Annotated in this window: 57 protein-coding genes, 1 tRNA gene and 2 pseudogenes (1 of these 60 running past the window's edge); 43 read left to right on the top strand and 17 right to left on the bottom strand. The window is 70.3% G+C overall.

The window, feature by feature from the left end:
- From PH203_RS19260 to PH203_RS19215, 10 genes are all read left to right on the top strand, one after another.
- Positions 1–976: the 3' portion of an MFS transporter gene (locus PH203_RS19260; RefSeq protein ID WP_289921382.1), read on the top strand. Its footprint begins 323 nt before the window's first position; 976 of the gene's 1,299 nt are visible here — the last part of the coding sequence; the start codon falls outside the window, past its left edge; its stop codon occupies positions 974–976.
- A 33-nt stretch (positions 977–1,009) separates the two neighbouring features.
- Positions 1,010–2,479, top strand: coding sequence for an L-fucose/L-arabinose isomerase family protein (locus PH203_RS19255; protein WP_289921381.1), 1,470 nt, complete (start codon positions 1,010–1,012; stop codon positions 2,477–2,479).
- Positions 2,480–2,661: 182 nt separating this feature from the next.
- Positions 2,662–4,473 carry a methylmalonyl-CoA mutase subunit beta gene (locus tag PH203_RS19250; RefSeq protein ID WP_289921380.1) on the top strand — a complete coding sequence of 604 codons (1,812 nt, stop codon included), beginning with the start codon at positions 2,662–2,664 and terminating at the stop codon, positions 4,471–4,473.
- Entirely contained in the window at positions 4,470–6,653 is a 2,184-nt protein-coding gene (scpA, locus tag PH203_RS19245; protein ID WP_289921379.1) for a methylmalonyl-CoA mutase, read from the top strand. The genes PH203_RS19250 and scpA overlap by 4 nt, the downstream gene beginning before the upstream one ends.
- On the top strand, positions 6,650–7,633 hold the full coding sequence (gene meaB / locus PH203_RS19240; protein WP_289921378.1) for a methylmalonyl Co-A mutase-associated GTPase MeaB: 984 nt from the start codon (positions 6,650–6,652) through the stop codon (positions 7,631–7,633). Before scpA ends, meaB begins: the two co-directional genes overlap by 4 nt.
- Before the next feature lie 177 nt (positions 7,634–7,810).
- The gene (locus PH203_RS19235; RefSeq protein ID WP_289921377.1) at positions 7,811–8,746 is read left to right on the top strand and encodes a zinc ABC transporter substrate-binding protein; all 936 of its coding nucleotides are present in this window, start codon (positions 7,811–7,813) and stop codon (positions 8,744–8,746) included.
- Positions 8,747–8,781: 35 nt separating this feature from the next.
- Positions 8,782–9,651 (top strand): ABC transporter ATP-binding protein, encoded by an 870-nt coding sequence (locus tag PH203_RS19230; protein WP_289921871.1) that lies wholly within the window; start codon positions 8,782–8,784, stop codon positions 9,649–9,651.
- A complete protein-coding gene (locus tag PH203_RS19225; protein WP_289921376.1) occupies positions 9,648–10,526 on the top strand; it encodes a metal ABC transporter permease in 879 nt (292 codons plus the stop codon). Before PH203_RS19230 ends, PH203_RS19225 begins: the two co-directional genes overlap by 4 nt.
- A 135-nt stretch (positions 10,527–10,661) precedes the next feature.
- Entirely contained in the window at positions 10,662–11,891 is a 1,230-nt protein-coding gene (locus PH203_RS19220) for an MFS transporter (protein ID WP_289921374.1), read from the top strand.
- A 124-nt stretch (positions 11,892–12,015) separates the two neighbouring features.
- Positions 12,016–12,885: a LysR family transcriptional regulator gene (locus PH203_RS19215; protein WP_289921373.1), complete on the top strand. Its 870-nt coding sequence runs from the start codon at positions 12,016–12,018 to the stop codon at positions 12,883–12,885.
- On the opposite strand, the gene PH203_RS19210 is transcribed toward PH203_RS19215, so the two are convergent.
- Both PH203_RS19210 and PH203_RS19205 read right to left on the bottom strand, forming a co-directional pair.
- Positions 12,882–13,742, bottom strand: coding sequence for a class I SAM-dependent methyltransferase (locus tag PH203_RS19210; RefSeq protein WP_289921372.1), 861 nt, complete (start codon positions 13,740–13,742; stop codon positions 12,882–12,884). The two genes, PH203_RS19215 and PH203_RS19210, sit on opposite strands and share 4 nt — an antisense overlap.
- 95 nt (positions 13,743–13,837) lie before the next feature.
- Complete coding sequence (locus PH203_RS19205) at positions 13,838–14,365, bottom strand: hypothetical protein (protein WP_289921371.1); 528 nt, start codon at positions 14,363–14,365, stop codon at positions 13,838–13,840.
- A gap of 293 nt (positions 14,366–14,658) precedes the next feature.
- Between PH203_RS19205 and PH203_RS19200 the strand changes: the two genes are divergently transcribed.
- From PH203_RS19200 to PH203_RS19180, 5 genes are all read left to right on the top strand, one after another.
- The gene (locus tag PH203_RS19200) at positions 14,659–15,642 is read left to right on the top strand and encodes a helix-turn-helix transcriptional regulator (RefSeq protein ID WP_289921370.1); all 984 of its coding nucleotides are present in this window, start codon (positions 14,659–14,661) and stop codon (positions 15,640–15,642) included.
- 106 nt (positions 15,643–15,748) lie between these two features.
- Entirely contained in the window at positions 15,749–18,022 is a 2,274-nt protein-coding gene (locus tag PH203_RS19195) for a PKD domain-containing protein (RefSeq protein WP_289921369.1), read from the top strand.
- Positions 18,019–18,999: a MoxR family ATPase gene (locus PH203_RS19190; protein ID WP_289921367.1), complete on the top strand. Its 981-nt coding sequence runs from the start codon at positions 18,019–18,021 to the stop codon at positions 18,997–18,999. Before PH203_RS19195 ends, PH203_RS19190 begins: the two co-directional genes overlap by 4 nt.
- Entirely contained in the window at positions 18,999–20,150 is a 1,152-nt protein-coding gene (locus tag PH203_RS19185; protein WP_289921366.1) for a DUF58 domain-containing protein, read from the top strand. The genes PH203_RS19190 and PH203_RS19185 overlap by 1 nt, the downstream gene beginning before the upstream one ends.
- Positions 20,147–22,459 carry a DUF3488 and transglutaminase-like domain-containing protein gene (locus tag PH203_RS19180; RefSeq protein ID WP_289921365.1) on the top strand — a complete coding sequence of 771 codons (2,313 nt, stop codon included), beginning with the start codon at positions 20,147–20,149 and terminating at the stop codon, positions 22,457–22,459. The genes PH203_RS19185 and PH203_RS19180 overlap by 4 nt, the downstream gene beginning before the upstream one ends.
- Before the next feature lie 53 nt (positions 22,460–22,512).
- Here the strand turns inward: PH203_RS19180 and PH203_RS19175 are convergent, their stop codons facing one another.
- From PH203_RS19175 to PH203_RS19155, 5 genes are all read right to left on the bottom strand, one after another.
- Positions 22,513–23,622, bottom strand: a complete 1,110-nt coding sequence (locus PH203_RS19175) for an alpha/beta hydrolase family protein (RefSeq protein ID WP_289921364.1) — start codon at positions 23,620–23,622, stop codon at positions 22,513–22,515.
- Positions 23,623–23,653: 31 nt separating this feature from the next.
- Complete coding sequence (locus PH203_RS19170) at positions 23,654–24,421, bottom strand: ABC transporter permease subunit (RefSeq protein WP_289921363.1); 768 nt, start codon at positions 24,419–24,421, stop codon at positions 23,654–23,656.
- Positions 24,418–25,335 (bottom strand): ATP-binding cassette domain-containing protein, encoded by a 918-nt coding sequence (locus PH203_RS19165; protein WP_289921362.1) that lies wholly within the window; start codon positions 25,333–25,335, stop codon positions 24,418–24,420. The genes PH203_RS19170 and PH203_RS19165 overlap by 4 nt, the downstream gene beginning before the upstream one ends.
- 172 nt (positions 25,336–25,507) lie before the next feature.
- Positions 25,508–26,176 (bottom strand): response regulator transcription factor, encoded by a 669-nt coding sequence (locus PH203_RS19160; RefSeq protein ID WP_289921360.1) that lies wholly within the window; start codon positions 26,174–26,176, stop codon positions 25,508–25,510.
- Entirely contained in the window at positions 26,173–27,348 is a 1,176-nt protein-coding gene (locus PH203_RS19155; RefSeq protein WP_289921359.1) for a histidine kinase, read from the bottom strand. Before PH203_RS19155 ends, PH203_RS19160 begins: the two co-directional genes overlap by 4 nt.
- A gap of 175 nt (positions 27,349–27,523) precedes the next feature.
- Here PH203_RS19155 and PH203_RS19150 point away from each other — a divergent pair, with 175 nt between their 5' ends.
- The 3 genes from PH203_RS19150 to PH203_RS19140 all read left to right on the top strand — a co-directional run bounded on the left by PH203_RS19150 (position 27,524) and on the right by PH203_RS19140 (position 30,497).
- Positions 27,524–27,886 carry a winged helix-turn-helix domain-containing protein gene (locus PH203_RS19150; RefSeq protein ID WP_289921358.1) on the top strand — a complete coding sequence of 121 codons (363 nt, stop codon included), beginning with the start codon at positions 27,524–27,526 and terminating at the stop codon, positions 27,884–27,886.
- Positions 27,883–28,197 (top strand): hypothetical protein, encoded by a 315-nt coding sequence (locus PH203_RS19145; protein WP_289921357.1) that lies wholly within the window; start codon positions 27,883–27,885, stop codon positions 28,195–28,197. The genes PH203_RS19150 and PH203_RS19145 overlap by 4 nt, the downstream gene beginning before the upstream one ends.
- A 185-nt stretch (positions 28,198–28,382) precedes the next feature.
- Complete coding sequence (locus PH203_RS19140) at positions 28,383–30,497, top strand: MMPL family transporter (protein ID WP_289921356.1); 2,115 nt, start codon at positions 28,383–28,385, stop codon at positions 30,495–30,497.
- Positions 30,498–30,594: 97 nt separating this feature from the next.
- On the opposite strand, the pseudogene PH203_RS19135 reads toward PH203_RS19140, so the two are convergent.
- The 4 genes and pseudogenes from PH203_RS19135 to PH203_RS19120 all read right to left on the bottom strand — a co-directional run.
- Positions 30,595–30,699 (bottom strand): annotated as a pseudogene (locus PH203_RS19135) (CBS domain-containing protein); the annotation flags it as partial.
- Positions 30,654–31,853, bottom strand: a complete 1,200-nt coding sequence (locus tag PH203_RS19130; RefSeq protein WP_289921355.1) for an acyltransferase — start codon at positions 31,851–31,853, stop codon at positions 30,654–30,656. The gene PH203_RS19130 and the pseudogene PH203_RS19135, both read right to left, overlap by 46 nt.
- A 248-nt stretch (positions 31,854–32,101) precedes the next feature.
- Positions 32,102–33,034: a M56 family metallopeptidase gene (locus tag PH203_RS19125; protein ID WP_289921354.1), complete on the bottom strand. Its 933-nt coding sequence runs from the start codon at positions 33,032–33,034 to the stop codon at positions 32,102–32,104.
- A gap of 6 nt (positions 33,035–33,040) precedes the next feature.
- Positions 33,041–33,433, bottom strand: a complete 393-nt coding sequence (locus PH203_RS19120) for a BlaI/MecI/CopY family transcriptional regulator (RefSeq protein ID WP_289921353.1) — start codon at positions 33,431–33,433, stop codon at positions 33,041–33,043.
- A 189-nt stretch (positions 33,434–33,622) separates the two neighbouring features.
- Between PH203_RS19120 and PH203_RS19115 the strand changes: the two genes are divergently transcribed.
- From PH203_RS19115 to PH203_RS19095, 5 genes and pseudogenes are all read left to right on the top strand, one after another.
- On the top strand, positions 33,623–34,198 hold the full coding sequence (locus tag PH203_RS19115; protein WP_289921352.1) for a TerD family protein: 576 nt from the start codon (positions 33,623–33,625) through the stop codon (positions 34,196–34,198).
- A 37-nt stretch (positions 34,199–34,235) separates the two neighbouring features.
- On the top strand, positions 34,236–34,844 hold the full coding sequence (locus PH203_RS19110) for a hypothetical protein (protein ID WP_289921351.1): 609 nt from the start codon (positions 34,236–34,238) through the stop codon (positions 34,842–34,844).
- Between the two features lie 3 nt (positions 34,845–34,847).
- Positions 34,848–35,096: a twin-arginine translocase TatA/TatE family subunit gene (locus PH203_RS19105; RefSeq protein ID WP_289921350.1), complete on the top strand. Its 249-nt coding sequence runs from the start codon at positions 34,848–34,850 to the stop codon at positions 35,094–35,096.
- Between the two features lie 44 nt (positions 35,097–35,140).
- A pseudogene (locus tag PH203_RS19100) lies at positions 35,141–35,337 on the top strand (MFS transporter); the annotation flags it as partial.
- A gap of 25 nt (positions 35,338–35,362) precedes the next feature.
- Positions 35,363–35,453 (top strand) — tRNA-Arg (locus PH203_RS19095).
- Positions 35,454–35,552: 99 nt separating this feature from the next.
- On the opposite strand, the gene PH203_RS19090 is transcribed toward PH203_RS19095, so the two are convergent.
- Entirely contained in the window at positions 35,553–37,316 is a 1,764-nt protein-coding gene (locus tag PH203_RS19090) for a tyrosine-type recombinase/integrase (protein ID WP_289921349.1), read from the bottom strand.
- A 143-nt stretch (positions 37,317–37,459) separates the two neighbouring features.
- On the opposite strand from PH203_RS19090, the gene PH203_RS19085 reads away from it, so the two are divergent.
- Positions 37,460–37,702, top strand: a complete 243-nt coding sequence (locus PH203_RS19085) for a DNA-binding protein (RefSeq protein WP_289921348.1) — start codon at positions 37,460–37,462, stop codon at positions 37,700–37,702.
- Between the two features lie 311 nt (positions 37,703–38,013).
- Entirely contained in the window at positions 38,014–38,925 is a 912-nt protein-coding gene (locus PH203_RS19080) for a recombinase family protein (RefSeq protein ID WP_289921347.1), read from the top strand.
- A 78-nt stretch (positions 38,926–39,003) separates the two neighbouring features.
- On the opposite strand, the gene PH203_RS19075 is transcribed toward PH203_RS19080, so the two are convergent.
- On the bottom strand, positions 39,004–39,828 hold the full coding sequence (locus PH203_RS19075) for a helix-turn-helix domain-containing protein (RefSeq protein WP_289921346.1): 825 nt from the start codon (positions 39,826–39,828) through the stop codon (positions 39,004–39,006).
- Positions 39,829–40,173: 345 nt separating this feature from the next.
- Between PH203_RS19075 and fabG the strand changes: the two genes are divergently transcribed.
- The 16 genes from fabG to PH203_RS18995 all read left to right on the top strand — a co-directional run bounded on the left by fabG (position 40,174) and on the right by PH203_RS18995 (position 48,198).
- On the top strand, positions 40,174–40,905 hold the full coding sequence (fabG, locus tag PH203_RS19070) for a 3-oxoacyl-ACP reductase FabG (protein WP_289921345.1): 732 nt from the start codon (positions 40,174–40,176) through the stop codon (positions 40,903–40,905).
- A 137-nt stretch (positions 40,906–41,042) separates the two neighbouring features.
- Complete coding sequence (locus PH203_RS19065; RefSeq protein ID WP_289921344.1) at positions 41,043–41,360, top strand: hypothetical protein; 318 nt, start codon at positions 41,043–41,045, stop codon at positions 41,358–41,360.
- A gap of 190 nt (positions 41,361–41,550) precedes the next feature.
- Positions 41,551–42,513, top strand: a complete 963-nt coding sequence (locus PH203_RS19060; protein ID WP_289921343.1) for a ParB/RepB/Spo0J family partition protein — start codon at positions 41,551–41,553, stop codon at positions 42,511–42,513.
- Between the two features lie 112 nt (positions 42,514–42,625).
- Entirely contained in the window at positions 42,626–42,931 is a 306-nt protein-coding gene (locus PH203_RS19055) for a hypothetical protein (protein WP_289921342.1), read from the top strand.
- Positions 42,928–43,146, top strand: coding sequence for a hypothetical protein (locus PH203_RS19050; protein ID WP_289921341.1), 219 nt, complete (start codon positions 42,928–42,930; stop codon positions 43,144–43,146). The genes PH203_RS19055 and PH203_RS19050 overlap by 4 nt, the downstream gene beginning before the upstream one ends.
- Positions 43,147–43,174: 28 nt before the next feature.
- Positions 43,175–43,546, top strand: a complete 372-nt coding sequence (locus tag PH203_RS19045) for a hypothetical protein (RefSeq protein WP_289921339.1) — start codon at positions 43,175–43,177, stop codon at positions 43,544–43,546.
- A 30-nt stretch (positions 43,547–43,576) separates the two neighbouring features.
- Positions 43,577–44,449, top strand: coding sequence for a hypothetical protein (locus tag PH203_RS19040; protein WP_289921338.1), 873 nt, complete (start codon positions 43,577–43,579; stop codon positions 44,447–44,449).
- Positions 44,450–44,612: 163 nt separating this feature from the next.
- The gene (locus PH203_RS19035; protein ID WP_289921337.1) at positions 44,613–45,260 is read left to right on the top strand and encodes a hypothetical protein; all 648 of its coding nucleotides are present in this window, start codon (positions 44,613–44,615) and stop codon (positions 45,258–45,260) included.
- A 32-nt stretch (positions 45,261–45,292) separates the two neighbouring features.
- Complete coding sequence (locus tag PH203_RS19030) at positions 45,293–45,535, top strand: hypothetical protein (protein ID WP_289921336.1); 243 nt, start codon at positions 45,293–45,295, stop codon at positions 45,533–45,535.
- Positions 45,536–45,568: 33 nt separating this feature from the next.
- Complete coding sequence (locus PH203_RS19025; protein WP_289921334.1) at positions 45,569–45,835, top strand: hypothetical protein; 267 nt, start codon at positions 45,569–45,571, stop codon at positions 45,833–45,835.
- Positions 45,836–45,852: 17 nt separating this feature from the next.
- On the top strand, positions 45,853–46,044 hold the full coding sequence (locus PH203_RS19020; RefSeq protein ID WP_289921332.1) for a hypothetical protein: 192 nt from the start codon (positions 45,853–45,855) through the stop codon (positions 46,042–46,044).
- A gap of 205 nt (positions 46,045–46,249) precedes the next feature.
- Positions 46,250–46,528 carry a hypothetical protein gene (locus PH203_RS19015; protein WP_289921331.1) on the top strand — a complete coding sequence of 93 codons (279 nt, stop codon included), beginning with the start codon at positions 46,250–46,252 and terminating at the stop codon, positions 46,526–46,528.
- On the top strand, positions 46,525–46,845 hold the full coding sequence (locus tag PH203_RS19010) for a VRR-NUC domain-containing protein (RefSeq protein WP_289921330.1): 321 nt from the start codon (positions 46,525–46,527) through the stop codon (positions 46,843–46,845). The genes PH203_RS19015 and PH203_RS19010 overlap by 4 nt, the downstream gene beginning before the upstream one ends.
- 158 nt (positions 46,846–47,003) lie before the next feature.
- Complete coding sequence (locus PH203_RS19005) at positions 47,004–47,234, top strand: hypothetical protein (RefSeq protein WP_289921328.1); 231 nt, start codon at positions 47,004–47,006, stop codon at positions 47,232–47,234.
- The gene (locus tag PH203_RS19000; RefSeq protein ID WP_289921327.1) at positions 47,235–47,501 is read left to right on the top strand and encodes a hypothetical protein; all 267 of its coding nucleotides are present in this window, start codon (positions 47,235–47,237) and stop codon (positions 47,499–47,501) included. It begins immediately after the preceding gene.
- A gap of 37 nt (positions 47,502–47,538) precedes the next feature.
- Positions 47,539–48,198: a poly-gamma-glutamate hydrolase family protein gene (locus PH203_RS18995; RefSeq protein ID WP_289921326.1), complete on the top strand. Its 660-nt coding sequence runs from the start codon at positions 47,539–47,541 to the stop codon at positions 48,196–48,198.
- Between the two features lie 54 nt (positions 48,199–48,252).
- Here PH203_RS18995 and PH203_RS18990 read toward each other — a convergent pair whose 3' ends face one another.
- Positions 48,253–48,888 carry a hypothetical protein gene (locus PH203_RS18990; protein ID WP_289921325.1) on the bottom strand — a complete coding sequence of 212 codons (636 nt, stop codon included), beginning with the start codon at positions 48,886–48,888 and terminating at the stop codon, positions 48,253–48,255.
- Positions 48,889–49,422: 534 nt separating this feature from the next.
- On the opposite strand from PH203_RS18990, the gene aspS reads away from it, so the two are divergent.
- Together aspS and PH203_RS18980 are read left to right on the top strand one after the other, a co-directional pair.
- Positions 49,423–50,745: an aspartate--tRNA(Asn) ligase gene (aspS, locus tag PH203_RS18985; protein WP_289921870.1), complete on the top strand. Its 1,323-nt coding sequence runs from the start codon at positions 49,423–49,425 to the stop codon at positions 50,743–50,745.
- Between the two features lie 219 nt (positions 50,746–50,964).
- A complete protein-coding gene (locus PH203_RS18980) occupies positions 50,965–54,159 on the top strand; it encodes an AAA domain-containing protein (RefSeq protein ID WP_289921324.1) in 3,195 nt (1,064 codons plus the stop codon).
- Positions 54,160–54,390: 231 nt separating this feature from the next.
- On the opposite strand, the gene PH203_RS18975 is transcribed toward PH203_RS18980, so the two are convergent.
- The 3 genes from PH203_RS18975 to PH203_RS18965 all read right to left on the bottom strand — a co-directional run bounded on the left by PH203_RS18975 (position 54,391) and on the right by PH203_RS18965 (position 56,547).
- Positions 54,391–54,750, bottom strand: a complete 360-nt coding sequence (locus tag PH203_RS18975) for a histidine phosphatase family protein (RefSeq protein WP_289921322.1) — start codon at positions 54,748–54,750, stop codon at positions 54,391–54,393.
- Between the two features lie 88 nt (positions 54,751–54,838).
- Positions 54,839–55,453, bottom strand: coding sequence for a phosphoribosyltransferase family protein (locus PH203_RS18970; RefSeq protein WP_289921321.1), 615 nt, complete (start codon positions 55,451–55,453; stop codon positions 54,839–54,841).
- Positions 55,454–55,587: 134 nt separating this feature from the next.
- Positions 55,588–56,547 carry a DNA-processing protein DprA gene (locus PH203_RS18965; protein ID WP_289921319.1) on the bottom strand — a complete coding sequence of 320 codons (960 nt, stop codon included), beginning with the start codon at positions 56,545–56,547 and terminating at the stop codon, positions 55,588–55,590.
- Positions 56,548–57,050 lie beyond the last annotated feature (503 nt).

Raw genomic sequence — 57,050 nt, 5'->3', positions numbered from 1 at the left:
CGACATCGTGCTGTTCACCGGTGTGCTGGTGGCGGGCCTCGCGGCCGGTGCCGACCTGCCGACGTCCCTGGCCGTGGTCTCGGACGCGGCGCCCCCCGAAGGCCGGGCGCGTGTGGTGTCCTTCACCCAGGTGATGTGGACGGCCGGCATCGTCGTCGTCATCTTCATGAGCTACCTGCTGTCGGACACGGGCATGACCGGGGCGCGGATCATCACCGGCCATCTGGCCGTCGCCGCGTTCCTCACCTGGCAGTTGCGCTCGCGTCTGAGGCTGGCGGACGGGCCGTCGGACGCCGACCTGGCCCAGGAGGCGGCCGCGTTGGAGGCGCCGCGCGGGATCGACCTCAAGACCCTGCTGAACCGGGCCGCGCTGCTGCCGATGGCCGCGACCTTCGCGTACTACGTCACCTGGGGCATCGGGGCCAACACCTTCGGCCAGTTCGGCACCTATCTGCTGGTCACCGTCAGCGGTGCCTCGCAGAGCCTGGCCACCGGGATCAACCTCGCCTTCCTCCCGGTCGCGCTGGTGCTGACCTTCGTGTTCGTGCGGATCGCCGACACTCCCCTGCGGGACCGGCTGTTCTACGTGTTCACGGTCATCCAGATCGCCGCCTTCTGCATCGCCTCCCTCACCGCCGGCGCCCTGGTCGGGATGCTGATCTTCTTCGTGCTGTACCAGATCTCCTATCCCTTCGCCGGGGAGGCCAACTACAAGGTGTGGTCGCAGCTCACGCTGCCCCCGGACACCCGCGGCACCACCCAGGGCCTCACCTACGCCCTGGCGCGCGGGGTCTTCGCGGGCGTCGCGTTCGTCACGCCCGCGCTGATGGAGCACAGCGCCTCGCTGCTGCTGTGGTCGATCACCCTGTGCATGGCGTTGTCGGCGGTGGCGGGCGTGTACATCATCCGTGTCCTCATCCGGCGGACGCCGGCGGCCGCCACCGCCCCGGCAGATCTGGGTGCGGCCCGGGCCTGAACCCGAACCGGACCTCGGAAGGAACCACCGACCATGGCAACGACCGACACCCCGACCGTGACCGCGGACCGCGCCGCCGCCCTGCGCGATCTGCTGCCCCCGGTGACCCGCCGGCGCACACGCGTCGGACTGGTCTCCGGCGGGCTCGGCGCCTACTGGCCCCAATTCCCCGGCCTGCTGCCGAAGCTGAAGGAGTCGGCCGCGTATGTCGCCGGGCGCTTCCAGGAGATGGACGCGGAGGTGACGGACGTCGGCTTCATCTCCGACGCTCAGGAGGGGGCGGCCGCCGCCGAGCAACTGCGGCGGGCGGACTGCGACTTGATCGTGCTGTTCCTGACGACGTATCTGACCTCGTCGATGGTGCTGCCGATCGCCAGGCGTTCGCAGACCCCGGTGCTGGTCGTGGACCTTCAGCCGTCGGAGCGGATGGACCATGCCGGCTTCGACACGGGCGACTGGCTGGCGTACTGCTCCCAGTGCTCGGTGCCGGAGGTCGGCAATGTCTTCCGGCGGGCCGGGATTCCCTTCCGTTCGGTGTCGGGCTGGCTGCGGCAGGAGTCGGCGTGGCGGCGCATCGAGCAGTGGATCCGGGCCGCCCATGTCCGGGCCGCGCTGCGGCACGCGCGGCACGGACTGATGGGGCATCTGTATCCGGGGATGCTGGATGTGTCGACGGATCTGACGCTGCTTGCGGCGACGTTCGGTTCGCATGTCGAGGTGCTGGAGCTCGACGATCTGCGGCACCGGGTGGAGCAGGTGACCGAGGCGGAGACCCGTCAGCGCATGGCGCTCGCCCGCAAGGCCTTCACCCTCGACCACAGCGTGGTGGACGAGGACTTCGCGTGGGGCGCCACGGTGTCGGTCGCGCTGGACCGGCTCGTCGAGGACTTCGGGCTCGACAGCCTCGCGTACTACCACCGCGGCCTCGACGGCGAGTTGCACGAGCGGCTCGGCGCGGGCATGATCCTGGGCGCCTCCCTGCTCACCGCCCGGGGCGTGCCCGCGGCCGGCGAGTACGAACTGCGCACGTCCGTCGCGCAGTTGGCCACCCAGAGCATCGGTGCCGGGGGTTCCTTCACCGAGATCCAGGCCCTCAACTTCGAGGACGGGGTGGTGGAGATGGGCCACGACGGTCCCGCCCACCTGGCCGTCAGCGCCCGGGACCCGCTGCTGCGCGGGCTCGGGGTCTACCACGGCAAGCGCGGCTGGGGCGTGAGTGTGGAGTTCGACGTCCAGCACGGGCCGGTCACCCTTCTCGGCCTCGGGCAGGACGCCGACGGCGGTCTGTCCTTCATCACCTCCGAGGGCACCGTCGTGCCCGGTCCGCTGCTGGAGATCGGCAACACCACCAGCCGGGTCGACTTCGGCCGCGACCCCGGCGAGTGGGTCGACGCGTGGAGTGCCACGGGAGTGGGCCACCACTGGTCCCTCGCGGTCGGCCATCACGGCGCCGACTTCCGTGCCGCGGCGAGCCTGCTCGGTATCGATCACCGGGAGGTGTGAGGGGGCCGCCGGGGTGATTGACGCCCGGCACCGGTGTGGGTGACGATCCGGGCGGGGCGTCCCCGAAAGGCCCGTGGCGAGCGCCTCGGGCCGCAACGAGAACTGGGTCACAGTGGCGGGGAGGGCAAGGTCACAGCGCTTGCTCTGCTCCCGCTCAAGGTCACTGCCCTAGCATCCCGAGCATGACGGTCCTGCCTGACGACGGGCTTGAGCTGGCCGGTGAGTTCTCTGACGTGTCCCACGAGCAGTGGCAGCGCCTGGTGGCGGGTGTGCTGCGCAAGTCGGGCAAGGACGTCGAGGGCCCCGAGGCCGAGGAAGCCCTGTCCACCGCGCTCGAGGACGGGTTGCGCACCCGGCCCCTGTACACCGCGCACGACGCCGCGCCGGAATCGGGCTTTCCCGGTTTCGCCCCGTTCGTCCGCGCCGGCCGCGCCGAGGGGAACACCGTCGGCGGCTGGGACGTACGGCAGCGGCACACCACGGCCGACGGCCCCGCGGTGCTCACGGACCTGGAGAACGGCGTCACCTCCCTGTGGCTGGCCGTCGGCGGGGCGGGCATCCCCGTCTCCGCGCTCCCGGGTGTCCTCGACGGCGTCTATCTCGACCTGGCGCCGGTCGTCCTCGACGCCGGGAGCGACACCGAGGCCGCCGCACAGGCGCTGCTGCGGCTGTACGAGGAGCGCGGTGTCGCCAAGGACGCGGCGCGCGGCAACCTGGGCGCCGACCCGCTCGGTCACGAGGCCCGGACCGGGCAGTCGTACGACTTCGCTCCCGTGGCCGGTCTCGCCCGGCAGGTCGCCGAGGAGTACCCCGGACTGCGCACGTTCACCGTGGACGCGCTGCCGTACCACGAGGCCGGTGGCTCGGCCGCACAGGAGCTGGGCACCTCGCTCGCGACCGGTGTCGCCTGTCTGCGGGCGCTGACCGAGGCAGGGCTGAGCGTCGAGCAGGCCTGCGGGCAGCTGGAGTTCCGGTACGCGGCGACGGCCGACCAGTTCCTGACCATCGCCAAGCTGCGGGCCGCGCGCCGGCTGTGGGCGCGGGTGGCCGAGGTCTGCGGGGCACCGCGGGCGGGCGCTCAGCTGCAGCACGCCGTGACCTCGCCGGTGATGATGACGCGCCGCGACCCGTGGGTGAACATGCTGCGCGCGACGATCGCCACGCTCGCGGCGGGCGCGGGCGGGGCGGACTCCGTCACCGTGCTCCCCTTCGACGACGCGCTCGGGCTGCCGGACGCGTTCGCGCGCCGCATCGCCCGCAACACCTCGACGATCCTCATCGAGGAGTCCCACCTGGCCCGGGTCATCGACCCGGCGGGCGGCTCCTGGTACGTGGAGCGGCTCACCGACGAACTCGCCCACGCGGGCTGGGAGTTCTTCCGCACCATCGAGCGGGACGGCGGCCAGGCGGCCGTACTGCGCTCGGGCCGGCTGCGCACCGACCTGGCGACCACCTGGGCGGAGCGCTCCAAGAAGCTCGCCAAGCGCCGCGAACCCATCACCGGCATCAGCGAGTTCCCGCATCTGGCCGAGAAGCCGGTGGTCCGCGAGCCCGCGCCCGCGCCGCTGACCGGCGGCCTGCCGCGGGTGCGCCGCGACGAGGCCTTCGAGGAACTGCGCGCCCGCTCCGACGCCCACCTGGCCGCCACCGGCAGCCGACCCCGCGTCCACCTCGCCGCGCTCGGCCCGGCCGCCGCCCACACCGCCCGCCTCACCTTCGCCTCCAACCTCTTCCAGGCCGGCGGCATCGAGCCGGTCACCGAGGGCTCCTTCGAGGACAGCGGGACCACCGAGGCCTGTCTGTGCTCCAGCGACGCCCTCTACGAGGAGCAGGCGGCGACCGCGGCCGCCGAGCTGAAGGCGGCCGGTGCCACGCACGTGTTCCTCGCCGGGCGTCCCGGGGAGTACGCCGGGGTCGACGCGTTCGTCTTCGCGGGCTGCGACGCCGTGGCCGTGCTCTCCGCCACCCTCGACCGCATGGGAGTGTCCCGATGACCACCCCCGCCATCCCCGACTTCTCCGGGATCGACCTGGGGACCCCCGCACCCGACGGCGGCGCCGACGAGTGGCAGGCGGCCCTCAAGAAGGCGGCCGCCGGCGACGACCTGCTCTGGGAGACCCCGGAGGGCATCGCGGTCAAGCCGCTGTACACCGGGCAGGACCTGGAGGGACTGGACTTCCTGACGACCTACCCGGGTGCGGCCCCGTATCTGCGCGGCCCGTACCCGACGATGTACGTCAACCAGCCCTGGACGATCCGCCAGTACGCGGGCTTCTCCACCGCCGAGGAGTCCAACGCCTTCTACCGCCGCAACCTCGCGGCCGGCCAGAAGGGTCTGTCGATCGCCTTCGACCTGCCCACGCACCGGGGGTACGACAGCGATCACCCGCGGGTGACGGGTGACGTCGGCATGGCGGGCGTGGCCATCGACTCCATCTACGACATGCGGCAGCTGTTCGACGGCATCCCGCTGGACAAGATGACCGTGTCGATGACGATGAACGGCGCCGTGCTGCCGGTGCTCGCGCTCTACATCGTGGCGGCGGAGGAACAGGGCGTACCGCCCGAGAAGCTGGCCGGGACCATCCAGAACGACATCCTCAAGGAGTTCATGGTCCGCAACACCTACATCTATCCGCCGAGCCCGTCGATGCGGATCATCTCCGACATCTTCGCGTACACCTCGCAGCGGATGCCCCGCTACAACTCCATCTCCATCTCCGGCTACCACATCCAGGAGGCGGGCGCCACGGCCGACCTGGAGCTGGCGTACACCCTCGCCGACGGTGTGGAGTACATCCGCGCGGGACGCGAAGCGGGCCTGGACGTCGACGCGTTCGCGCCCCGGCTGTCGTTCTTCTGGGCGATCGGCATGAACTTCTTCATGGAGGTCGCCAAGCTGCGGGCCGCGCGCCTGCTGTGGGCGAAGCTGGTCAAGCAGTTCGACCCGCAGAACGCCAAGTCCCTCTCCCTGCGCACCCATTCGCAGACCTCGGGCTGGTCGCTGACCGCGCAGGACGTGTTCAACAACGTCACGCGCACCTGCGTCGAGGCGATGGCGGCGACCCAGGGACACACCCAGTCGCTGCACACCAACGCGCTCGACGAGGCGCTCGCGCTGCCGACCGACTTCTCGGCGCGCATCGCCCGCAACACCCAGCTCCTCATCCAGCAGGAGTCCGGCACGACCCGGGTCATCGACCCGTGGGGCGGCAGCGCGTACGTCGAGAAGCTGACGTACGACCTGGCGCGCAAGGCCTGGCAGCACATCCAGGAGGTCGAGCAGGCCGGCGGCATGGCCAAGGCCATCGACGCGGGCATCCCGAAGCTCCGTATCGAGGAGGCCGCGGCCCGTACGCAGGCCCGTATCGACTCCGGGCGCCAGCCGGTGATCGGCGTCAACAAGTACCGGGTGGAGAACGACGAGGCGATCGACGTCCTCAAGGTCGACAACTCCTCGGTGCGCGCCCAGCAGATCGAGAAGCTGCGGCGGCTGCGCGAGGAGCGGGACGAGACCGCCTGCCGGGACGCGCTGGACGCGCTGACCCGGGCCGCCGACGGCGACGGCAACCTGCTGGAGCTGGCGGTGCACGCCGCCCGCGCGAAGGCGACCGTGGGCGAGATCTCCGACGCCCTGGAGAAGGTCTACGGGCGGCACGCGAGCCAGATCCGTACGATCTCCGGCGTGTACCGCAACGAAGCAGGGGAGTCGCCGTCCGTGGACCGCACCCGCACCCTGGTGGACGCCTTCGAGGAGGCCGAGGGGCGCCGTCCGCGCATCCTGGTCGCCAAGATGGGCCAGGACGGCCACGACCGCGGCCAGAAGGTGATCGCGACCGCCTTCGCCGACCTGGGCTTCGACGTCGACGTCGGCCCCCTGTTCCAGACGCCGGGCGAGGTGGCCCGGCAGGCCGTCGAGGCCGACGTGCACATCGTCGGGGTCTCCTCGCTGGCCGCCGGTCACCTCACCCTCGTGCCGGCGCTCAGGGAGCAGCTGGCCGAGGAGGGGCGCGAGGACATCATGATCGTGGTCGGCGGGGTGATCCCGCCGCAGGACGTGCCCACGCTCCTCGAGATGGGCGCCGCGGCCGTGTTCCCGCCCGGGACGGTGATTCCGGACGCGGCGTACGACCTGGTCAAGCGGCTGTCGGACGATCTCGGGCACGACCTGTGATCGATGTCGACACCTATGTGAAGGGTGTGCTCGACGGGAAGCGCGCGCTGATCGCCCGCGCCATCACGCTCGTCGAGTCCACCCGGCCACAGCACCGGGTGCTGGCACAGGAGTTGCTCACCGAGCTGCTGCCGCACAGCGGCCGGGCGCGGCGGATCGGTGTCAGCGGGGTGCCGGGGGTCGGCAAGTCGACGTTCATCGACGCGTTCGGCACCATGCTGACCTCGCTGGGGCACCGGGTCGCGGTCCTCGCCGTCGACCCGTCCTCGACCCGCACGGGCGGCTCGATCCTGGGCGACAAGACGCGTATGGAGCGCCTGGCCGTCGACCCGGCCGCCTTCGTCCGCCCCTCCCCCAGCGCGGGCACGCTGGGCGGGGTCGCCAAGGCGACGCGCGAGTCGATGGTGGTGATGGAGGCGGCCGGCTACGACGTGATCCTGGTCGAGACGGTCGGTGTCGGGCAGTCCGAGACGGCCGTGGCGAACATGGTCGACTCCTTCCTGCTGCTCTCCCTCGCCCGCACCGGCGACCAGCTCCAGGGCATCAAGAAGGGCGTCCTGGAACTGGCCGACGTGATCGCCGTCAACAAGGCCGACGGCCCGCACCAGCGTGACGCCCAGGCGGCGGCGCGGGAGCTGTCGGGCGCGCTGCGTCTGATGCACGGCAAGGACGCGGCCTGGACCCCGCCGGTGCTCAGCTGCAGCGCCCGTGAGTCGACCGGCCTGGACACCGTCTGGGAGCGCCTGGAGCAGCACCGCACCCTGCTGGACTCCACGGGCCGGCTCACCGCCAAGCGCCGCGACCAGCAGGTCGACTGGACCTGGAGCATGGTCCGCGACGAACTCCTCGGCCGACTGCACGCCGACCCGGCGGTACGGGCTGTCGCGCCCGCTCTCGAACAGCAGGTGAGGGAGGGCCGGCTGACGGCCACGCTGGCCGCCGAGCGCATCCTGGGCGCGTTCGGCGAGGGTTCTGCCTGATCAGCGGCGCCACCGCGGCACCACCCGGCAGCTCTCCGGCTTCACTCCCGGCACGGAGCCGCCCACGTCAAGTATTGGCAATGGTTTTCACATAGAACGGGCTCGAACGCACTTCTGACATTCGTTTTCATCTAGCGTGGCGTGCGTCCCCTTGTTCCACCCCTCCGTGGAGGATCCATGCCCACGCCCCCGTCCCGGCGCCTCGCCGTCCTGCTCACCGGCGCCTCGCTGGTCGTCCTGGCGGGCTGCGGCTCGTCGGACTCCGACAGCGACGGGAGCGCCGCACCGAGCCCGGCGGCCGCGTCCGCGATACCCGTCGTGGCCTCGACGAACGTCTACGGCGACATCGTCGGCCAGATCGGCGGCTCGAAGGTCGACGTCACCTCGGTCATCAGCGACCCGGACCAGGACCCGCACTCCTACGAGGCCAGCACCCAGAACCAGCTGGCCCTGTCGAAGGCGAAGGTCGTCGTCGAGAACGGCGGCGGCTACGACGACTTCGTGGACCGCATGCTGAAGAGCGGTGGCTCCTCCGCCGAGGTCATCAACGCCGTCAAGATCTCCGGCAAGAGCGCCCCGAAGGGCGGCGAGCTCAACGAGCACGTCTGGTACGACTTCCCGACCGTCGCCAAGCTCGCCGACAGCATCGCCGTCGCCCTCGGCAAGGCCGACCCGGGCGACGCGGCCACGTTCACCCGGAACGCCGAGGCCTTCAAGGCGAAACTCCAGCCGCTGGAGACCAAGGAAGCGCAGATCAAGAAGGCCCACGCCGGCGAATCGGTGGCCATCACCGAGCCCGTGCCGCTGTACATGATCGACGCGAGCGGCCTGAAGGACGCCACGCCCGAGGAGTTCAGCGAGGCCATCGAGGAGGGCGACGACGTCTCCCCCAAGGTCCTCCAGGCCACGCTGGCGCTGTTCTCCGGCAAGAAGGTCCAGGCGCTGGTCTACAACGAGCAGACCTCCGGCCCGCAGACCGAGAAGGCCGAGGCCGCGGCCAAGGCGGCCGGCATCCCCGTCGTACCGGTGACCGAGACCCTGCCCCAGGGCAAGGACTACCTCGGCTGGATGACCTCCAACGTCGACGCGCTCGCGAGCGCGCTGGACAGGTGAGGGGCCCCGGCCTCCGCGCCACGGCCCCGGCCCTGATCCCGGCACAGGGCGGCACCGGCGCGGTCGTCAGCCTGCGTGGGGCCGCCCTGTCGTACGGCGACCGCGTCGTCTGGCGAGACCTCGAACTCGACGTGCGCCCAGGGGAGTTCGTGGCCGTCCTCGGCCCTAACGGGGCGGGCAAGACCAGCTTCGTACGGGCCCTGCTGGGCCGGCAGCCGCTCTCCGCCGGGACCCTGACCGTCCTCGGCGGCTCCCCGCGCGAGGCGGCCCGGCGGATCGGATACGTGCCCCAGCAGGCGGAGTTGTCCGCCCAGGCCATACTGCGCGCCCGCGACCTGGTGCGGTTCGGCATCGACGGGCACCGCTTCGGACCGAGGCTGCGGACGGCCGCGGTCCGCCGACGCGTCGACGAGATCCTGGAGTCGGTCGGGGCGTCGGCGTACGCGGACGTGCCCCTCGGCATGCTGTCGGGCGGTGAACGGCAACGCGTGCGCATCGGGCAGGCGTTGGCGACCGATCCGCGGATCCTGCTGTGCGACGAACCGCTGCTCTCCCTGGACCTGCACCACCAGCGGGCGGTCACCGAACTGGTCGACGCCCGCCGCCGTTCGCACGGCACGGCCGTGGTGTTCGTGACGCACGAGATCAACCCCGTGCTCGGCCTGGTGGACCGGGTGCTGTACCTGGCCCGCGCCGGTCACCGGGTCGGCACTCCGGAGGAGGTCCTGACCTCGCAGTCCCTGTCCCGGCTGTACGGCACGCGGGTCGACGTGGTCCGCGTGCAGGGGCGGGTCGTGGTCGTCGGCGCCCCGGACGAGACGGCCGCGCCGCCCCTCCCCCACTCTCGACTTCGCTCGAGCGGGGGGACCCCCATCGCCCCCGCCGTCGAGGAGATGAGCTCATGACGTTCGCCGACGGGATCTGGCACCAGATCTTCAGCTTCGAGAACTACGGCGAACTCCTCGCACTGGTCCGCAACTCGCTCGTCGCCGGGGCCGCCCTCGGCCTGGTCGGCGGCCTCGCCGGGGTCTTCGTGATGATGCGCGATCTGCCCTTCGCGGTGCACGGCATCAGCGAGTTGTCCTTCGCGGGCGCCTCGGCGGCACTGCTGCTGGGGACCGACATCGTGGCGGGGTCGATCGTCGGTTCGCTGCTCGCGGCCGGCACGATCGGCGTCCTCGGGGCGAGAGCCCGGGACCGCAACTCGGTGATCGGCATCATCATGCCCTTCGGCCTGGGTCTCGGCGTGCTCTTCCTCGCTCTCTACAAGGGCCGCGCGGCCAACAAGTTCGGCCTGCTGACCGGGCAGATCGTCGCCGTCGACACCCCCCAGATGGCCTGGCTGCTGGGCACTTCGGCCCTGGTCGTGGTCGCGCTGGCGGTGATGTGGCGGCCGCTGGCCTTCGCCAGCGCCGACCCCGATGTCGCCGAAGCGCGCGGTGTGCCGGTGCGCGGACTGTCGTTCGCCTTCATGCTCGTGCTCGGTCTCGCGGTGGCCCTGTCGGTCCAGGTCGTGGGCGCGCTCCTGGTGTTGAGCCTCGTCGTCACCCCGGCCGCGGCCGCCGCCCGCATCACGGCGTCCCCGGTGCTGCTCCCCGCCCTCAGCGTGCTCTTCGCCGTCCTCTCCATCGAGGGCGGCATCCTGCTCGCCCTGGGCAGCTCCATCCCGATCAGCCCCTATGTCACCACCGTCTCGTTCACGATCTACGTCCTCTGCCGTGTCGCCGGCAAGCACCGGACCCGGCGGTGGGGAGCGCGCAGGGCGGCAGCGGCGGCCTAGGACTTCTGCTCCCCATGGTGGAGACCTCCTGCGATCCATCTCTGATGGAGATGACTGACATCACCGATCATCTCCTCCAGTGAGGAAGGAACCGCGGCGGACCGTTGCTGACGTGCGTGACGAAAGAAGGTGCACATGTCCGCGACACCCGCGACCCAGAGCGTGTCCGCCACCCCCGACACCCCGCACGGCGTACCCGGCCGACTGGTCGCGCTGCTGGCCGTCGCCTCCGGCATGACGGTCGCCAACCTCTACTACGCGCAGCCCCTGCTGTCCTCGCTCAGCGACGTCTTCCACACCAGCGCGGCCACCGCCGGAGCGCTGATCACCCTCACCCAGGTCGGCTATGTGATCGGCATGCTGTTCCTGGTCCCGCTCGGCGACCGGCTGGAGAAGCGCAACCTGGTCACCGCCCTGCTGGCGGTCACCACCCTCGCCCTGGTGACGGCCGGGCTCGCCCCGAACTTCCCCGTACTGCTGATCGCCTCGCTGGTCGCCGGTGCCACCTCGGTCGTCGCCCAGATCCTGGTGCCCTTCGCGGCGAGCCTCGCCCCCGACCACGCCCGCGGCCGCATCGTCGGCCGGGTGATGAGCGGCCTGCTCACCGGCATCCTGCTCTCCCGCACGCTCAGCAGCCTGGTCTCCGGCCTCGCCGGCTGGCGGGTCGTCTTCCTCGGCTCGGCCGCCCTCATGGCCGTACTCGCCGTGGCGCTGCGGCTGGCCCTGCCGCAGCACGCGCCGACCACGACCATGCCGTACCACCACGTCCTGCGTTCCACCGCCCGGCTGGTGCGCACGCACCCCGCGCTGGTGCGCAGGGGCCTCTACCAGGCCGCCATGTTCGGTGCGTTCAGCGCCTTCTGGACCACCGTCTCCTTCGTCCTGACGGGACCGCGTTTCCACTACTCGTCGCTCGCCGTCGGTCTGTTCGCCCTCGTCGGGGCGGCCGGGGCGGCTGTAGCCCCGTTCGCCGGGCACTGGGCCGACCGAGGACTCGTCCGCCCGATGACCGGTGCCGCCTTCGTGGTCGCCGCCCTGGCCTTCGCGCTCGCCGGCCTCGGCGGGCACAGCGTCGTGCTCATCGCCCTGGCCGCGATCCTGATCGACATGGCCGTACAGACCACGCTGATCCTCGGCCAGCACACCGTCTACCAGCTCGATCCCGACGCCCGCGCCCGCCTCAACAGCGCCTTCATCGCCATCTTCTTCCTCGGTGGCGCGGCGGGCTCCCAGCTCGGCTCGGTCGTCTACCACGCAGGCGGCTGGACCGGTCTCACCGTCCTGGGCGCCGCGCTCCCGGTGGCCGCCCTCCTCTACTGGCTCACCGAGCACCGCCCGCGGCGCACGGACCCGGTCAGCCGGTGACGGCGGACGGCCCGACACGATGTGCGCCCAATTCCCGCCCGCCCTGCCCACGTTCACCGATCGCCTACGATGCGGCGCAGACCGGAAGACATCGGACCGGGCACGGCCCGGGCGGGAGCAGCTGATGGATCTGCGGCAGATGGAGGTCGTCGTCGCGGTGGCCGACGCGGGCGGGTTCACGGCGGCGGCGCGGCGCCTGCACGTGGTCCAGTCCGCGGTGTCCAGCACGGTCCGGGCCCTCGAACGCGAGCTGGGCACCCCGCTGTTCGACCGTACGACACACCGGGTCGCGCTGACCCCGGCCGGCGAGGCGTTCGTACCGGCGGCCCGGGCGACCCTCCGCTCCGCCGAACTGGCTCGCGAGGCGGTCGACGCGGTGAAGGGACAGCTGCGCGGGCGCGTGACGGTCGGCACGATGCAGGGCGTGTGGGCCGGGCTGCACCACGCCCTCGCCTCGCTGCGGGCGGAGCATCCGGGGGTGGTGGTCCGGCTGCGTCAGGCGGCGGTGGCCGACATCCGGCAGGCGCTGCGCGACGGCACGGTCGACCTGGCCGTGGTCGCCCTCGACCGGCAGCAGCAGCGCGGACTCACCACCCGGCTGCTGTCCCGCGAGGACATGGTGCTCCTGACGGCACCCCGCCGCGTCGTCCCCGGCGCGACGCCGAACGGCACCGTCTCCCTCGCCGACGCCGCCCGGCTGCCCCTCGTGGACTTCACCCCGGGCTGGGCCATCCGGGACGCCGTCGACCGGGCCTTCCGCAGCGCGGGCGTCGACCGCAGCACACCCTTCGAGGTGAACGACATCGTGGCCGCCGCCGAGCTGGTCCGCAACGACCTGGCGGTCTGCATCATGCCGCCCTCCATCGCGGACCGCTTCCCCGACCTGCCCCAGTACCGCTTCGACCGGCACGCCCCGAACTGGAAGGTCATGGTGGTCCGTCCACCCGGCGAGGCACCGCCCGCGGTCACCGCGCTGCTGCGCCACCTCACCTAGCCATCGCTCCCCGGCCCGCCCTCGGCCCCGTCGTCGACGCGCTGCCCGACACGCAGCACCGTCAGACAGCGCCGCGATACCCGATCACCCAGCCGGGTGCGGATCCGTTCGGCGACGGCGTCGAGGAGGGGCTCACGGACCTCACGGTCGAGCTTGCGATACAGCGACAACGAGCGGAGGTGATCGGCGAAGCCGTCCCCGTCGAACCACTGGACGGTCGGGTAGAAGCGCACGATCGCGGGGCCGAACAACCCTCCGGGACCGGCGACCGGGCCCCACCCCTCGTCGGTGGTGAGCACCTCGTCCTCCAGCGGCGGATGTCCCCAGTCGGGGTTCCCCGGGCAGTACCGCTCGTGGAGATCGGCGGTCTCGGCGTACACCTCCGGCTCGTCCGGCCGGCGGACCACGACGTTGCCCAGCAACGCCGCCCATCCTCCGGGCCGGAGCACCTCGTGCGCCCGCCGCCAGCCGACCGACGGGTCGACCCAGTGCCACGAGGACGCGGCCACGAGAACATCGAAGCGCCGCCCGCGGTCGTCCCACTCCTCGAACGTCGACATCTCGACCGCGACGTCGTCGAAAGACGCCATCCGCCGCCGAGCGAGCGCGGCCATGTCCGGGCCCGGCTCCACGGCGGTCACCGCGCATCCGAGCGCCGCCAGCGACCGCGTCGCCTGCCCGGTACCGCAGCCCACTTCCAGTACCGACGACCCTTCGCCCATGCCGGTGACGGCGACGAGGTCCGCGAACAACTCGTCGGGATACCCGGGCCGGACCCGGTCGTAGAGCTCCGGCACCTCGTTGAACACCCGGCCGAGGCCGGTGGGATTCGCGGGCCTCTTCGGGTCATCGGTCACGAGCGCACAACCTATGAGGCCGGTCCGTGGAAATGCCACTGGTTTCCCTGGCCGGCATCGGGCACCTCCCCGTCAGGAGGTGCCCGAGTGTCCTCTTAGGACCAGTACCGAGAGGAGAAGTGCCTGTTCGTCACCACGGGCCCGATCTTCGACGGGTCGAAGTGGTACTTGTTCGTGAAGGTGTTCCAGTCCCGGATCTGGAAGTACGCCTCGAGCTCACCGACCCAGATGTAGACAGCCGCGGTGTTCGACGCCTTGGCCAGTTGGGCGTTGGTCAGATCTGTGGAGCCGTTGAAGAAGCACGTGTTGAACTCCCTGTCCGGCAGGGTGATGATGCCGTCCCAAGTGCCGTACAGGTTCAAGTAGTCGGTAGCGCTGGGGATGTAGTACAGATCGCTGGCCGAGTCGCCGACCAGGTTCGGACCGACGATGTAGACCCTGGACTCGGATGCCTTCTTGACCCGCTGGCCCTCTCCCGGGCAGGCGGCCGCGGCCGTCGGGGACTGGGAAGTGGCCTGCGCCGACGCGGTGTTCGCGGCGGCGGCGGTCGAGACGCCGGCGGTGGCCAGAGGCAGGCCGAGTGCGACGGTCAGGGCGAGGCAGGTGCGACGTAGGCGATTCACGAGTTGGTCCTCCTTGATGTGGAGCGTGATGGGTGTCCCTCGGGTGTGCGGCCCGGCACCCCGGCTACCCGCCGGTACCGGTGAGCCGGCCGGGCCTGGAGTGCCGGGCCGTCCCCCGAGGGCTGCCGACGCTGGCAGCGGGCCTCGGCGGCTGGCAAGGAATCCGCGACCGGTGGGATGCTGGGACGCCGAGACGCGTGGGGACCTTGTGCTTTGGCCGACCTGTTGGGACGCCGGTGGGACGGGGCAGTGGTGAGGGCCCGGGGGATCAAGGGGGAACAAGAGGGATGGGCATGGGGGCGCAACCCGCGGAGTTCAACGAGTTCGCGGCCTGTCTGCGGGCGCTCAGGGAACGGGCGGGGCTCAGCTACGGGGCGTTGGCCCGCAGGACCGGGATCAGCAGCTCCAGCCTCCATCGGTACTGCTCCGGCTCGTACGTCCCGCAGGACTACGGAGCCGCCCATCACTTCGCCACGGCCTGCGGAGCGTCACCGGAGGAACTGCGTCGATTACACCGACTCTGGGCACTCGCGGACGCCGCACGCGACGGCGAAGGCGACACGCACGCGGATACGGGTACGGATGCGGATGCGGATGCGGACACGCATACGGGTACGGCTACGGCCCCGTATGCCGTGCCCGATGCACGCCCCGGCCAGAACGACGCCCCAGAACCGGGCCCGCCCCCGCCCACCGCCCCGCCCTCGTCGAGGCGCCGCAGGCCCCGACTGCTTCCCGGTCTTGGCGTCCTCGCCCTCACCCTCACCCTCGCCCTCCTCCTCGGAGCGACGCTCTGGGACACGGATTCCGAACCGGCCGCAGAATCCCTCCCGACGCTGCTGAGACCCGGCGGAAGCCGATCGGCGGCGCCCCCGCAGGACGCGTCCCGGCCGCCGGGATCCCGCGCCGACGACTGCCCGCGCCCGGGACAGCGGTTGAAGACGCCCACCCACCAGCGCGTGTACCTGGTCGGCCCGGGCGGCAGCCTCTACTTCGTCCCCAACGCGACCATCTACTTCAACCTGTGGGACACCTGGGACGCCGTCACCGTCGTCGACGACGGCGTCTTCGCGGAGTGCGGCTGGGCCGCGGCCTACGAGTTGACCGACGCCTTCCTGGCCAGGACGGCCGGCGGTACCGAGGTCTACGTCTGGGACGCCTGGTCCGGCTACCGCCGGGTCCCGAGCGGGGCGGCCTTCAACCGGTACGGTTTCTCCGCGTCGAAGATCCAGACGCGCTCCGCCCTCTCCCCCGTCAGCGACCACAACTGGCCATAGTCCGCCTCGGCACCGACAGCCATGGTCCCGTCAACTACCCTTTCTCCAGGAAAAGTTGAGTCTCAACGGGGAGCATGTGATGTCTCGGGATCGCCGTACTCCCGTCGTGCGACCGCACAGCCCCGCCGAGAGCACCAAGGGCGTCGGCAGGCAGGTCCGGCGACGGTGTGCGGAACTGGCCACCGGCGTCTGGGCGAAGGTGCGGCCCACCCGCGACCGTGTCACCGGTTACCTCGCGATCGGCGCCGTCGGCGCGCTCATCGGCACGTCGCTCGCCGTCGGCGGCGGCGCCTCCGGCACCGCTCCCGAGCTCGCCGACATCGGTGCCTGGCTGTCCACCAGTGAGCGGGGCGAGGTCGCCCATGTCCATGGGCTCACGGGTGACGTGGACGGCAGGGTCGTCCTGCCGTCCGGGACCGAGGGCCACCCCGTCTCGGTCGCGCGGGACGGCGACACCACGCTCGTACTCGACGAGAGCACCGGCACGGTCGTACGGCTCGATCCGTCCCAGTTGACGGCCGAACAGTCCACGGACCACGGCGAGTCCGGTCTGCGTCTGCTCTCCGGCGGCTCCCGCGCTTATGTCGTCGACCCGGCGCGGGCCACCGTCCAGCAGATCGATCCGGTGCTGACCACGCCCAGGGGACCGGCCGTACGGCTGGACGGAGAGCCGGGAGCCGCCGTCGTGGACCGGGCGGGCACGCTGTGGGTGCCGCTGCCGGGCAAGGGCACCGTCGTACCGTTCGTCGAGGGGCGCCGGCACCCGGCGGTCCGGGTGGCCGAGGCCGGTCATGATCTGGCGCTGACCCTGGCCGACGGACTGCCCGTGGTCACCGACCGGACGGCCGCCACGGTGCAGGTGCTGACGGCGGACGGTGTACGCCAGACCTTCGAACTCGGCGCCACCGTCGAGGACTCGGACGACGTCCTGGTGCCCACCGCCACCGACGGGAGCACGGTGCCGGTGCTGGCCGCCGACACCGGAGTCCTGGTCCTGCTGGACGTCCGCGGCGGGCACGTCGTCAACGCCCGGCTGCCCCTGGACGGCACCGCTGCGGGAGCACCCCAGGTGCTCGGCAAGCGGGTCTACGTGCCCGACGAGTCCACGGGCCGGCTGCTGACGTACGACACCTCCACCGCCTCCACCGCCGAACCGGTGCAGATCACCCAAGGGGCGGGCGAGCTCGAACTCTTCGTACGCGACGGCCTGTTGTGGGCGAACGACGAGGACTCCGCCGCCGCCGCGGTGATCGACACAAGCGGCAAGGTCACCCCCATCATCAAGTACGAGGAGGATGCGCCCTCCTCCGGTACACCCGGCGCGCACGAGCCCGGCGACGGGCCGGACAGCGGCAGTGGCGTCCCGCCGGGCGCGACCCCGTCGGCCGGCGACCCGGGTGCGCCGGGCGTCGGCCCGAGCCCGGGGACGACACCCGGGCCCGGCACGGGTACGGGCCCCGGGCCAGGCACGACACGGCCAGGTCCCGGCCCCGATCCCACCCCGGACTGCGACGCCGAGTGGAAGCCCGGCTGCCCGGAACCCGGCGCGCCGGGGACGCCGCAGGCGCAGTCCGGCGCGGGCGTCATCCGGATCACCTTCGCCGCCGCGTCGGGCGCGACCCCGCGGCGCTATGTCCTCCAGGAGCCGGCGTCGGACCAGATCGTCACCCCGGACTCGGTCGGCCCCGACGGCCCGTTCGAGTTCGAGGTCAGGGGCGGGTCGTGCGACCAGCAGTACAGCTTCACCGTCGTCGCCGAGTACGCCGGCGGCGCGCCGAGCAAGTCGTCCGCGCCCTCGGCTCCCGCGCGGCCCTGTCTCGTACCGGGGGCGCCCGAGCAGCTGACCATGACGCTCGCCCCGGGTGGCCACGGCGCTACCGTGACCTGGCAGCCACCGCAGGGCGCCGACGCCGGGGTGACGTACACGATCGACGGGCCCGGCGGGACGGAGCGGACCACCGAGACCACCCACGTCTACACCGGTCTGGAGAACAACAAGCAGTACGAGGTGTCGGTGGCGGCGAGCAACGCCGCGGGGTCGGGCACTCCGGCGAAGGGGACCTTGGATCTGACCCCGCCGGACAAGGTCAAGAACATCGTCCACAACGACAACGACGAGGACGACCTCTACATCGTCAGCAACCCGAACCCGGTCCCGGTTCAGGACAGGGTGGGCTCGATCCCCGGAATGTCGTCCCCCGAGGTCACCGTCCACTGCAAGGCTCAGGGCAAGACCGTGACGCATTCCTACACCGGTGTCACCAGCAATGTCTGGGGCAAGATCACCTACCGCAACAACGCGGGCGACGTCATCAAGGGCTACGTCGCCGACATCTACCTCGACTCCCGCCTCGACCCCGACATCTGGGACTGCACATGACCTCCCCCCACACCCTCGGCGACGATGAGACCGAGCTCTTCGCCCGGTCCTTCCACGCCCTCGCCGACCATGTCGAACGGGTCGTCAAGGGCAAGCGCGAGGCCATCGAGCTGGCGCTGATCTGTCTGTTCTGCGAGGGCCATCTGCTGATCGAGGACGTGCCCGGCACCGGCAAGACCACGCTGGCCCGCTGTCTGGCCGCCTCCGTGGAGGCCGACTTCGCGCGGGTGCAGTTCACCCCGGACCTGCTGCCCTCCGACATCGTCGGCGTCACCGTCTACCGGCAGAACACCGGCGCCTTCGAGTTCCTCCGCGGTCCGGTCTTCGCCAACATCGTGCTCGGCGACGAGATCAACCGTGCCTCGCCGAAGACACAGTCCGCGCTTCTCGAGGTCATGGAGGAACGCCGTGTCACCGTGGACGGCACGACACACCCGGTGCCGCGCCCGTTCATGGTGTTCGCCACGCAGAACCCGGTCGACATGGGCGGCACCTACCCGCTGCCCGAGGCCCAGCTCGACCGCTTCCTGATGCGGATCACCCTCGGCTACCCCGATCACGCGGCCGAGGTGGCGGTCCTCACCGGCACCGCCGCGCACACCGGCCCGGACTCCCTGTCCACCGTCACCACGGCCGGGCAGATCGCGGACCTCGTCGAGTCCGCCTCCCGGGTTCGGGTGACCGAGCCGCTGTACGACTATCTGGTACGGGTGGTGGCGGCGACCCGCACCCTGCCCGAGGTACGTCTCGGCGCCTCGCCGCGCGGCTCCGTCGCCCTGCTGCGCGCGATCCGGGTCAGGGCCGCCTCGCAGTCCCGGCCGTACGCGCTGCCCGAGGACGTCAAGGCGCTCGCCGGGCCCGTCCTCGCGCACCGGCTGATCCTCGCGCCGGAGGCCGAACTGAACGGCCGTACCGGCGCGGACGTGATCGCCGATGTGCTGGACACCGTGCCGCAGAGCAGCGGGGCACTCGTCTGATGCTGACTCGCACGGGGTGGGGCACGGCAGGCGGCGGGGCGGTCCTGACCGGCGTCGGCTATGCGTTCGGGTACCGAGAGGCGGCAGCGCTCGGGACGACCGGTCTGCTCGCGGTCGCCGTGTCCGTCGCCGTGCTGTGGGCCCTGCCGAGGCCCCGGCTCGGCGCCGAGCGGCGGATCGCGCCGCGCAAGGTGGGCCGGGGTGAGCCCGCCGAGAGTGTCGTCACCGTGACCAACACCGGGGACCGCGCCCTGCGGGGCCTGAGCGCCGGGGACCGCTGCGGTGACCTGGAGATCGCGGTCACCGTACCGCCGTTGCGCCCCGGCGCCGTACACGAGCTGCGCCACCCGCTGCCGACCTCCCGGCGCGGTCCGCTGCCGGTGGGGCCGTTGCGGGTGGAGCGCGTCGATCCGCTGGGGCTGGTGCGCCGGAGGCACGCGTACGGCGGCTCGGAGACGCTGCTCGTGCGGCCCCGGACCTGTCCGCTTCCGGCGCTGTCGGCCGGGCGGTCGCACCAGGTGGAGGGCTCGGCCTCGGACGTCGCCGCCGACGGGTCGCCGGCCTTCCACGCGGTGCGCGAGTACGCGTTCGGCGACGATCTACGTCGGGTGCACTGGCGGTCGACGGCCCGCGCGGGCAAGTTGATCGTCCGTCAGCCCGCGGACACGTCGCTGCCGCACACCACGCTCGTGCTCGACACCCGGGAGCACGCCCACGCCTCGCAGGACGACTTCGAACTGGCCGTGGACTGCGCGGCGTCCCTGGCGTACGCGGCCGCCCGTTCCCGGCTTCCCGTGCATCTGCTCGACGGGGTGGGGACGCTCCTGCGCACCAAGGGCTCGGGCGAGGACGGTGAGGCGCTGCTGGACCGGCTGGCCCTGGTCACACGGTCGGACGGTCCCTCCGAGACCGTCGCCTTCGACGTCCTGGAGCGGCATCGTGACGGCGGGACGCTGATCGTGGTCGGCGGAACCGGTGCGGCCGAGGGGCTCGGCGCCGCTGCCGGCCGGGTGCGGCACCGCTTCGACGGGGTGATCGTGCTGCGTGCGGGCGCCGCGACGGGAGCCGAACCCGTCGTCGGTGTCTGGGAGACACGCGTCGCGTCGCTGGAGGAGCTGGCGGCCGTCTGGCGCGCGGAGGCCCCCCGATGAGCGCACCCACCCGCCTGGCAAAAGCCCCTCGGGCACCCGTGGCCGAGCAGGCCCAGGTCACTGAAGTGCACGACTCCGTCCGGGAGTTGAGCCGTTCCCGGCGGTTGTGGTCCCTGCTCCCGGTGGCGGTCCTGTCGGGGGCCGCCGGGTACGGGTTCGCCCGGGTCTTCCCGCCGTCCGAGCTGCTTCCGGTGCTGGTGGTGGCCGTACTCGTCCCGACGGTGCTGTCGGGTCTGCTCGGCGCCCGGCCCGGAACCGGCGGCGCGGGCCGCCGCACGCCCGCGCTCTGGCCCTCCGCCGTGCTGACCGTCGTCGCCTGGGCGGTCGCCGTCAGCGCCACCCTGTTCCGCGGGACCAACGGCGGGCTGCCCGGCGGCCCCGCGCTGCGCGCCGCGTGGTCCTCGCTGCTCGACGCCCCGCACGTCCTGCTCTCCGTCGTCCTGCCCGCGCCCGGCGATCCCGAGCTGCTGGTGCTGCCGCACGCCGTCGTGTGGACGGCCGCCTTCGCCTCCGCGGAACTCGCCCTGCGCACCCGCGCCCCGCTGCTGCCGGCCCTGCCGCCGCTCCTCGCGTTCGGCTTCCCGCTGGTTCTCGGCGCGGACGGCACGGGGCCGTCCTACCCGGCCGTCGGCGTCCTGGCCGGGGCGACGGCCCTGCTGGTACTGCTGCGTTCCCGGACCCGGCTCCCGCTGCGGGCCCTGGCGCTGCGGCTGCCCCTGGTGGCCGCGCTCGCGCTCGTCGCGGCGCTGCTGGGTCCGCGGCTGCCCGGCGTCGGCGCCCCCCACGACCTGCGGGAGGCCGTCACCCCGCCGACCACGCGGCCGGAGTCGGTCAGCCCGCTGGACCAGGTCGCGGCCTGGACCCGCAACGCCGACGACAAGGTGTTCACCGTACGGACCTCGGGTGCGGCGGCGCCCGGGAACTACCGTCTGGCGGTCCTCGACACCTACGACGGAACGACCTGGACCAGCAGCGCGGAACTGCTGCGATCCGGGGGCCGGGTCCCCGCCGAGGCGGGAGTGGAGCCGGGCCGTACCAAGGAGGTCCGACAGCGCGTCACCGTGCAGTCGCTGCCCGGGATCTGGCTGCCCGTCGCCGACCGGCCCTCGCAGGTGGACGCGCCCGCGGGCACCTCCCTGTCGGTCGATCCGGACAGCGCGGTGCTGTCCACGGGACGCGCGGTGCCGTCCGGCTTCACCTACACCGCGACCTCGCACGTCCCCGAGCCCGACGCCCGCCGGCTGCGGTCCGCGTCGGCGGCCGACGACCCCACGCTGGTGGCGCTGCCCGACGTCGACGCTGCCGGGCGGCCGATCCCGGCCGTGCGGTCGTTCAGGAAGCTGGCCGAGCAGGCGACCGCCGGCGCCGGGTCCCCGTACGAGCGGGCGGCGCGGCTGGCTCAATGGCTGCGCCAGAACCACCGGTTCGACCCCGACGCGGTGCCCGGTCACACGTACCGGAGCCTGGAGTTCTTCCTGACGGAGGGCGGGCACGGGACCTCCGAGCAGTTCGCCGCGTCGTTCGCGGTCCTGGCTCGCACTCTGGGGCTCCCCACGCGCGTGGCGGTGGGTTTCGGCCCCGGCACCCGCACGGGTCCGGGTGCCTGGCAGGTACAGGGACGGGATGTGCTGGCCTGGCCGGAGGTGCGGTTCGCGGACGTCGGCTGGGTGCGGTTCGATCCGACCCCGCGCGAGGCCACGCCGGGCAGCACCGACGTCCCCGAGGGAGGCGAGAAGGCGGCCGAGAAGATCACCGAGGGCACCCGCCCGTCGACGCGCCCGCGCACGACGGACCCCGCCACGGGAGCCCCCGCTGCCGCGTCGCCTGCCACCCCCGCCCTCCCCGTGCCCGTCGGCGTCGTCGCCGCCCTGGCCCTGCTCCTGCTGCTCGCCACCGCCTACGTGCTGTACGCGCTCCGGGCCCCCCGCACCGGCAGCCGCCGGCTCCGCGACGACCCCGACAGCCGACGCAGGCTCCTCGGCGCCTGGCAGCGGATCACCGAACGCCTCACCGAGATCGGCCTCCCGGCCACGGGAACCCGAACTGCCGAGGAGATCGCCGCCTTCGGCGCCCGGCACATGGACGCCACGACGGGCCGACGCCTGACGGCGCTGGCCGCCCTGGTCAACGAGGTCCACTACGCGGGCCGCGATCCCGACTCCACGGCCGCCGACGCCGCGTGGGCGGACTGCGACGCGATCGAGAGAGCACTACGCCGGCACGTCCCCTACCGAACCCGTCTGCTGCTCCACCTGCGCTCGACGGCACCGGGGCGGATGCTCGCGGACCGGGCCGGACGGCATTCCTGACGTGGGGCGGTGCAGACGGGTGGGGGGCGACGGACACTCGCCTGGAGCGGGTGTCACGTCTGGGGCGAGCGGCGGCTGACCGGCCCTGGAGTACCGTCCGGTGGCAGACTCCCCTTCGTGCCGGCCACGCACCCGCCGTGCAGCGCATCCAGCAGCATCGGCAGTGAGCGGCGGAACTCCCGTACCCAGTACGGCGGGGAGTGCGTACCTGCGTAGAAGTGTGTCGTCACCGGCGTGCCGGCGGCGGTCAAGCGGTCGGCCAGGGCACGGGACTCGCGGTGCATGAGCGTCTCCGTCGGAGAGATCGCGTCGTCGGGGAACGGGTCGGCCGGATCCTCCAGCCCGGGGATCTCCGGGTCCGGCTCCGTGCCGGGCGGGTCGAGCACGCCGGCCGTTCCGTCTCCGCTGGAGAGGTACACCGGTGTGGTGCGCAGGCGGTCGGCCAGGTAATAGGGGTCGTGCGCCCGCCAGTTGGAGCGCTGAGCGACCGGATCGCCCCACAACGCCCGCCAGTCCAGGCCCAGGTACGTCATCGCCGCCCGGATCGCGTGCGGGTGTTGCAGTGGATGCACGAAGCCGCTGTAACTGGCCGCGGCCCGGAACAGGCCCGGGTGGCGGGCCGCGTACGACAACGCGCCGAACCCGCCTTGTGACTCCCCCGCGGCCGCGCGCCGGGTCCCGGCTCCGTAGTGGCGTTCCAGGAGCGGACGCACCTCGTGGAGATGGAAGGTCTCCACGGCCGGCGGTCCGCCCCGGCCGCCGTTGAACCAGTCGGTGTAGAAGCCGAACAACGGCATCTCCGCCATCACGACCAGCACATCGCGCAGTCGGGGCAGATCCTGGATCCCCGAGTCGTAGTCCTCGGTCCACGCCTTGTGGTTGCCGTCGCCGCCGACCCACACATACAGCGTCGGCCAGCTCTGCCCCGGCCGCCGGTCCCGCCAGCCGTCCGGTGTGAGCAGCCGGACCTTCGCGGTGCGGCCCAGGGCGGGCGAGTCGACGGTGAGGTCGACCAGCCGCTCACCGACCTGTTGCTCGGTGGTGATCCGGGCGCCGCCGGTGCCGCCTCCGTCGGCCTGCGCGCGGGACACCCCGGCCGCCAGCAGGAGGTCCGCGATCAACAGGACGACCAGCAGGCACATGCGTGTGCGGCTGCACGGCATGACGAAGTCTCCTTTCGTACGACGGTAGTTGTCATGCGTCCCGCCTGCGCAGCACCGCGACCGCGAGCAGGAGCAGCACAGCGGTGGAGGCCATGACCAGCAGCAGGGACGGCCAGGGGCCCAGGCTGCCGGCCGTCTCCGCCGTGGCGTCCGAGGTCTGCGTGAGTTTCTGCAGGGCCGCCGTCGGCGAGGCGCCGGTGATCCAGCGCCGGGCGTCGCCGAGGAGCGGGCCGAGGAGGGAGGGCAGGAGCAGCAGGCCGACGACACAGGTCACGGCGCCCGCGGAGTGCCGTACGAGGGTGCCGGCCGCCAGGCCGAGCAGCGCGGCCACGGAGAAGGCGGCGGCGATGCCGAACAGGGCGGGCCACGGCTGCCCTTGGGCGTACCGGCCGTCTTCGAGCATCGCGTCGCCGACGAGGTACGCGAGGGTGCAGGAGGGCAGGGCGACGGTGTACGTCACGCCCGCGATCAGCGTCGCCTTCGCGGTCAGTACCGTGCCGCGGCGGGGGTTGGCGGCGAGGGTCGTACGGATGCTGCCGGTGCCGTACTCGCCGGTGATCAGCAGCGCGCCCGCCACGGCGGCGAGTACCTGGGCGACCACCGTGAGGCTGAGGCTGCCGCCGAGCACCGTGTCGTCCGGCCGCAGGCTTCCCGTCGCCGCCACGAACACCGCGCCCAGCACCGGCACGACGGCCGTCGCGCACACCGTCCCGACCAGGGAACGCACGCTGCTGAACTTGATCCACTCGAAGGCGAGCGCCTGCGGGAACCCGGCCCGTCCATGCGTCGACGCCTTCATCGCGCGGCCTCCTGCCTGCTCCGGTACTCCGCCGCGTCCCGCGACAGGGCCGTGTAGACCTCCTCCAACGAGGAGTGCACGGGCGTGAGTTCGTGGACGGCGAGTCCGTGGGCGCGGGCCAGGTCTCCGATGGCGGCCGCTTCGAGACCGTCCACGCACCAGCCGCCCCGGGGGCCGGGACGCACGGCCGCCCCCTGGGCGAGCAGCAGGTCGCGCAGCCGCTCGGGCTCCGGGGAGCCGACCACCGTCCGGGCACGGGAGTTGGTCTCGATGAAGTCGCGCACGGGGGTGTCGGCCAGCAGTCTGCCGCGGCCGATCACGATCAGGTGGTCGGCGGTCAGTTCCGTCTCGCTCATCAGATGGCTGGAGAGGAGGACCGTACGGCCTTGTGCGGCAAGGGACTTGAGGAGGTTGCGGATCCAGCGGACGCCCTCGGTGTCGAGGCCGTTGACGGGTTCGTCGAGGATCAGCACCTCGGGGTCGCCGAGCAGTGCGGCGGCGATGCCGAGCCGCCCGGCCATTCCGAGCGAGAAGCCCTTGACGCGTTCCCCGGCGACCTCTCCGAGTCCGGTCAGGTCCAGGACGTCGTCGACCCGGCGGCGCGGGATGCCGTTGCTCGCCGCGAGGCCGGCCAGGTGCCGGTACGCCGTGCGGCCGCCGTGCACGGCCTTGGCGTCGAGGAGACAGCCGACCGTCCGCAGTGGTGCGGCAAGCCGGGCGTACGGTCTGCCGCCGATGGTCACCGAGCCCGCACTGGGCGCGTCCAGGCCCATGATGAGCCGCATGGTGGTGGACTTCCCGGCGCCGTTCGGGCCGAGGAATCCGGTGACCTTGCCGGGCCGCACGGTGAACGACAGCCCGTCCACGGCGGTCTTCGCGCCGTAACGTTTGGTGAGGTGCACAGCTTCGATCACGCTCTCGACGCTAGGCGGAGCGGGCGGAACGGGAATCCGACGACGGGAGTCCGCCACTACTCCCACGGGAGGAGGGCCTACGGGAGGAGGGCCCACGCACGGAGGGCCGCGCACCTCCCGCTCGCCGCCCCGCACTTCGCCGGCGCCGTCGCTGCACGGCCGGCCGACGCCCTTACGCCTCCCCCGCCCTGACCAGCCCCGTCTCGTAGGCCAGCACCACCAGCTGGGCCCGGTCCCGCGCCCCCAGTTTGATCATCGCCCGGCTCACATGCGTCTTGGCGGTCAGCGGACTCATCAGCAGCTCGCGGCCGATCTCCTGGTTGCTCAGTCCGGCCGCGACCAGCGCCATGACCTCGCGTTCCCGCTCGGTGAGCACGGTCAGCCGCTCGGCACCGGCCGCCTCCGGGCCCTTCAGACGCGCGAACTCCTCCACGACGGAACGGGTGACGGCCGGGGCGAGCAGGCTCTGTCCGGCGGCGACCGTGCGGATCGCCGCACGCAGATCGTCCGGCTCGATGTCCTTGAGCAGGAAGCCGGCCGCGCCGTGGCGCAGGGCCTCGAAGACATACGCGTCGAGCTGGTACGTGGTGAGGACCAGCACCCGTACGGCGTCCAGGTCGGGGTCGGCGGCGATGCGCCGGGTGGCCTCGATGCCGTCGACGCCGGGCATGCGGATGTCCATCAGGACGACGTCGGGCCGGGTCAGCCGGACCGCCTCGACGGCCTGCGCCCCGTCGGGCGCCTCCGCGACCACCACCAGGTCCTCGGTCAGGTCCAGCAGCGCCCGGAAGCCCGCGCGGACTACCGTCTGGTCGTCCGCGAGCACCACCCGCACGGTCATCGGCGGATCCCTCCCTCGTCGACCGGGAGTTCCGCCCGCACCCGGAAGCCCCCGCCGGGCAGCGGTCCGGCGTCGATCCGGCCCGCGGCGGCGGCCGCCCGCTCCCGCATCCCTATCAGCCCGAATCCGCCCGTGGCCGGCTCCGTGGGGCGCCCGTCGTCGACGACCTCCACCGTGAGCGCCCCGTCCCGCCGGGCGACGGAGACCGAGGCGTGCCGGGCTCCGGAGTGCTTGAGCACATTCGTCAGCGCCTCCTGCACGATCCGGTACACGGCGAGCCCCACCACCGAGGGCACGTCGTCATCGGCCGCCTCCTGGCGCAGCGTGATCTCGACGCCGCCGCCCGCGAACCGCCCGACGAGATCGTCCAGTCGACCGATCCCCGGCATCGGCTCCACCGGCTCCCCCTCCGCGTCCCGCAGCACTCCGACGGTGGCCCGCAGCTCCCGCAGGGCCTCCTTGCCCGAGTGGCGCACCTGCCGTACCGCGGCCCGGGCGGTCTCCGGCTGCGCGTCGAAGGCGTCCAGCGCCACTCCGGCCTGCACCGTCATCGCCGTCACCGTGTGCGCGACGACATCGTGCAGTTCCCGGGCGATCCGCACCCGCTCCTCCCGTACCCGGCGCGCCGCCTCCCGCTCCCGCTCCGCCTCGGCACGAGCCGTCCGTGCCGCGTACTCGGCGAGCAACTGCCGCCGCGTACGCACCACTTCGCCCAGCAGCAGCGGCACCAGCGGCCACAGCATCTCCAGCACCGGCAAGCCTTGCGGATTCACCACCTCGCTGCCCACCCACAGTGCCACCCCGCCCGACGTGAGCGAGGCGACGAGCCCGGTCCACAGCGTGCGCCGCCGGTCGCCCTGCACGGCGACGGTGTACAGGGCGACGAGCACCGGCAGGTTCAGCAGCTCCCCGATGTGTCCGTGCAACGCCCAGCCCGCGCACGCGGCCCCAGTCACCAGCGCGACCGCCACGGGCCACCGCCGCCGCCACACCAGAGCGAGCAGCGAGACCACCAGCAGCAGCCACGTGAGCCGGTCCGCCTGCCGGTACTCGGGCTCGTTCGCCGCCGCGTCCAGGCCGGTGAACCAGCCGACCACGGCCACCACCAGCAGATCCACGGTGCCCGGGGACAGTGTCCGCAGCCGGGCGGCAAGACGGTCGAAGGTCGTCACCTTGCCACCGTAGGAGCGGCTGCCGAGGCGTGCATACGACACCGGGAGTACCCGCGGGTCCCCGACCCGACCCTGAGATGTCCCCGATCCGTCCCCGATATGTGTCAGGAATCTTTGACAGGTGTCCGCCACGCCTGTCAGTCTTTTCTGACAGGTACGACGGAAAGGGGCCGCGATGCCCGAGGTCCCGTCTGCGGCGCCGACGGGCGACGAGTTGCTGAAGATGCTCTCCGCGCTGGGCAATCCGCACCGGATGCGGATCGTCGCGGCGCTCGTGGAGCGCCGGAACTACGTCAGTGCGCTGGCCCGCGAGATCGGTATGGGCCGTCCGCTGCTGCACATGCATCTGCAGCGCCTGGAAGCGGCTGGCCTGGTCGTCGGCACGCTGGAGCTCGCAGAGGACGGCAAGGCGATGAAGTACTACGAAGTCACCCCTTTCTTCTACGAGTTGACACCCCAGGTCATCGCACGGGCGGCCGCGACGATCACCGAGACAGCCGACCGGACCGACCGGAGCGCGAAAGAGGAAGCGAAGTGAACGAGCAACTGGTGACGCTCGCCGCCACGGAGGACGAGCTGGGGATTCTGGTCGGCGCCGTGGGTGCGGCCGGACTCTTCACCCTGCTGATCGTGATCGTCTGGCAGGTCGCCGCCACCTGGCGGGCCCGGATGCTGGCCGCGCGCGAGGAGCAGTACAAGGAACTCGCCACGAAGTACGCACAACTCCTGGAGGACACCGTGGAGTTGCAGCGCCGCACGGTCGAGGAACAGCGGCAGACCCTCGACGAGCTGACACAGACCCGGCTCGCGGTCGGATCGATGGAGAAGATGATGCGCGAGATCGAATGACACCGGCGGTGCGGGTACGGCCGGGAGCGGCAACTCCCGGCCGTACCACGCAAGAGCACATCCGGACACATCCACCCCGCACGCCACGGCAGGTCGTCACACCTCAAACGCCGTGGTGCGGGCTCTGTGCGCCCTGCCGCCGGTCATGACCGGCGGCGGCGTGCCCCACACGAAGGAGACTACTCATGCGTGCGCTTCTCACGCGCATCGCCCGTACGCCCGGCGGGCGGCGCGGGTGGGGGCACCCCCTCTGGGGGAGCCTCGTCCTGGCGGCCTGGCTGATCGTCACCGTCGCCCTCGGCCCGCTGGCCGGCAAGCTCGGCGACGTCGAGGACACGAGCCCCAACGCCTTCCTGCCGCGCGGCGCGGAGTCCGCGCGGGTCAACACGGAGCTGGAGAAGTTCCGTACCGACACGGTCGTACCCGCCGTCGTCGTCTACACCGGCGAGGGCGCGGAGGCGAGCGCGCGGGCCGACCGGACCTCCTTCGCCGGGCTCCTCCCCGCGGGCGAGGCGGTCTCGCCGCCGATCCCGTCGGAGGACGGCGAGGCCGCGATGACCGTCGTCCCGCTGGCCGACGAGGACGGCATCACCGACAAGGTCGACGAACTGCGGGACCTCGCCGGGGCCAACGCGCCGCCCGGCGTCGACGTCGAGGTCGGCGGCCCCGCCGGCTCCCTCACCGACTCGGTGGCGGTCTTCGACAGCCTCGACTCCACCCTGCTGCTCGCCACCGGCCTGGTCGTGGCCGTCCTGCTGCTGATCACGTACCGCAGCCCGGTGCTGTGGCTGCTCCCGCTGCTGTCCGTCGGCTTCGCCGCCGTCCTCACCCAGGTCAGCACCTATCTGCTGGCCGAGCACGCGGGTCTGCCCGTCAATCCGCAGAGCGCCGGCGTGCTGATGGTCCTCGTCTTCGGTGTCGGCACCGACTACGCCCTGCTGCTCATCGCCCGCTACCGCGAGGAACTGCACCGCCACGCCGACCGGCAGGAGGCGATGCGTCTCGCGCTGGCCCGCTCCGGCCCGGCGATCCTGGCCTCGGCGGCCACCATCGCGGTCGGTCTGGCCTGCCTGGCCTTCGCCGACATCAACTCCTCCCGTTCGCTGGGCCTGGTCGGCGCGGTCGGTGTCGTCTGTGCCTTCCTCGCCATGGTCACCGTGCTGCCGGCGCTGCTCGTCCTGACCGGCCGCTGGGTCTTCTGGCCCTTCGTCCCGCGCCAGGGCACACCGGCCCGCAAGCCGCACACCGTCTGGTCCCGCGTCGGAGCGGCGGTCGCCCGACGCCCCCGCTGGTCGTGGCTGATGTCCGTGGCCGTCACCGGCGTGCTCGCCCTCAGCGCGGCCGGCATCACCATGGGCCTGACCCAGGCCGAGATGTTCCAGGACAAGCCGGAGTCGGTCGTCGCCCAGGAGAGGATCTCGGCGCACTACCCCTCGGGGGCCTCGGACCCGGCGACCGTCGTCACCGGCACCCCCAGGGCCGCCGAGGTCCGCGCGGCCGCGGCGGCCGTCGAGGGTGTGGCCCGCGTCGAGGACGGCGAGCGCACCCCGGACGGCGAGCTCAGCACTGTCTCCGTCGTGCTCGAGGACGCCCCGGACAGCCGCGCGGCCGAGGACACCATCGACGCCCTGCGGGACGCCGTCCATCCGATGGGCGCCCTGGTCGGCGGCACCACCGCGGAGACGCTGGACACCCAGCGCGCGGCCGACCGCGACCTGAACACGGTCATCCCGATCGTGCTCCTGGTCGTCCTCGTCGTACTGATCCGGCTCCTGCGGGCCCTGGTCGCCCCGGTGCTGCTCCTGGCCACGGTCGTGCTGTCGTACTTCGCCGCGCTCGGCGCCTCGAACCTGCTCTTCGAGCACGTCCTGGGCTTCGCGGGCGTCGACTGGTCGATCCCGCTGCTGGGCTTCGTCTTCCTGGTCGCCCTCGGCATCGACTACAACATCTTCCTCATGCACCGGGTGAAGGAGGAGGCCGCGCGTCTCGGCCATACGCGGGGTGTCCTGGAGGGCCTGACCAGCACCGGAGGGGTCATCACCTCCGCCGGCGTCGTCCTCGCCGCGACCTTCGCCGTGTTCGCCGGGCTTCCTCTGGTGACCATGGCCCAGATGGGCGTGCTGGTCGGCATCGGCGTCCTGCTGGACACCTTCCTCGTCCGCACGGTCCTGGTCCCCGCCCTCGCCCTCGACATGGGCCGCTGGTTCTGGTGGCCCGGCCGCCTCTTCCGCCGGCCCGCCGAGGAGGAACGGCACACCGCCGGGAGCGTCGCGCGGGGTTCGGCCCACGAGACGGTCTGACGCCGAGGCGGACCGGACAAGGGGGAAAGGGGGAGTCGGGCGCCGATCGCGTCGTACGGCGTCGGTCTTCCCGACTCCCCCCCTCACCGCCTGCGTGTCACACCCCCTGCGGATGCAACAACCGCGCCAGCAGGTCGTCCAGTGTCACCAGCCCCGTCAGACGGCCCTCGTCGTCGCGGACGACGGCGAGCGAGGCCCGCCGGCCCGCAGGAACCGGCGTTCGACGAGGTGGTACGAGGCGAGCGCGGCCGCGCCGGTCAGGACCACCGTCCCCATCGCGCGCCACCAGCCGTCCACCCCGAGCGAGGCCAGCAGACGAATGACCGGATAGTGCCAGAGATACATCCCGTAGCTCAGACAGCGGCCGGTCCAGGCCAGCGGCGACAGCGACAGCAGCCGGGACAGCGTTCCCTGCGGCCGCAGTTCCAGCCCCGCGATCAGGGCGGCCGACACCACGGCCACCCCCAGGAACCCGACCGTGTACCAGGCGGCCGTCGCCCACCCGTGGTCACCGCTGACCGGCGCCCGCCAGGCGACCAGCGCCAGCACCCCCAGTGCGGACCAGGCCATCGGCCCCGCCCACCCGCGCAGCCGCTCCAGCCGGGGATCGTCGGCACGCAGCCGGGCCAGCACCACGGCGAGCAGGGCACCGGCCAGCAGCTGGTCCGCCCGGGTGTCGGTGCCGTTGTAGATGCGATGCGCCGCGTCCGGTCCCCACAGCGCGAACCGCCACACCAGCGGCAGCGTGCACAGCACGGCCGCCCAGATCATCACCGTACGGGCGCGCAGCCACCGCAGGAGGAACAGCAGGACCAGCGGCCAGGCCAGATAGAACTGCTCCTCCACACCCAGCGACCAGGTGTGCGCCAGCGGCGCGCCCAGATCCGAGTACTCGCCGGGCTGTGCGGCCCGCACGAGGTTCACCACGGACACCAGGGCCAGTCCGGCGGCCTCCAGCGCGCCGTCGAAACCCCACAGCGACGTGGTGAGATCCAGCACCGCGGTCACCGCGCAGACAGCCACGAGCGCCGGGACCAGCCGCCGCCAGCGCCGCCGGTAGAACCCGGCCAGGTCGAGGGTCCCGGTGCGGGCGTACTCGGCGATCAGCAGCCTGGTGATCACGAACCCGCTGAGGGTGAAGAAGACGTCCACCCCGACGGAACCACCGGGCAGCCGCTCCTCCCCCAGGTGATAGAAGACGACCAGCCCGACCGCCAGGGTCCGCAACCCGTCCAGCCCGCCCACCCGCCGACTCCGCACCGCCGCCGACGGGAAGCCTCTGCCGGCCGGGGCGTCCGGGCCGCCGGCTCTGCCGCCGGGTCCGGGCATCACCTCCGCCCGGTCGACGACGGCCAAGGACGTGTTCGGTGTACCGGCGGCGGAACGGATCCCTCTTCACCTACCTGATAGACGCGGTCAGACTCGGTGCGCCCTGCAACCAGTGCGGGCACCGTCACCCGGCCTATCGGGAGTGGCCACGGCATGCCGGACGGACACGCCGTCGGCTACCCCGCATGCGAAAACGCACACCTGAGGGGACCACGTGCGCCTGAGAACCCCCTGCGTGCCCCCTGTGCCACTTGTGCGAGCCGCCGAAGGCCGGCTCAGAGCGGTGTCGCCGCGTGCAGGATGAGCACCATCGTCACGGCCGAGTTGGCGGACGACATCGCCGACACCGCCGCCCCCGCTGCGGCCCCCCACGCCGCGAGCCCCACTGAGGTGAAGACCGACGGCCAGCGGCGTCCGGCCGGCGCGGGCCCGAGCAGGGCGGCCACCCGCCGCGGCACCGGCCCCGGCGCGGCGAAACCGGCGAGCGTGGGCAGCGGCGCGCCGCGGGAGACCAGGGCCGCCTTGCCGATCGCCCGGGCCACGGTACGACGGCTGCCGACCACCCCGGCGGCCTCCTCGTCGGCCCAGCGCTCCGCCGTGTACGCCACCGCGGTGCACAGGGGGCGCAGAAACGGGTTGGCCCGCGCCGCCAGCCGCACGGCGAGCAGGTGGCGGTGGTGACGGGCGGCGAGATGGGCCCGCTCATGGGCGAACAGGGCCCGGCGCTCGGCCGGCTCCAAGGAGTCGAGCAGGGCGCTGGTCACGACGACCCGGCCGCGTCGGCCGCCGGGGAGTGCGTACGCGTAGGGCGTCCGGTCGGGCAGGACCGCGACCTCCCTGCCGGGCAGCCCGGCAAGGGCCCGGTGCGCGCGACGGCGGACCCGGCGGTGCCGCCACAGCGTCCGGGCGCAGGCCACGACCACCGCGCACAGCACGGGGATGGCCGCTTTGCCGGCGACCTCGTCGTAGGGGACGGCCGCGCGCACCTCGGGGTCGGACCAGCCGTCCGGCAGCGGGTTGCCGGGCAGCTGGGCGGTGCCGACGACCATGAGCAGCCCCAGGCACACCGTGCTGCACGCGGCCATCACCGCGGCCACGCCGGTCAGCAGCCGGGTGGCCGTACGCGGATGCAGACGCTGCTCGGCGAGACGGGCGACCGGCCAGGCCGTGAGCGGCAGGACCAGTGGCAGAAAGACGAAGACCCCCACGAGCCGTCAGTCTTCCCCTCCGTCGTGGGCCTGACCCAGCAGTTCGCGCAGCAGCCGTTCGTCGTCCGGGCCGAGCCCGGTGACGAAACTGGCCAGCACCGCCTCCCGGTCCCGTTCGGCGTCCAGCACCCGGCGCATCTTGTGGGCGGCCAGGCCCGCCTGGTCCGCGACGGGCAGCCAGGCGAAGGACCGGCCGGCGCGCTCGCGGGTGACCACACCCTTGGCCAGCAGCCGGGTCAGGATCGTGATCACCGTCGTATAGGCGAGGCCGCCGCCCAGCCGCTCCTGCACCCAGCCGGCCGTCGCCGGTCCGTCCGCCTCCCGCAACGCCGAGAGCACCAGCGCTTCCAGCTCGCCCTGTCCCCGCCGTCCGGGCCGTCGCCGGTGATCGTCGGTCACGCGTTGTCTCCCTTCACCGCCGCACACTTCCCGGGCGACCCATCCTAAGGACGCCCGGGGCAGGACGCCGGGCACAGGAGGCCCGGGACCTCGCGTCCGACATCTCACTCCACGCAACTTCTACAGTGCTGTAGATTCATATCGGACACCACCAGGATCTCAACCAAGGTCTCAACCAGGAGGAAAACCGTGGGAGTTTCCCTGTCCAAGGGCGGCAACGTCTCACTCAGCAAGGAGGCACCGGGCCTGACCGCGGTCCTGGTCGGCCTCGGCTGGGACGTCCGGACGACGACCGGTACCGACTACGACCTCGACGCCTCCGCCCTGCTCCTGGACGCCTCCGGCAAGGTGCTGTCCGACCGGCACTTCGTCTTCTACAACAACCTGCGCAGCCCCGACGGTTCGGTCGAGCACACCGGCGACAACCTCACCGGCGAGGGCGAGGGCGACGACGAATCGGTGAAGGTGAACCTCGCCGCGGTCCCGGCCGAGGTCGACAAGATAGTGTTCCCGGTGTCGATCCATGACGCGGAGAACCGCGGCCAGAGCTTCGGCCAGGTCCGCAACGCCTTCATCCGGGTCGTCAACCAGGCTGGCGGCGCCGAGATCGCCCGCTACGACCTGTCCGAGGACGCCTCGACCGAGACCGCCATGGTCTTCGGCGAGCTCTACCGCAACGGAGCGGAGTGGAAGTTCCGCGCGGTCGGCCAGGGTTACGCCTCCGGACTCGCCGGGATCGCCTCCGACTTCGGCGTCAACGTCTGACCCGGGCAGCCGCCTCACCGACCGACCGGGAGACCATGTGGCCGACCCGCCCCGCCTCCGCCCGGAGGACCGAGCGGACTTCGAGGCGATGCTGCGCCTGGCGATGAGCACCCCGGACATCGCCGAGGCCCTGCTCGCCGACACCACCGGACGGATGGTCGTCCGCATGCGGATCCGAGCCCTCTCCGCCGCCGACTCGATCACGGCGGCGGCGGAGCGGGAGTACACCGCCTACCTCGCCCTGCGCACCCCGGCGAGCGGCGGCACCCTGCTCCCGGCCCTGACCGCCCTCACACCGGCCGTCGCCGCGGCTTCCGCGGCGGTCCTGCTGGCGCTCGGCCACACGCTCCGACTGGCCGGCACGGCAGGTACGTTGCCCGCATCACTGGTGACCGCGGGCTGGATGCTGGCCGCTATCGCGGCACTGAGCACTTCCGTGGCCCTGGCGGCCCTGCTGCGGACAGCGCTGCGCGGACACGGGCAGGGACACGGACACGGCACCCCGCCGACCGCACAGCAGGTCGAACAGGCCCGGCAGCGCTGGCAACAGGCCCTGCTGGACCGGGGCCTGATCCCCTACCTGCACCGACACATCCACGCGAACCCCTCTGACCCCGCCCGCCGCCCCTCCCCCAAGGACAGGTAACCCATGTTCGGACTGAGCGAACTGGCCGTCATCCTCATCGTCGTCATCGCCGTCCTCGCCGCCAAGAAACTCCCCGAACTGGCCCGCTCGGCAGGCAAGTCGGCCCGCATCCTCAAGGCAGAGGCCCGGGCCATGAACACCGAGGACCAGGACGCCGAGGGGACGACTCCTCGGACCATCCGGGGTGAGACGGTCGCGCGGGGTGCGGGGGCGCCGGAAGCCGACCGGGCGGGGGAGACACCCCGCAGCTGAACGGTTCGGCGACCCGGCGCGGGGGCCTGTCGGGTCACCGAACCGGGCTCGCGCTGCTCGGCGTCTCCGCCGGTGCGGTCGTCACGATGATGCTGACCGGCCATTTGCGCTGCCGCTACGCCGACCACCACGTCACCGTCGCCAGGCGGCACTCCTCCCCAAGCTCACGCTCCCACCCCTGGCCCGCTCGGCGCCTGTCCTCGGGGTGGTGCTGGTGCTCAGTGCCGCAGACGGCGGGCTCAACAACCGCCACACACGAAGACTCCGCCAGTCGACCGGACTTCGAGACCATCGGGAGCCGTCTTGACGCCCGCTCTCCTAAAGCGGGTGTCGCAGGTTCGAATCCTGCCGGGGGCACATAGCTTGACCAGGCAAAACGCATCGAACAGCCCCCTCGGAATGATCTCCGAGGGGGCTGTTTCGTGGCCCGGGGGACACGCGGGGGACAAGGTGCGATCAGGCGGCGTCCGGGGCCCCGTCGCGGGGGACAGAGGACACCAGCCGCAGATGTCCTCTGCTGCGGGAGGGCTGGGCCTGGGGCTCGTCCGCAGTCCGCCGCTCCTCTTCGTACGGCTCATCGGCGACCTGCGCCGGCTGGCTCTCCCCCACTGCGGCGGGGGCGGCTGCGGCGGGAGGCTCGGTGTCCGTCTCGGTGGCGGACTGCTGTTTGTCGTCGGGCTTGTTGATGCCGTTGCGGCGGGGCACGAGGTCGAGGGGTGCGTCTGCTGCGGCCTGCTCGAACTGGGGCATCAGGCTGGTGTAGGTGTCGGCGGTGAGCTGGTAGCTGCTGTGGCCGAGCAGGACCTGGATGGCCTTCATGGAGAGGCCGGCGGCGAGGCTCAGGGATGCGGCGCAGTGGCGCAGGTCGTGGAGCCTGATGGGCGGGAAGCCGAGGCGCTTGATGAACCGGTCGAAGGCCTGGGAGACGTTCTTGGGGTGGTGAGGGCGGCCGTCGGGCAGGGTGAAGACTTTGCCGGAGTCGACGTACGGATGGTCGTACGCCTTCAGCGCCTGCCCCTGCCGCTCTTCTGGGGTGGCGTCCAGCCACTGCTGGTGCTTGCTCTCCCATTCGGCGCGCTGGGCCTTCTGGACGTCCCGCCAGGCGGTCAGGAGAGCGAAGGTCGCGTAGTCCAGGGCGACGGCGCGGCGGCCGCTGCTGCTCTTGGGGGTGTCTTCCCAGACGGCGTTGGTGGAGTCGGTGACGATCTGTTCGCTGATGTGCGCGACGCCTTTGGTCATATCAAGTTCGGACCAGGGAAGGCCTGTTGCTTCGCCGCGGCGTGGTGCGCGGAAGGCCATGAGGTGCCACATGATGTACAGGCCTTGTTCGACGGCTGCGTCGAGGAATTCACCGGTCTGCTCGGGGGTCCAGACCATGACGGGGCTGGGCTTCTCGCCGGTTTCACGCCAGCGGGCCACGCGCTCTTCGGTCCAGACGAGCGCCTCAGGGCGTTCGTACTTCGGAATGGTGACGAGCTTGGCCCAGTTCTGGGTGATCAGCTTCTCGGTGACGGCGTCGGAGAGCGCGGCGGAGAGGCAGTCGAGGTACTTCTTCTGCCTGCCGGGGCCAGTGTCCTGGCGGGGCTTGGTGCGGGCCTCCTTGAGGGCTTCACGGGCCTGATGCCAGGTCTGGCGAAGCTCCGGAGGCCGGGGGGTTGGGGCTTTCCTCCATTCCTGGTGGGCGGCGTCGCAGGCGGCCTTGGCCTGCTGGGCGGCGATGCGGTTGGCTTCCTTGATCTTGTTGAAGGCCCAGATCTGCTTGAACATCTCCTGGACGTGGCGGTCCCGGAGCTCGCGCATGGAGAGGTGGCCGAGCGCGGGTATAAGGATGCGGTCGATGAAGTCGCGGTAATCGCTGCGGGTGCTGCGCTTGAGGTCGACGCGCTTGTCGTGCCAGCGGTTGAGGTACTGGGCGACGGTCTCTTTGGACTCGACGTTGACGCCGCCTTGGGCCTCGTCCCACAGCTTCTGCGCCTCTTCCTTAGCTTTCGTCTGGGTCAGGAAGCCGCCCTTGCGACGGCGTCGGCGCTGTCCGCCGACGCCGTCGGGGAGTTTGACGTAGTAGTACCAGGTTCCGTGTTCGCGCTTCTTCAGCAGAGGGCAGCTTGAGCCGAGTTCACGCATCTTGGGCCGGCCGGAGGCGTCGGGGATCGGCTGGCCGCTGTCGTCGAGTTTGGGCTCGGTGCACTTGCATCGCTTGTAGACGCTGCCGTCGAACACGTGGGATTCCCCCTGAATGTGCTGGATTATTCCTTACGCGTCCTGATCATGCTGTAGCGAAGGTGACGCTTCCTTGGGCGCCGTATGCTTCCTGCCAGGTGGCGCGGGGAAGAGGGATGTGACCACCTTTGTCCTCATCTGCGATGACCGTGCAGCGCACTCGTTCCGAGGGGCGCCGCGGCGGGATGTCCGTCGAGGAAGTGAGGTCCCTGCCGGCTGCGGTGAGCGTGGTGACGGCGGCTCGCGCATTGGGGATCGGTTCGGACAAGGCGTACGAGTTGATCAGGGACGGCGCGTTCCCGGCGCAGACGATTCCGCTGGGCCAGACGCAGAAGGTGTCGACGGCGAGCTTGTGGAAGGCACTGGGGATCACCCTGGATGTGTAGCCACCTATGCGGCCCGGACGTTGCGTCGTTTGTGCACGTCCGGGCCCCTCTTCTACCTCGCCCCCAGCGTGGATGTAACTGATGACGATGCAGATTGCCCAGTACAGGTTGCTATGAGCCGCGTCACACCTGCCAGCAGGTGAGCCTCCCTGGCCTGCAAATATCGCGTTAAGGCTGGCCAGTTCACGACGTCTCACGCACGTATAGCCCTCGACCCAGATATACATTGGCCTATGTCAGGTCTAAGGGACTCCTAACGCGTCGCCGACGCAAGGGGTCGCAGGTGCGAATCATTGATCGGAGTCAGCTGCGTGGGACGGTTGTCGGGCTACGTGCGCGCAGGGGCGGTGCATCCGAAGGAGGCGCCGTTGCTGCGGGAGGCCGTCACGCTGCTGTTCGGTGGCGATTCGGAAGCCGAGGCGACGCGGTGGCTGACGAGCAAGGGCATGCTGACCCCGCGCGGCAACGAGTTCCGTCGCGAAGTTCTGCACCGGCTGCTGGTCAATCCGCGGCTTGCGGGTCTGGATGAGAACGGCGAGCCGATCGAGGGCTGGGACGAGCGGGTTCTGGAGCCGGACGTCTACATGCGTCTGCAGGCTCTGTTCGTGGAGCGCAGCGAGAAGCGCGGCACGCCGCGTGACGCCCACGAGTACCTGGTCACCGGCGGGTGCGCGGTGTGCGACGAGTGCACGCAGGCCATGATCGGCAGCCGCGCCCACGCCGAGGCCCCGCCGTCCTATAAGTGCGACGGCTGCGGGAGAACACGCATCAACGCCGAGAAGCTCGAAGACTTCGTGGCCGAGCACGTTCTGGCTGAACTGCTGAAGCCGGGGGCGCGTGAGCGGCTTGAGCAGTTGCAGCGTGACATCGAGGCGGAGATCGCCCGCCTGAAGGAGCACATTGCGGGTGCCGACGAGCGGTTCGCCGGCATCGGCGATCTGTACGGGCGCGGGCTGATGGTGAAGGCCGCGTTCGTCGCCGCGCAAAAGGCCAGCAAGGAAGACCTGCGGACGTCCAAGGTGCGGCTGAAGCACCTGGAGCAGATGACCGACCTGCCGATCGGTGACGTGCACGACCTGGTGGCCTGGTGGCGTACGGCCCCGTTCGCGTCGAAGCGGGGCCTGGTACTGCTGGAGATCGAGCACGTGCGGGTCGGCCGCGCCGAAGGCAGCCAGGCCCCGGAAAAGCGGGTCCTGCTCGACTGGCGCCAGCCCGTCAGCTGAACCAATATCGCGACCTCGTTGGTGACCGGGGCGGGGCCAGCCGCACCCCGGTCGGTGATCGCGGACGCTCCTCAGTGGCTACATGCCCGAGATGGCGGAGGGCATGGCCTGCTGAGCGAGGTCGCCAGGTGCAACGATCATGAGCCGGGTGTTGTCGCCCAGCCTCTCCAGGGCCACGAACTCGACCTCGGTCTCCTCGTGCTGGTGCGGCAGGTAGAGGCGGCGGCGGTCGCCGTCGGGGTGGGCGACGGTGGTGACGTCGTCGTCGAGGATTCGGCGGGCGACCGGATCGGCCTGCCTGATGTGGTCGCAGACCTGGCTGAGGCGCGCGTCGTCCGCGTTCGCTTTGTGCGCGAGGCGCAGTTGTGAGGCCATGGGCTTGGCCCAGGTCTCCTCCCAGTCGATGAGCTGCAGGCGCGCCTCGGGGAAGGTCAGCGCCCAGATCATGACGTTGATGCCGTGCATCATCCACGGGTAGTCGCGGGCCGCGGCCTCGTTGAAGACGCGTACGTCCCAGCTGTGGGTGTAGGTGTACGCGGGATATATCTGACTGTGGACGATGGCCGCGCCGACGGGGTCGATGGAGCTGGCGTCCGAGTGCGGGAGCGGTGGCGGTTCGCAGCCGTTGGCCTCCAGCCACAGGTGGGCGCGTTGCGCACTGTCCAGGCCGAGGACGCGCACGATCCTCTCCAGGAACTCGTCTCCGACATGATCGAGAACGCCGCGCTCCAGCTTTCCGTACCAGCCCTCGGTCACGCCTGTGAGTTCGGCCACGTCACGTTGGGTGAGGCCTGTGCGGCGGCGCGCGCCGTAGCGGGCAGTGAACCCGGGCACGGCGTGCGGGTCGCGTGATTCGCGCCAGGACTTGAGCATGCGGGTGATCGGAGGCAGGTTCCGCGACATGAAGGTGTAGAGCTCCCCTGAAGTAAAGAACAGGAAAAGTATTAGGAAACCCTAACGCAGCTTATACGTGTGTCCGACTTGAGGGGCCTGCCGGATAAGACGGGCATGTTCAGTGCCATTCCAGACATTCCGATACCTCGGGCGGGCGATAACCCGTACCCGCAGTGCCGGTTCTACGGATACCGGCACGCCTAGAACCGGCCTAACGGGATGGAATCCGGGCAATGTGTGGCCCCGCCGCCGGGGTCACCCTCCTCGACGGTCCTCTCGCCTCCGATCTCTGCCCCACCGGGCGACGAGCCGTGGGCGGACATTGCATCGACGACGATCCCAGAGGTGTCAGGCATGAGCGTCTTCATCACCGGCGGTAACCGAGGCATCGGCTACGCCATAGCCACCGAGCTTGCCGAGGCCGGCCACAACGTGACCGTCACCTACCGCTCCGGCGAGCCCCCCGCCCATGCCTACCTTCCGGGCCAGGAGCACACCGGGGGTCGCTTCCTTGCCGTGCGATGTGACGTGACCGACCCTGAGCAGGTCGACCTGGCGTTCAAGCAGTCCGAGGCCGAGCACGGCCCGGTCACCTGCCTCGTCTCCAATGCGGGGATCACCCGTGACGGGCTGCTCGCCCGCATGAGCGAGGACGACTTCACCGCCGTCCTCGATGCGAACCTGACCGCCGCCTACCGGGTCGCCAAGCGTGCCCTGCCGGGCATGCTGCGCGCCAAGGGCGGCCGGATGGTGTTCATTTCGTCGGCGACCGCGATGCACGGGGAGGCCGGGCAGACCAACTACGCCGCCTCCAAGGCCGGGCTGATCGGACTGGCGCGGTCCATCGCCCGCGAGTACGGCTCGCGCAGCATCACCGCGAACGTCGTCGCGCCGGGGCTGACCGCCACGGACATGGCCGCCGCCTTGCCGGAGGACCGCATCAAGGCACTGCTCGGGCAGATCCCGCTCGGCCGTCTCGGGCAGCCCGAGGAGATCGCGCGCACCGTGCGGTTCCTCATCGACGAGGGCTCCTACATCACCGGCGCGGTGATCCCGGTCGACGGCGGCGCGGGAATGGGGCACTAACAGGTGACCGTATCGAGGCAGCCCGCTAGGGGCTGCGGGGGAAGACGGAGGCGAGGCCGCGAGGCGGGACGGCGGCACTCCGTACAAGCTCGGAAAGGGGCAGCCGGTCTACGCACTGCCGGGACAAGGGGGCCGGGGTGATCGACGTCGACCGCATTCTGGCGCTGGCAGCGCAGCGTGCCCGGACAGGATCGGGCCGCGACCGCGATGCGGACCGCATGGCCGCGCTGGCCGGACTCGCAGGCAGGCGCGAGGCGTCAGCCCGACCTGTGGCATGGTCGGCGGCCCGGTGCACTGAGCACGGGTTGACAGGCCTTGGGGCGCCGGGCGGCGACAGGGCTGCGGCGCGGGTGTGCGGGGCGTGCCCGATCCGCAAGGAGTGCTTCGCCGTTCCCGTCGCGGGGGCGCCGCCGCAGGTGCGGGCCTGGCGCAAGCATGTGGACGAGCAGTTGTAGGTGATGCTGATGGGCGCCGGGATCCTCCCGGCACCCATCAGCGTTTCCGCATGCCAGAGCCCATTTAAGGACGTGGTCGAGGTCACGTTGGCGTGGGACACCGGGAGTGGACACCCCCTCTATGCATAGTAGAATTAACTCAAGAGATGAGGGAGAAAAGAAACCTCACCAGCACCACTTGGAGCCCGAAATGCAGCGCGTCCTCAAGATGAGCCAGGTCCACCGCAACCCGCGCCAGCCGCGCGAGTACTTCAGCGAGGACGCGCTGAACGAGCTGGCCGCGTCGATCGACAAGTACGGCCTCATGCAGAACATCGAGGTCCGCCCCGACAACGAGCAGGGCGGCTACGAGATCGTCTCCGGCGAGCGCCGCTTCCGCGCCCACCAGATCCTCGGCCGCACCAAGATCCGCGCCAACATCATCTCCGAGAAGAACGAACTCCAGCGGTTCAAGCGGTCCATGAGCGAGAACGTCACCCGCGAGGACATGACCCCGTTCGAGGAGGCCCACGGCTACCAGCGGATCCTCGACGAGGAGGAGGGCGCGACCATCGAGTCCGTGGCCGCCGACTTCGCGAAAACCACCACGTACGTGAAGCTGCGCCTCGCGCTGCTGGACCTGCGCATAGAGGTCCAGGAGCTCGTACAGGACGGGAAGATCGGCACGCAGGCGGCCGTGCAGATCGCCGCCCTCAACCTCGCCAACCAGGGCTCCGTCCTCAGCAAGTTCGTGCGCGGCGAGTTCGCCTCGGACAACGAGATCGTGCATTTCGCCTACGCGATGAAGCAGCAGCAGGACCAGGCCGTCCTCATGGTCGTCGAGGAGATGACCGAGGAGCAGCGCACCGAGCGCGCGGCCGCACAGAAGAAGACCCGCAGCACGCTCGACAAGATCGAGCAGGTGCGGGCGCTGCTCGACGAGATCGGCAAGACCGAGCCGCTGAAGCTCGCCGAGACTCTTGAGACGCAGGTCGGGGCCCGCCTGGAGCAGCTCGACCGGGTCGCCGAGTCGCTGACCAAGGCCCGCTTCCAGCTCAAGCAGGCCAAGGCGCACGCCGAGGCCCGCCAGTTGGTCACGGTCAACCCGGAGGCCGAGGCCGACCACAACGAAGAGTCTGACGTCGCCGACGAGCGCGAGGCTGTCGCGGCCTGACCGGCTCAGCTCCGGGGGTGCGGGCAACCGCGTCCGCACCCCGGCCGGCGCGGCCACAACTCCGCGCCGCCTTCTCCCCATTACCCCGTCACGGCACAGGAGCAGGTTCGTCATGCGCTACAGCGCGCCCCTCACCCCCGCCCAGGCCGAGCAGCTCGGCAAGGACGTCGGCATGATCGTCGCCTTCGCCGCGAAGGCCCTCAACCACATGCACGGCACGAACATCGACCGCCTCATGCGGACCTTCACCTCGTCCAACGCTCTGGAGGTCACCGCGGCCCGCTACTTGAAGGCCCTCGAGGACGGCCACACCCCGGGCGAGGCGGCAGGCCGGGCCGGGACCGCACTCATACGGGACTGGGCAGACGCCGTCCTCGAAGCCTCCGAGACCGCCCAGCCTCACAAGGAGAGCAAGTGACCACCCGCAGGGACTGGACCGTCATGGGCCGCGCCGACTTCGACGCAGCGGCCCCCAACGAGCTGCCCGTACAGGCGGGCCCCGCTCGGATCGCTGCCGTACCTGACCCGTTCGGCACCGCCGCCCTCTTCGGCGACACCATCCCTGATCCCGGCCCGCGCCGGTCCGGCCGCGAGCAGCCGGGCGACATCGACGGTCAAGAAGAACTGTTCTGACACCCGCACCCCTGCAAGGAGCAAGTCTGTGAGCACGAGCACCGAGACGCTGCTCAGCGATGTCCGAAGCGCCCTGCACCGCCGCCACATAAGGTCCTACTCGCCGGACAAGGACCGCCCGGGCTGGCGCGCGCAGCCCACGCTGCTGGACGACATTCCAGCCGTGATCCTGACCTGGCACGGCGCGACAGAACCCAACGCCCATACGCCAGAGCACAGCACCATCACCGCGGTCGCAGGCTGGCTCCTCCATCTCGAACGCCACCTGGAGCAGGAGTTCATCGTGGGACGGCTCTATGCGGAACACCCTGGTCGCCGGGCCGACCGCACGCTCGTCGCCCTCCTCGCCTTCCACTCCGGCAAGGGCAACGCCGCACCAGGCGAGCAGAACGCCTCCTGACCTCAACTCCCCTGCACAGTAAGAGCCTTCATGCCGATCTACCTGCCTGCGCCAGCACCGACACGACCCGCCGATGGCAAGGGATTCAACCGCCTCAGCCTGAACGCCCACATCTGGACGGGCGGCGCGCAGTGCGCCCTGATACCCACCTCGTACCCGACGCTCTTCGAGAGCTACGACACCCGCCGCGCCCGGTGGGGCGGCTTCGGACCCTGCGTTCAGCGCAAGCCGGACTGCGAGGCCTGCCCGGTGTTGACCGAACTGGACACCTCCACCGAGCAGATCACCTTCAACAGCCCACGTGTCCTGGTCCGTATCGACACGACCGTCAACCCGGACGCGTCGTTCAACGCCACGCCGGTCACCACGCTGTGGATGACCGACCAGCCAGAAGACCCGCAGTACCGCAGCAACGGACAGAAATGGACTTGGCGGCGCATCCTGCACGTCAAGGGCTGGGTGCTCGGCCGCCGACACCGGGACGAGCTCGGCGACGGGTTCTGGCTCCACCGCACCGCGCACGCGGCGGCGCCGCACGTCGAGGTCCGCACCAAGCCCCGCCAGACCTCCACTCGCCACGCCTTCTTCGTGAACGGCACGCGGGCGGCCCTGCTCACCTGCTACAGCCGATGCCGCCACGACGAGGCGCTGCTCAACTCGGTCGGTCACCACACCCCAGAGAACCCCGACGACGCGGTGGCACTGGGCTGGCCACAGCTTCACCTCCCACAGGACCACAGCCGTAGCCGGCACCTGCGGCTCCGGGTGAACAAGGGGGCGTGCAGTGTCACCTTGGCGGAGGGCGGCGAGGTCCTCGCTCGCCTGGAGTTCAGCGGATCGTCCTGGACGGCCAGGCAGGTCCAGAACGCGGCCGCAGCTCTGACCGCGCACACAGGGGACTGACATCGTGGCGACGTACACCCCGCCGCGGCCGTTCTTCCTGCCGGACGCGCATCTGCCGAACTCGGCTACCACGCCTTGGACATGCCGAGCCTGCAACAGCGCCTGGCCGTGCGGGACAGCCGAGCCGTACCTCACCGCAGGCCGTTGCCAGTGCGGTTCACCGATGTACTGGGAGAAGAGCAAGCCGCGCCGCTGGCACACCGGCCCCCGCTGCTACAGCCACGCCGACCAGATGGCCGCGCTCGCCGAAGAACTGCACCAGTACCACCATGCGCACCCGCACTACCCGCCGTCCCGTCCGGCCCCGCCGAGACGCAGGCGCCGCCAGCGCCCTCCGTTCGCGCACACACCGAGCGGGCCCGGAGACATCCGGCCGGGGACCTGGCTGTGGGTCAAACCCGGTGGTCTGCACCTGGCTTGGGGCGACATTCACCGTCTGGCGATGCTCACGCGTCTGGACCGGCCGTACTGCGAGGTGTGGCTGGACGACACCACAGTCCACCGCGTCAGACCGCACCTACTGATCCTGGAGCGCACGCCCGTCGTGAACGCGGCCCGCGCGGCAGGCGTCACCTCCCTGGTGTGCGGCAGCGGCCCTTCGCCGAGGCCGCTTCTCCCCCAGTGGCGATGGCTCGGCTGGACGCTCGCCGAGCACATAGAGCATCTCGCCGCCGATCCCGAGCCGCAGGAAGAGCCCGTGCAGGAGGGCCTGTTCGCCGCGGAGCACCTTGAGGGCGTGGCGGAGATCACTTGCGGGGAGTGGACACCCCTACCCTGGATAGTAGAATTAACTCAAGAGGTGAGGGGGTAACCGCACCGACCTAACCAGCAGAGGAGGAGCGGTTGTTCGCCACTCCGGCAATCATCGACGCGATCACCGTCACCGGCGCCCACGCCCCGGAATGCGGCGAATGCGAGGGCGGCGGCACCGTCACCTACCTGCACGGGCCGTACGAGCACATCCGCGAGTGCGACACCTGTCACGGGACCGGCCGGTACCTGCCCTGCCCCGCGTGCAGCGACGGCACCAGCCCCAGCACGGGCGACACCTGTCCCGTTTGCGAAGGCTTCGCCATCCTCGCCTGACAAAAAATAGGCCACTACCTAAATGGAGATTCAGTGATCCTCGGAGACTCGCTCACCGCGGAAGCCCTGGTCGCAAGCAGCAAGACCAGCGCGACCCTCAGCCCCAGTGGCGCGATCCGCCTCGCCATCACCTTGCACGACGGCACCATCCAGCACTTCGAGCACCCGCCCGTCGGCACCTGCGCGGACTGGCGGGTCGCCGAACTCGAAGCCCCCGGCTCGGGCTTCACCTTCGACGAACCGGTCACGGAACAGTGGGGTCACGCACTCACCCTCATCGCCCGCAACTCCCTTACCTGAACAGCCAGGAGGCCAGCATGGAAGACTTCGAGAAGCGCACCGGCGTGACGCTCGCCCGGCCGATCCCCAAGGGCATGCTCCGCCCCTTCGGTGAAGTGCGCGGACACGCCACCGACCCCATCAGCGGGCGGAGGCTCGTGATGGTGCAGTGGCCCGGCGCACCCAAACCCCTCCCGTACGAGCCCGACGAGCTCGCCATCGTCGACTGACCCAGAAATAGGTCAGTGCACATCTTCGTGTTAGGTTCTGAGTGATGTCAGGCCCTGGCACGGCCCGACCATCCACCCACACCTCCGGACGGGCAGCGACCCCCCGCGCCCCGCCCGCCCGGAACGGCTCGTCAGATACGAGCCACCCCTCCGGCCGGGACCCGCACCCCCCTGCGGGTCCCGGCCAACCCATGGAGCAACCAACATGCCTGCCCTGAACAACCACCACGACATGCGCCACACGAGCCACGACGACGCCCTCTACGAGGCGCTCGTCCTCGAGCGATACGGTCGCTCCCTGCAGGAGATCCTGTGGGAGGAAACGAAGCGCCCGCTGCCCGAACTCCTCAAGGAACGCCACCGCCGCCCCGCGCTGGCGGCCGCGCCCGCCGTGCGGCGCCAGCCGCGACCGGACCCGGACGCCGCCGCGCATCTCGCCGCCCTACTGGAGGCCGACGTCCCGCGCCGCAGGCGGGCCGCGTGACCGAGGAACAGTTCCGCCGGCATGTCCGCAAGATCGCAGCCCTCCGCGGCTGGACTCTCACGTACCACACCCACAACTCGCAGCGCAGCGACGCAGGATGGCCCGACGAGGTCTACGGACACCCCAAGGCCAAACGCATCATCTTCGCCGAGTTCAAGTCCGACACCGGACGCATCCGCCCCGCTCAGCGCGACTGGCTCAAGCACCTCGCCGCCTGCGGCCTCGAAGCCGCACTGTGGCGGCCCAAAGACCTCGACCACATCGTGAACGTCCTCGCCCCCGACGGCCCCCGCGCCCAACTACCCGACAGCTTCTGACAAAGGAAACAGACCCCGTGCACGACCATCCCAAGCAGCACTCCGCGATCCCTCCGATGCCCGGAGCCACGTGGTGCAACTCCTGCGACAGTTGGTTCAACCCCATCACCAACACCTGCCGCTGCAACAACCGCTGACCACCCCAGGGAACAACCGCCATGAATCACTCTGCTCGCGCGACCAACCACACGACGGCACCCTCCACGCCGCTCGGCCCGGACCGCGAGCAGAGCACCCCCACGCCAAGCACAGGCACCGAGCTGGTCCTCGCCGAAGTCGCCCGCCTAGCCAACGAGCTGTGCGAACACCTCTCCGACGCCCCGTGGCGCACAGCAGCCCGCATCCGGGAACTCGCCGAAGCGGCCCTGCCGACCGCCGGAGACCGCTGAATGCACGCCCGCTTCGAACCCCTGCCTGCCCCAACCCGCAGCCAGGAGGCGTACGACACCGCCCAGGCCCTCCGCGAACACCCGGACGAGTGGGCGCACATCGAGACCCTCGGCAACCTGAACCGGGCCACCAACCTCGCGTACCGCATCCGGACCGGCCGTCACAGCGCCTTCCGCCCGGCTGGCGCATTCGATGCCACCGCCCGCCTCGCCGACGACGGCACCGCCAGCGTCTACGCCTGCTACATCAGCACCACCCGGCAGTAACCGCTCGCCACGCAGCACCGCCTCCGGAGCCGACATCGTGAACACCGCCCTGCTCAATGAAGCAGACCTCGCCACAACCCGCGACACGTACGACAACTTCGCCGAACTCGCCGCCCACGAAACCGAAGGAGTCGCCTGGGCCCGAGAGCTACGCCCCGCCCCAGGCTCCGATCTAGCGCACATAGCCGTCCACGGCGGTGGCATCGAAGTCGGCACCACGGAGGCCGCGAACGCTGCCGCAGGAGACAGCCACAACTACTACTCGTTCCGCGGCAAGAAGAAGGCCTCCAGCAACCGAGATCTGCACGTCACCTCAAGCCACTTCGACGAACCTCGCTGCGTCGCCCTGCAGCACAGCATGGTGCGCACCGTGTCCTGGCACGGATTCCACAGCACCCAGAAGATCACCGAAGTCGGAGGGCTCGATGACCAGTTCAAGATGTGGGTGAAGCGATCACTTCAGCACGCGGGCTTCGCCGTCACCGATGCCGCCGTCGAGCGCGCAGGACGCAACCCGCAGAACATCTGCAACCGAAACCTCTCCGGGTACGGCGTCCAGTTGGAGCTGTCGACAGCTCAGCGTGCAGCCTTCTTCCGCAACGGCGACATGAGTGCCTCCAACAGGCAGCACACCACGGAGGAGTTCACCCACTACATCGAAGCCGTACAGCTCGCCTACCGGCGGCTTCGCGCCTGACCCGCCGCTGGCATCACACCGCACGCCTCAGGAGACATCCGGTGAGGACTCCGGTCAGGGGCTAGCAGCGGGAGAACGCCCGGGGATGTAGCCCTTCCACTCGGATCGTTCGATGATCCCGTCCCACTCGCTGCGCGGCGTAGCCGCAGGCGGAGGCACATCAGTGAACCCGGTTGCCCACAAAGCTCCGGCTGGGACGTCGAGGAGCGGCGCGAACGGCACCTGAAGCCCATTCGATTCGGTGGGCGGATCGCCGTGCCACCCCCACACCTCCTTGAAGAGGCTCCCCCCGAAGCTCACCCTGGAGCCACGTGCCGCCGCACTCGCACCCATGGTCTCGAAGTCCACCCACGGGACCACGATGTACGGCCACGTCTTGCCGGATGTGACAGGACCCCACACTTCGATCGCGGCGTGAGACGTGCGTGTCACGGCCACCACCAGATCACTGATCGTCTGCGATGCCGGTGCAGTTTCCCCCAGTTCGGTGAGCTCTACCTCGAACTCCAGCCATTCCTCCGGATGCCCGTCCGCAACCTCGATTGCGTGCTGCTCGGAGACGCGCTGTAGAGAATCAGGCTCGGTCGCCAGTGCGGTCTTCATGTCGTCCAGCACGAGAGGACCGCGGTCGATCAGATGAAGACGGCTATCCAGCGGGGTCAGGCGGATCGTCTCTCCATCGAAGTTCACGAGTGCAGCTCCTCCATGGGTGTCGGGTCTCTTGGATATGCCCACACCCGCAGTCTCGCAAGGCCCTCATGTCGACTCAGCTGAATCCGCCCACGTTCCCGGCCACTTCACGCGACCGCACGCGCGATCTCGCTCTGGGGAACCATGGTCGCGTGCAGTACGTTTGCTCAGGTGAGTCCCCGCAGCATCCCCCGTCTGCGGGGACTCACCACTCTGGTACGGAAATTCGGTGCACATCGTCACGTGCCCGCCTATCCTGAGCTGCAACGCGTCGACGGAGACAAGTACCCGCAGGACCCGCGAGCCAAGAGAGCTGCCGGAGCTGGGAAGGCGGTCTCGCACCCTACGGGGAAGACCCTCCCGAGCGCGGGGAGGAACGGCCTCGTCTAGGTCCAATGCCCCGCCGGCTGACCCTCGTGACCAGGTCCGAACGAGGCCGTCGCTTCGGTGACGACGAAGGCGTGGTGGCACCGCGAGTCCCCTTCTCGCCCACGCCCCCAAGGGATCATGACGACGCCCCTGGGAGGGCCCGAGATGATCCACGCAACTACCCGTGTATTGGTCTCCGACCTGCGAGAACACATCGGCGAGACCGTTTCCGTCTGCGGCTGGGTGAACGCCCTGCGGCTGCAGCGCAAGATGCAGTTCGTCATCGTCCGCGACCACACCGGAATGGTGCAGGCCACCCACAAGCGCGGCGGCGAAAGCGACACCATCGAAGCCGCCCTGGAGGGCTTGACCACCGAGTCCGCGGTCAGGATCACCGGCCGCGTGGTCGACAACCCGATCGTCAACCTCGGCAGCCTGGAGCTCGTACCCGAGCAGGTCGAGGTCCTGAACCGGGCCGAGACACCGCTGCCGATCGACGAACGCTCCGGCCTGGAGCACCGCCTCGACTGGCGGTTCCTCGACGTGCGGATGCGTCCGCAGGCGCAGCTGCTGTTCACCGTGCAGACCACCCTCGAACAAGGCATGCGCGAGTACGCCTATGCGCAGGGCTGCACCGAAATGCACACCCCCAAGCTCATGGGCACAGCGAGCGAGTCCGGGGCCGAGGTGTTCGAGCTCGGCTACTTCGATCGCCCCGCGTTCCTGGCGCAGTCCCCGCAGTTCTACAAGCAGATGGCAATTGCTGCCGGCATCGACAGGGTTTTCGAGATCGGCCCCGTCTTCCGTGCCGAGCCATCGTTCACATCTCGGCATGCGACGGAGTTCACCGGCGTCGACGTCGAGCTAGCTTGGATCAGCGACGTTGAAGACGTCATGGCCTTCGAGGAGCAGATGCTCGCGCACGCCATCGCCGAGGTCGCCGACGTTCACGGTGAGGCGATCCGCGAGACCTTCGGCGTCGACGTCACAGTCCCCACAACGCCGTTCCCGCGGGTGGCCATGGCCGAAGCCCAAGAGATCCTGCGGGCAGGCGGCTGGGACCCGGAGGACACGAAGGAGGACTTGGACCCGGAGGGCGAGCGCGCTATCGCCGCGCACTTCCAGGAGCAGAGCGGGCACGAGTGGCTGTTCGTCACCCACTACCCGACGAGCATCCGGCCCTTCTACCACATGCGCCCCGAGCACAACCCGGGGCTCACACTGAGCTTCGACCTGCTCTGGAAGGGCCTGGAGGTCACCACCGGCGCTCAGCGTGAGCACCGGCACGACGTGCTGCTGAAGCAAGCCGCCGAGAAGGGCATGAGTATCGAACCGCTGGGCGACTACCTGAACGCTTTCCGGTTCGGATGCCCACCACACGGTGGGCTCGGTATGGGCTTGGGACGAGTGCTGATGGTCATGCTCGGCCTTGAGTCGATCCGGGAAGCGACCTTCCTCTTCCGCGGACCCAACCGCCTCGCGCCATGAGGCATGGGCTCATTCCACCGGCGCAGTGGCAAGCAGAGCGGCCCGAGCTTGCGGCTGGCACAGCAGATTTCGCCGCTGCGGCGATCGAATCCCACTAGATCCCTGAAGAAGCGGCGCCGATCAGGGTACGTATGGTGACCGCAAGCAGCTGTGTGGGTTGGGGGCATTGTGGGAGCTGAGCAGCAGCGACGATCTCGGATCCTGGCGTACTGGCGTGCGGTGGAGCTGTTCAGTCCACAGAAGATCCCCTCGGTGTCGGCACGCGAGCGGGTGTACGCCGTGGCGGAAGACGGGCCGCTGCCCTGGGAGGACAGCCACCCGCTGCGGTCGGTACCGCTGGAGCCGGGATTCGTGTGGCAGCACATCGTGTACGGCGGTACGTACGCACTGCGGACAGTGCGCGACGTGCTCCTGCAGGTCTTCGGCGAGAACGAGCAAGACCACGATGGGCGGCTGGACGGCGAGAGCGCGCTGTTCGCGTTGACCGTCAACGACGAGGGGCGTCTGCTTCTCGATTCTCCGGTGCTATCTACCTGTGCTTGGGCCACAGGCCGGACGTTGCATCCGGGGCCCACCCGGCCAGGATGGCTGGACGGGTTCGACGAGGAAGAAGCGGCATGGCTCGCCCGAGTCGCCGACCTCGGCGAGGAGATCGCTGACGAGCTGCCCGACTTCGACACAGCTGGCTCCGCTACCGAGGACGACAACGACGAGGACGACGACAAGGTCGGCTTATACCGACTGTCCGCGAAGGATCTGCTGGGCTTCGTGCACGATCTCTCCCAGGCCTGGAACGTGACGGACGGTCTACAGCCGGAGGAGATTCGAGTCCGGAGCGTGGCGGTGCGGCAGAAGCAGGCCGATGACGCCGACCAGCAGGACTTCCTCAACAGCTTCTACGTGGCCGACCTCGGCCTGGTCTCACGCGCCGTGCAGACGCGGGAGCCCGGGGCGGGACTGACCGCCTACCTGACGCCGGGAACGCAGGTGAACGCCGCGTGGCGCATCGACCTACGAGAGCAGCCCCAAGCAGCCTTGGACGCGGTAGCGCCCGGGCGCACCCCGATGGGTCGTTGGCCGGCGAACCCGAAGCATCCTTTGGCTCTCAGCCAGCAGTTCGCGGTGAACACTGCCTGGAGTGAACTGGCCGAATCAAGTGGACTGTTCGCCGTCAACGGTCCGCCCGGCACAGGTAAAACGACAATGCTCCGCGACTGCTTCGCCGCTGTGATCGTGGAGCGTGCTCAACGTCTTGCGTCGCTGCGCATGCCCTCCATGGCATTCGTCGACAAGGAACCGTACCGGTGGCAGAGCGGCGACTACACGCGCACGCTCACCGCGTTGAAGCCCGAGTTCACGGGTTTCGAGATGGTGGTCGCCTCGGCCAACAACGGGGCCGTGGAGAACATCTCCACCGAGATCCCGGCACGCGCGGCCCTCGACGACTTGTGGAGCGAGGACGCCGACTACTTCGCCGAACAAGCAACCCGCCTCCTCAAGGGCGCGCCAGCCTGGGGCGCAGTCGCGGCCAGACTGGGAAACAAGAAGAACCGGATGGAGTTCATCAACCGGTTCTGGCACGGCAAGTACAAGATGGACGACGAGCAGGCGCCACCGCCGCCGAACGGCCGTCGGCCGCGCAATCGGGATGCCTGGATCGAAAGCGAACAGGGCATCGCACACCTTCTGCGTGAATGGAGTCGGCATCCGCACAGCGGTGTGTGGCGGGAAGCCAAGGACCGATTCCGTCAGGCTTATGCCTGGGTAGAGCAGTTGCAGGCCAAGCGTGTGGCCGCCGCGGCGGCCCTTGGACAACTGTCCTCCGCAGGCGCCGCCTTGCGGGCAGCCGAGCAGGCTGTCGCGGACAGCGACACCCGTGTACATCAAGCTCGCGCGCAGGTAGCGAGCGAGAGTGCCGTACTGCAGCACGCTGAGACGGCTCTCCACGAGACACAACAAGTGCTCGATGCCCATGCTCGCCGGCGTCCCGGGTTCGTCGTGAGTATCAGCACGCTGGGCCGTGCGGCACGAGAGTGGCATCAGCGTGACCAAGAACTCGCTGGCCATGTGGACGCGGCTCGCAGCGTTCGTGACGCCGCAGCAGCATCGCTTTTCAGGGCCCAGCAGGCAGCGGCTCAGGCCGAGCACACTCTGGGCGCCTGCCGTCAGCAGCAGGCTTCGGCCGCTGCGCGCGTTCAGGCACTGGAGGAGACCGTCGCCCAGGCCCACGCGGATTGGGGCAACCACGTCCCACAGGAGGCGTGGCTTCACGACGACACCACCCGCGAACTTGCTGCGCCTTGGGGCGACGAAGAGATCGCCCAGGCCCGCGCAGAGCTGTTCCTCGCAGCGATGGGGCTCCACGAGGCGTTCCTGAGGTGCACAGCCCGCACCATGTACGCCAACCTCATGGCGGCCATGGACGCCGTGGCCGGCGCGATCCCCAAGACCGTCTCCGCGGAGCATGTGAAAGCGGCATGGCAGAGCCTGTTCCTCCTCGTCCCCGTCGTCTCCACCACCTTCGCTTCCCTGGACAGGGTCTTTGGCCGCCTCGGGTCGGAGGCGCTGGGCTGGTTGTTCATCGACGAAGCCGGTCAGGCCACCGGGCAGATGGCCGTCGGCGGCATGTGGCGGGCTTCCCGCACGGTCGTCGTGGGGGATCCGCTGCAGCTCGAGCCAGTCGTGGTCTTGCCCTGGACCGCGCAGCGGGCCCTGGGCGACGAGCTGGGCGTCGACGCGGAATGGGCCCCCAGCCGCACCTCGGTCCAGCAACTCGCCGACCGCACCAACCGCTACGGCACCCTGCTGCCCGCCGAACTCCCCGACGGCTCCCAAGAGGTGTGGGTCGGTAGCCCGCTGCGCGTCCACCGGCGCTGCGACAACCCCATGTTCGCCATCAGCAACGCCATCGCCTACGACAACCTCATGGTCTACGGAACTCCCGACCGCGGCGACTACCGCTACCGCCCCCGCAGCTGCTGGGTAAACGTGGAAGCCACCGAAGCAGACGGACACTGGATTCCCGAAGAAGGCCGCGCGCTGCGCCGCGTCTTGGAGAAGCTACGGGACGACGGCAGTGTCGACCTCGCCCAAGACGTCTACGTCATCAGCCCGTTCCGGGCTGTGGTGCGAGGCGCAGAGCGTGCCTGCCGTGGCTTGCTCCCCGATTCCCGTGTCGGCACCATCCACACCACCCAGGGCAAGGAAGCCGACGTAGTGATCCTTGTGCTCGGCAGCGACCCGCGCCGTCCTGGTGCCCGCTCTTGGGCTGCCTCCCGCCCCAACCTCCTCAACGTCGCCGTGAGCCGGGCCAAGCGCCGCCTGTTCATCATCGGCAACCTGGATGCCTGGCGCGACCAGCGGTTCTTCTCCACTCTCGCTGACGAGGTGCCTGCGCACACTTGGCAGCCGTGAGGTGAAGCTGGGCAGCAGCCAGCAGGCGTCCCTGACCGCAACGTGCGCGAGTCACATCACGCGCAGATCATGAAGAAGCTTGGGAGAACCTGTTCCTCGTGCTCCCGAGCAGTGTCGTTGGCCGCAGTCACTCGCAGCTCATACCTCCAGAGTCGGCTACCGGGCGCATACTCCCGTAGGCGTCGCCGTGAGTGACGACTGCGACCGGCCCTGGTTCGCCAGCCAGGTCGGTCAAGCACGCGAGGACCCGGTCGCCGGCCTGCGTGAGGAATCCCCGGACCTGGGAACGTAATCCCGGTCTTGGACCGTTGCAGCCCAGTTGGCGAGGAACTCCTCGAGTGGTTCTTCATCGCTGCAGTTCATCCGCTCCCGCAGCCGGGTATCCTCCCGGACCGCGAGTCCGCACGCGGCCGCGATGAACTCTGCCGTCTCGCGGGCTCGCCTCAGAGGGCTGCTGATCAGGGCGCCAATCCCGACGTCCTGCAGATGCTTCGCTGTTCGGGCCGCCTGCTGACGTCCGGGGATGGTCAAGCCCGGATCGCCGAGTTGTCGTTCCTTCTCCGCGTGCTGCACCAGGTAGAAGATGGTCATAGCGGAGCGTGGCGCACGGCTCGCAGCGGGCGCCACTGGAATATGGCCGGCTCAACTCCTGGTCAGCCAGTGAGGATTCGACGGATTCTCACGAGCCGAACGGGACGCGGGCGAGGACCAGGCCACGCACTTCGGCGGCCTTCCCTTCGGTGATGAGTCGCTTGCAAACGGTGTGGAATGTGGCGCCTGTTGTGAAGACGTCGTCAACGAGCAGGATGCGTTTGCCCTCCACGCTCCTGTGGAACCTCAGTGCCTTGGCGTGCTCCTCTGCGGCGTGCAGTTTGTCCGCCCACTGAGCACCGCCGCTGGCCGACTTCTTCGTCTCGTATTTTTTGGTCGCCACGGGCCTGTCGGGGGCGGCGATGGGCCACCGGTCCAGTGTGTCTTCCGTGTAGGCGGACTCCATAATCTTTTCGATGTGTTGGAGCGGTACCCGGTCAGGTGCTGTGGGGTTTCCGACGATGAGGTCGATGTCTGCGACCTGTCTGCGGTTTTCCTCAAGCCATCCGACGATGAGCCGTCCGAAGACCTTGCTCCAGCCCTTGCGGCCGTCGTACTTGAACCTCTTGATCGGTTGTTCCAGAGGATGAGTGAACAGGGCAAGGGCATCGACTCGGGTGAAGCAACGCTTCTCCGGGCTCCAGCGGCAGATCTTGTTCCGGCATATGGCGTCCGGGGCATCCAAGCTCTGGCTGCAGACCACGCAGTGATGCTCTGCCAGAGGGCGCATGGTTGCCGCGGCGCATTCCGCGCACACGGCGGGAGTTCCGTTAATGCGGTAGGCGCATCGGCTGCAGTTGGGGAACCCCAGTGGCCGGGGCAGGCCAGAGGTTCCCGTCACAGGCCCTCCAGCGCGAGTTGGAGCCGCTGTTGGCCGGCTTGTTGGACTCGCGCTGCGCTGCCGAGGCGGGAGAGAACATCGTCGAGTTCGACGACTTCCACCGCTCGCCCTTCGGTGACCATCTTCGCGGCCCACGGCTCACTGGTGGCCAGGGAACGGATGAGGAAGACGTGCTTGCCGTGCTCGGCCGCGAGACGCGCCTGCATCTTGGCGCCGGAGGTGGAGGACGCCTCGATGACGATGCTGCCGATCGTGCATCCGGACATGACGACGTTCCGGCGTGGAAACGTCCAAGTCGCCGGTCCGGAGGTGGGCCAGAACTGGGACAGGAGCGCGCCGCCCTGGTCGAGGATGCGTGCGGCCAACTGCTTGTTCTGGGCTGGGTAGACCTTCGCAGCAATGCCGGTGCCCATCACCGCCACGGTGCGGCCACCGGCTTCCAACGTTGCCGTGTGCGCGGCAGTGTCGATGCCGTTGGCCAGACCGCTGAACACCACAACGTCGTTTTCCACCAGACCGGCTGCCATGCGAGCGGCACGACGTACTCCGTCTGCGCTCGCATTGCGGGTGCCGACGACGGCAGCGGACCGGGCATCCCGCTCGTCGAGATCACCGAGGTAGAACAAGAACGGTGGCAAGTTGGGGATCAGCCGCAGGTTGGCCGGATACTCCGGATCAAGCACAGTCACCAGGCGAGCGCCGGCCTGAGAGGCAGCCTCAAGTTCGGTGGCGACCCGGCTCCGGGCATCGTCGAGCTCCGGGAGCGCCTTCCGCAAGATGGTCACGCTCTTGCTGGCAATATCAGAGTCTTCAGGGATGTCGCCGCCGAGGAGCACGTGGAGTGCCTCAGGCGACTGGCACGTCCTGGCCAGCAGGTGCCAGTCGACGGACCTGTTGTCCGTTCTCAGTGCGCAAAGGGCCAGCAGGTCCAGTTGCAGGGGCGTCGTTGTGATCATGTCCTCGGGGGTCCTTCTACTCGCGGTCCAAGGTGTTCGAAGGGTGGTGCTGCTGTGCTGTGGACCGCTTCCATCATGACCTATACGCGCGGAGGCGTATAGGTAGACAAACTGTCGCAAGATCGGCGCTTGCGGGCCCCTTCATTCGAGGTTGATGTCAGTCGACTATCAGGCGCTGTTCGGACACTGCCGCTCATCACGGTCCGCATCAGTTGGGACTCGCCCTTCCCGCCCCTGCCTCAGTTCAGCGACCGCTTGGCGGATCGAGTCGACGGCCTGGATCCAGGCCACGACGAGAAATCTTCATATTGCGCGCGAGCCGACGCACGCGATCAGAGGCGAGACTCAGCAGCCCGATACATGACAAGATCCAAAGCCATCATCGTGTCCACGGTCCGGCAGCCCTCTATGGTCACGTCCGCCGAAGTGGTGTATTGACGGCCACTCGGTGATCTCGGTTTTGAGGCTATGCGGTGAGTTCGGTGGGCAGGGCGGGTTCGTCG

The sequence above is a fragment of the Streptomyces sp. S.PB5 genome, assembly GCF_030403745.1.
GTDB lineage: Bacteria > Actinomycetota > Actinomycetes > Streptomycetales > Streptomycetaceae > Streptomyces.
Note: the sequence above shows the minus strand (reverse complement) of the source record. Positions and strands in the feature narration are given on the sequence as shown.

Bases quoted from the DNA above. Each gene is read 5' to 3' on its own strand.
- PH203_RS19255 (WP_289921381.1), top strand. From the start codon at position 1,010: ATGGCAACGACCGACACCCCGACCGTGACCGCGGACCGCGCCGCCGCC.
- PH203_RS19250 (WP_289921380.1), top strand. From the start codon at position 2,662: ATGACGGTCCTGCCTGACGACGGGCTTGAGCTGGCCGGTGAGTTCTCT.
- scpA (WP_289921379.1), top strand. From the start codon at position 4,470: ATGACCACCCCCGCCATCCCCGACTTCTCCGGGATCGACCTGGGGACC.
- PH203_RS19235 (WP_289921377.1), top strand. From the start codon at position 7,811: ATGCCCACGCCCCCGTCCCGGCGCCTCGCCGTCCTGCTCACCGGCGCC.
- PH203_RS19225 (WP_289921376.1), top strand. From the start codon at position 9,648: ATGACGTTCGCCGACGGGATCTGGCACCAGATCTTCAGCTTCGAGAAC.
- PH203_RS19220 (WP_289921374.1), top strand. From the start codon at position 10,662: ATGTCCGCGACACCCGCGACCCAGAGCGTGTCCGCCACCCCCGACACC.
- PH203_RS19215 (WP_289921373.1), top strand. From the start codon at position 12,016: ATGGATCTGCGGCAGATGGAGGTCGTCGTCGCGGTGGCCGACGCGGGC.
- PH203_RS19200 (WP_289921370.1), top strand. From the start codon at position 14,659: ATGGGGGCGCAACCCGCGGAGTTCAACGAGTTCGCGGCCTGTCTGCGG.
- PH203_RS19190 (WP_289921367.1), top strand. From the start codon at position 18,019: ATGACCTCCCCCCACACCCTCGGCGACGATGAGACCGAGCTCTTCGCC.
- PH203_RS19185 (WP_289921366.1), top strand. From the start codon at position 18,999: ATGCTGACTCGCACGGGGTGGGGCACGGCAGGCGGCGGGGCGGTCCTG.
- PH203_RS19180 (WP_289921365.1), top strand. From the start codon at position 20,147: ATGAGCGCACCCACCCGCCTGGCAAAAGCCCCTCGGGCACCCGTGGCC.
- PH203_RS19175 (WP_289921364.1), bottom strand. From the start codon at position 23,622: ATGCCGTGCAGCCGCACACGCATGTGCCTGCTGGTCGTCCTGTTGATC.
- PH203_RS19170 (WP_289921363.1), bottom strand. From the start codon at position 24,421: ATGAAGGCGTCGACGCATGGACGGGCCGGGTTCCCGCAGGCGCTCGCC.
- PH203_RS19160 (WP_289921360.1), bottom strand. From the start codon at position 26,176: ATGACCGTGCGGGTGGTGCTCGCGGACGACCAGACGGTAGTCCGCGCG.
- PH203_RS19150 (WP_289921358.1), top strand. From the start codon at position 27,524: ATGCCCGAGGTCCCGTCTGCGGCGCCGACGGGCGACGAGTTGCTGAAG.
- PH203_RS19140 (WP_289921356.1), top strand. From the start codon at position 28,383: ATGCGTGCGCTTCTCACGCGCATCGCCCGTACGCCCGGCGGGCGGCGC.
- PH203_RS19105 (WP_289921350.1), top strand. From the start codon at position 34,848: ATGTTCGGACTGAGCGAACTGGCCGTCATCCTCATCGTCGTCATCGCC.
- PH203_RS19085 (WP_289921348.1), top strand. From the start codon at position 37,460: ATGACCGTGCAGCGCACTCGTTCCGAGGGGCGCCGCGGCGGGATGTCC.
- PH203_RS19075 (WP_289921346.1), bottom strand. From the start codon at position 39,828: ATGTCGCGGAACCTGCCTCCGATCACCCGCATGCTCAAGTCCTGGCGC.
- fabG (WP_289921345.1), top strand. From the start codon at position 40,174: ATGAGCGTCTTCATCACCGGCGGTAACCGAGGCATCGGCTACGCCATA.
- PH203_RS19060 (WP_289921343.1), top strand. From the start codon at position 41,551: ATGCAGCGCGTCCTCAAGATGAGCCAGGTCCACCGCAACCCGCGCCAG.
- PH203_RS19055 (WP_289921342.1), top strand. From the start codon at position 42,626: ATGCGCTACAGCGCGCCCCTCACCCCCGCCCAGGCCGAGCAGCTCGGC.
- PH203_RS19040 (WP_289921338.1), top strand. From the start codon at position 43,577: ATGCCGATCTACCTGCCTGCGCCAGCACCGACACGACCCGCCGATGGC.
- PH203_RS19035 (WP_289921337.1), top strand. From the start codon at position 44,613: ATGTACTGGGAGAAGAGCAAGCCGCGCCGCTGGCACACCGGCCCCCGC.
- PH203_RS19020 (WP_289921332.1), top strand. From the start codon at position 45,853: ATGGAAGACTTCGAGAAGCGCACCGGCGTGACGCTCGCCCGGCCGATC.
- PH203_RS19015 (WP_289921331.1), top strand. From the start codon at position 46,250: ATGCCTGCCCTGAACAACCACCACGACATGCGCCACACGAGCCACGAC.
- PH203_RS19005 (WP_289921328.1), top strand. From the start codon at position 47,004: ATGAATCACTCTGCTCGCGCGACCAACCACACGACGGCACCCTCCACG.
- PH203_RS19000 (WP_289921327.1), top strand. From the start codon at position 47,235: ATGCACGCCCGCTTCGAACCCCTGCCTGCCCCAACCCGCAGCCAGGAG.
- aspS (WP_289921870.1), top strand. From the start codon at position 49,423: ATGATCCACGCAACTACCCGTGTATTGGTCTCCGACCTGCGAGAACAC.
- PH203_RS18975 (WP_289921322.1), bottom strand. From the start codon at position 54,750: ATGACCATCTTCTACCTGGTGCAGCACGCGGAGAAGGAACGACAACTC.
- PH203_RS18965 (WP_289921319.1), bottom strand. From the start codon at position 56,547: ATGATCACAACGACGCCCCTGCAACTGGACCTGCTGGCCCTTTGCGCA.